Source organism: Candidatus Palauibacter sp. (assembly GCF_965197445.1).
In the GTDB taxonomy this organism is placed as follows: domain Bacteria; phylum Gemmatimonadota; class Gemmatimonadetes; order Palauibacterales; family Palauibacteraceae; genus Palauibacter.
The window spans coordinates 573305-630975 of record NZ_CBDANE010000004.1; the positions used below are offsets into that span (position 1 = coordinate 573305).

The following is a 57671-nucleotide window of genomic DNA, read 5'->3' on the forward strand; positions in this document are numbered from 1 at the left end:
AGAGCGCGAGCAGGGGCACGCCGACCTCCTTCGCGATCCCCTTTAGCGAACGCGAGATGGCGCTGATCTCCTGCTGTCGATTCTCGGCCCGGCCCCCACCCGACATCAGCTGCAGGTAGTCGAGCACGACGAGCCCCAACCCAACTTCCGCATGCAGCCGTCGAACCTTCGCGCGAAGTTCGATCGGCGAGATTCCGGGCGAATCGTCGATCCAGATCGGAGCCGTATTGAGGTGGCCGGCCCCTCGGGCCAGCCGCGTGAAGTCGTCGGTCGACAACCGGCCGGTCCGGACCCGGCTGGAATCCACCTTCGACTCGGCACACAGCATCCGCTGCACGAGCGAATCACGAGACATCTCGAGCGAGAAGATCGCCACCGGTACGTCTTCATCGATCGCCGTGTGCTGGGCGATGTTCAGGGCGAGCGCCGTCTTCCCCATCGAAGGCCGGCCGGCGAGCACGATGAGGTCGGCCGGCTGAAAGCCCGCCGTCATTCGGTCGAGTTCGGAGAACCCTGACGCGACACCGGTGATCGAACCCGGGTTCCGTGTCAGTTCGTCGATCCGATCCATCGTCGACCGCAGGACTTCCTTGATGCGGATGAACGAACCGCGCTCCTCCGCCTGCGCGATCTCGAAGATCCGCTGCTCGGCTCGATCCAGCGTCTCGTCGACTTCGCCCGCAGGTGCCTCGTAGGCGTCCTGGATGATCTCCGTGGCGCTGGAGATGAGCCGCCGGAGGACGGACTTGTCGCGCAGAATCCGGCAGTGGTAGCTGATGTTGGCGGCAGTGGGCACGGCGTCCACCAGCTGCGCGACGTAGGCCATGCCCCCGACCGCATCGAGTTCGCCCGCCGTCTTCAACTCGTCGGCGAGCGTGACCGCGTCGATCACATCGCCGCGGCCATACAGGCGCACCATCGCGCGGAAGATCCGTCGATTCCCCTCGCGGTAGAAGGCCGCGTCGTCAACGTGCTCGAGCGCGACCGCCACGGCGTCCCCATCGATGAGCATGGCGCCGAGGACCGACAGTTCGGCCTCTTCGGACCAGGGCGTTCGCCGAGCCTCGATGGCGTCGCCGGGGAGGCTGAGCGCGGTGTCAGCCACCTCGGGCCTCCTGATCTCCGGCGCCGTCGAGCATGCGGCGCACGATCTGCAGATCTTCCCAGGTCGGCCGGATCCAGCCCGGGTTTCTCAACAGCGCGGCCGGGTGGTACGTGACCACGACGGGATACCCCGAGTACCGGTGCACCCGACCGCGCAGCCGACCCAGCGCGGACCTCGTCTCGAGCAGAGTGCGCGCGGCGAAGGCGCCGAACGCGATGATCACTTCGGGTCGGATGAGCGCCAGTTGCCGGAGGAGATATGGCGAGCAGGCCGCGACTTCCTCGGGCAGCGGATCACGATTCCGGGGCGGCCGGGATTTGAGCACGTTGCAGATATAGACCGAGGTGCGCGGCAGGCCGATCGACACCAGCAGTCGGTCGAGCAGGTTGCCGGCTCGGCCCACGAAGGGTCGGCCCGTCTCGTCTTCGCGTGCGCCGGGGGCCTCGCCCACGCACACGACACGCGCATCGGCCGCCCCTTCTCCGAACACCGCGTTCCTGCGCGACTCGTGGAGCGCGCACCGGGAACAGGCCGCGACGAGCGCCGCCAGCGCTTCAAGGTCGGGCGCCTCCGCAATCCCCGCCTCCGACACCGCGACCGGGACCGCGACCGGGACCGCAGCTTCGGGCGTGGGGCGGAGCCGGGGCCGCCCGGCCCCCTGCGCGAGAGTGAGCCGTCGCACGATCTCCACCCGCGTGGCGCGCTCGAGCATCAGCGCGTCGCCCTCGGCGGCTAGCGTCTGCTCGAGGAACGTGCGGGCCAGCGACCGCGCGACCGCATCCTGCGGGCTCATGATCCCGCCGCCGCTTCGATCGACGCTTCGATCGACGCTTCGATGCGATCGAGCAACTGGTCCGCCAACTCGGTCTTCTTCGCCAGCGGCAACTCCTCGGCGGCACCCGTCCGGTCGATCAGTGTGATGCGGTTCGTCTCGGACTCGAACCCCGCGTCGGGCTCGAGTGCCGAGTTCACCGCGACGAGCTGCATCCCCTTGCGCTCCAGCTTCTCGCGTCCGCGGGAGAGGAGGTCGTCCGTCTCGAGCGCGAAGCCGAGGGTGAAGATGCCGTTTTCCGCGCGGAAGTCCCGAGTCTCCATCAAGAGATCGGGCCCTGCGCGCAGTGTGACCTCGAGTCCGTGTCCCGTCTTCGTGATCTTGGAGGCGGCTTCCACCGCCGGCTCGAAATCGCCCACCGCCGCGGCCATGAGCAGGATGTCCGCGTTCGTCAAGGCGCTCTCCAATGCCGCCAGCATCTCTCCGGCCGTCTCGACTTCGACGAGCCGCGGTCCGGCAGGCCTCGGTACCTGGCTGGGTCCGCTGATCAACGTCACGTCGCCGCCACGCCGCCACGCTGCCTCGGCAAGCGCGAACCCCATGCGACCGGAGGAGCGGTTCGAGACGAAGCGGACCGGATCCAGCGCGGCGCGGGTCGGCCCCGCGGTAGCGACAACGGCGCGTCCGCGGAGCCCGGTCGCCCGCTCCAGCGTCCGGCCGATCAGGGGTACGATCTCCTCGGGCTCCAGGAGCCGTCCAGGCCCGCTCTCGCCCTCCGCCAGCGGACCATCGGCCGGCCCCGCGATCGCGTAGCCGAAATCGAGCAGGCGCACGGCGTTCGCGCGCGTAGCCGGGTGCTCCCACATCCGCGTGTTCATCGCGGGGCAGACGATGACCGGTCCCGGTGCCGCCAGCACGGTGCTCGTCGCCAGATCGCTCGCGGCACCGGTGGCAAGCTTCGAGATCAGGTCGGCGGTCGCCGGCGCGATGACGACGACATCGGCTTCGCGCCCGAGATCCAGGTGCGCCAGCGGCCGATTCCAGAGGGACGTGTGTACACGACCCCCCGTGATTCCCTCGAACGTCACGCGTCCGACAAAGCGCTCGGCCGATTCGGTCAGGATCACCTCGACGGCGGCGCCGGCCTCGATCAGGCGGCGCGCGAGGATCGCACTCTTATAGGCGGCGATCCCGCCGGATACGACGAGCAGGACGCGACGACCGTCAAAGGGTCGCACGGACTGCTAGGGAGTGAGGGTCGGGCGCGCTCGGACCAGCCGGTACTGCAATCCGCGATTCTCAGAGGTCAGCGCGTCCGCCGCGACCGTTGTGAGCTTGACCGCCCCGTACGGTGACCGCTCGAGCGGAAGCGCGTTCAACTCGCGCGCATACTTGGCGGCGACGAGAACACCCAGATACTTGTTCGTCGCCGCTTTCGCGACGGCGTCCGGCGTGAACACCTTCATTCTATCTCCCCGTTAATCCAGCGCGCGAATCCGGCGGCCCGCGGCCCGCCGCCAAGTAGACAAACCTACCACATGCGTCGAACTCGATCCAACTCCCCGATGATCCGCTCGACGTACTCTCGCTCCGCGGCTCCGAGTCGGCGGGCCATGCCTCCGCTTCCCGTCACAAGGGACGACACGGCCGCGGCGGCCTCTCCAAGACGGTCATTGACCACGAGGTAGTCGAACTCCCCCGCCGCCTCCAGCTCCGAGCGCGCCCCCGCCAGTCGCCGTTCGAGTTGTGCCGGGGTCTCGCTCCCACGACCCCGGAGTTGGCGGACGATGCGCTCGGCGGTCGGCGGCACGATGAAGATGGAAACGGCCTCAGGCACGGCGTCGCGTACCTGCCGCGTCCCCTGAACGTCGATGTCGAGCAGCAGGTGCGCCCCCGCCTCTCGCGCCCGGTCCAGGTTGTCGCGCGGGGTCCCGTACCGCTCCCCGTGCACGGTGGCGTACTCGAGCATCGCGCCGCCGGCCACGATCGCATCGAACTCGTCGCGCGAGACGAAACGATAGTCCACCTTGTCCACCTCTCCGGTCCGTGGCGAGCGGGTCGTCATCGAAACCGAAAACAGGTACTTGGCAGTGCCCGGGTCCGCGAGCAGGCGGTCGCGCAACGTCGTCTTCCCCGCCCCGGAGGGTCCCGCGAGGATGACGGGGAACGGCGCGGGCGGCGGCGGCGCGGGCGCACGAGGGCTCACTCGATGTTCTCCACCTGCTCCCGGAGTCGCTCGATCTCGTTCTTCGCCTCGACGACGAGGCGGGATATGCGCGGGTCGTTCGCCTTGGCGCCCAGCGTATTGACTTCGCGCTGCAGTTCCTGGACGAGAAAGCCGAGGCGTCTTCCCACCGGCTCCTCGACCGGGGCATCGAGAAACTCCTCGAACGCCTCGAGGTGCGAGCGGGCGCGGACAAGTTCCTCGCTCACGTCCCAGCGATCCGCGATGAGCGCGATCTCGCGCATCAGCCGATCCTCGTCGAGCCCTTTCCCCGCCAGATCCTCCACCGCGGCCCGCAGCCGGGTCCGCTCCCGATCCAGCCTCCGGGGCGCAGCCTCCGAAGCCTGTTCGACGGCCCTCCGGATGCCGGCCACGCGCTCCCGCAGATCGATCTCGAGCCGGGCCCCCTCGCGATCGCGCATCTCCACCAGCAGATCGAGCGCCGCAGCCGCCGTCCGCTTCAGGTCGTCCGGGTGGGGAACGAACTCCGCCCCCTCCCCGCCCGCCCTGCGGAAGAGCCCTCCCGCACCGAGCAGCGCCGCAAGGTCCGGCTCGCCGGGCACACCGAACTCGTCGCGGAGCCGCGCGCAGGCGTCGAGTACTTCCCGCACCCGCGCCTCGTCCAGGGCGCCGCCCGCCGCCCCCGGCGCGCTCTCCACCCGCACGAAGAGGTCGAGTCGGCCACGCCGGGCGCGGGACTCGGCCAGCCCCCGCAGCCCGCTCTCCCAACTCTCACCGCCCGGCGGCCCCTTCACGACGACCTTGAGGCCGCGCGAGTTCACCGACCGGGCCTCGACCGTGATCGTCCCTTCCTCGCGAGTCGTCGTGGCCGCCCCGTAGCCGGTCATGCTCCGGATCACGGCCTGATCTCCCGGCCCGCCCATGGATCGATCAATTCAAGAACTCCCAGCGAAGGCCGAACATGTTGACCTGGTTCGGGAACAGGGCCCCCTGGAAATCGCTCACGTCAGCCGCGCCCAGATTGCCGAAGCGCCAGAAGAACCGAAAGTCACCTATCTTGAACATGAGGCGCCCGCCCATCCAGCTGTCGGCCTCCAGCATCACCGGTTCCGCCGACCCCGGCGCGGGGACGAGACGGGCGCCCCGACGATCGACGAAGACGGATACCCAAACCCTGAGGTTCTCAGAGAACGCCGTCTGGTAAAGATAGAGTTCCGTACGGAAGAGCCGGTCGGGGAGGAAGAGCGATGCCGCGCCGTTGGACGTGAACTTCCGCCAGGACGCGCGCAGGCGGATCGGCTCCATCCCCCCGATCAGGAGCCCAACAGGCACGACCGGCCCGTCGAAGCGGACCTCCAGCGACGTGACGTCCACCTCGCCCGAGTCGGGGACGACCATCCGGTCGAAGGGCGCGCCGAAGCCGAGCTGTCTGTCGAGCTGCTGACGCGAGTAGCGTCCCGAGACATCGAAAGGTCCGATCGTGAACGCGGCGGAAGCCCCGCGAGCGCTGAAGCCGACGCTGTCCGCCGCCACGAGTTCCAGCGTCTCGAGACTGTCCGCCATGGGATGCTCGGGGAAGCCGACCCCCCGAGTGCCCCCGGCCGCGAACGCCCGCAGGGCGATCGGAAACAGCAACGTGTCCTGGAAAGCCAGCCCGCCGCGCCACGACTTGGTCGGGAACTCATTCCAGCTCGCGAGTTCGGCGCCGGCCTCGATCGCGAACGGTCCGATCGGCTGCCAGGCAGCCAGGTCCGCGACGCGCGAGGCATACGCATCCCGGCCGGCGAAGCGGAGGCCGAGCGAGACCGCCCCCGCACCGGGCCGGGCCGAGAAGCGCAACCCGACGCCATCGGCACCGCGCTGCGGCGCGGGAATGCTGTCGGGAAGCCCCTCGACCACCTCCTTGAAGCTGCTCGTGTGCCCGTAGGCCTCGAGCTGCGCTCGTTCCCCCAGGTTTGCGCGCGTCCGCATGATGAATTCCCTCCGGCCCACCTCCATCGTGTCGATGGCGGAGCGGTCGATGCTCTCGGTCCGGTACTCGAACTGCACCCCGAAATCGTTCGAGCGCGGCATCCACGAGAGGCGTGCCTGCGCCCCGAAGCGGTCGTTGTCGATCTGTTCCCCGTCCCGGCGTTCGTTGATGTCGTGGCGTTCGAACGACGCTTCGACGTTGAACGCGCCGCCCAGCCGGTTTGCGAATACGGCGTCGAGGATATCGGTCCGGGGGTCCCCGGTCCCGCCGCCGATTCTGGAGTAGGCCTGAACCCCGTCGTGCCGGATGAAATCCACGTCGATCACGAGGCCATCGGCGCCCCGATAGACCCGCACCCGGTCCACATAGTTGAGCGACACGCGCCGGAGGTCGGCCTGCGCCCGCTCGAGTGAGGGGACTTCGCGGCCATCCACATAGAGAGTCACGAACCCCGGGCCGAGAACACCGTCGAACGCGTGGTGCGGGCCCGCGTAATAGCCGCCGCGGATGCCCGTCATCCCGGGAACGTGTTCGAGCAGAAGTTCGATGAGGGAGAACGCCGCCGCGGCGTGGATACACTCCCGGTCGCAGTCGAAGATCTCGTGCCCGGGGCCGCGCAGCGCCGTCAGCCGCCCCGGAAACTCCTGCGCGCGCGGCGGCGTGGTGTCGGCAAACACCTCGCGCACAGAGTCGGGCAAGACCTCCAGGCTGTCCGGGGGCGGTGGATCCTGACCATACGCCGGGAGGGCCGCTCCAACCGAGAGGAGCAGCGCGACACAGGCACCGGCGAAGGGCTTCGTCACCCGCGCTCGCCGGCGCGCAGCCACTCGTGCACGAGCCGTACGCCGACCCCGGTCGCACCCTTCGGCTGCCAGCCGTGCGCCTCCTTCGCCCAGGCGGTGCCGGCGATGTCGAGGTGCGCCCACCGCACGTCGTCCGCCACGAAGTCGCGCAGAAACCAGCCCGCCGTGATCGTCCCGGCCGCCCGTCCACCTGTGTTCTTGATCTCGGCGATGTCCGAGTCCAGCTGGGCCCGATATTCCCTCCACAGCGGAAGGGGCCAGGTCCGCTCGCCGGTCACCTCGCCGGCGGCGGAGAGCTCTTCGGCGAGGCCATCGCTGGCCGTCAGCACGGCCACCGCGTGGTGTCCGAGCGCGATGACACAGGCGCCCGTGAGCGTCGCCATGTCGACGACCGCTTTCGGGGCCAGCCGCTGCGCGTAGGTGAGCGCATCGGAGAGGATGAGGCGGCCCTCGGCGTCGGTATTGATGATCTCGATCGATTTCCCCGACAGGCCTCGTACCACGTCTCCCGGCTTCAGCGCGTTACCCGCCGGCAGGTTCTCAGTCGCCGGCACCAGGCCGACGACGCGCTGCGGGATGTCGAGGCGCGCCGCCGCCGCGAGGATGCCGAGCACCGCGGCCGCCCCCGCCATGTCGTACTTCATGTCCTCCATGCCCGAGGCCGGCTTGAGCGAGATGCCGCCGGCGTCGAAGGTCACGCCCTTGCCGACGACCACGACCGGATCGCCGCCCTCTCCCGCGTGTTCCATCTCGATGAAGCAGGGCTCTTCGACCGATCCGCGCGCCACGGCAAGCAGCGCGCCGAACCCCTCCTCTTCCAGCCGGTCCCGACCGCGCACCTCGGTGCGGAAGCCATGCTCGCGACCGAGCCGCTCCGCCGCCGCAGCCAGATGAGCGGGCGTCGCCATGTTACCCGGCAACGTCACCAGTTCGCGCGTCACGTTCTGGGCCTCAGCGAGGACGGATCCACGCCGCACGGCCGCCCTGATCCCGGACGAAGTCGAGCCGGCGGCGTAGAGCACGCGCGTGTCGGGCGCCGCGCGCCGCCCGGTCGCGTCGCGCAGTCCTTCGTAGCGCCAGTCCCCCAGCATCAGGCCCTCGGCGGCCGCCTGCCAGGTGTCCTCGTCCGCTCCGTCGGGCACCCGGACGCCGACCGATTTCAGTCCCCGCTGCCGCGCCGCACGCACGCCGGCTCCGGCCGCCCTCCTGCACGACTCGGCCGCCGGCCGCTCTCCGGCCTGGAGGCGGACGATGAACACATCCGGCGTTTCCGCCGCTCCGAGCCGTACCCAGGCCGAGCCCTCACCCCGAGTCCCGCTGTCCTCCAGCCAACGCCCGGCTGCCTCCTCCCACCACTCTCCGGCGGGAGGCGAATCATCGAACCAGGGAATGACGAGCGCGTCGACAGCTCTCCCGACCGGAATGCCCGACCGTATCTCCACTAAGCCCATCCTTGTTTCAACGAAAGAAGCGGGTCCGGCAGCCCCTGAAGGCCTGCGGCCCGCTTCGCTATTCGAACTGGCCGTCCCGGGTTACCTCTCAACCCCGTCGGCTGTGGCTCTCAGCGATCCCCGATCGCCACCCATCGCAGGTCCACCTCCCCCACATACTCCGCTCGCGGCCGGATGAGCCGGTTGTCCGCGTGCTGCTCCATCACGTGGGCCGTCCAGCCGCCCATGCGCCCCATCGCGAACAGGGGGGTATAGAGGTCGATGGGGATCCCCAGCGCGTAGTACACCGTGGCGCAGTAGAAGTCCACGTTCGGGTTGATCCCCTTCTGTGAGATCATCTGGTCCTCGAGCTCACGCGACATCTCGTAGAACTTCGCCAGCCCCGCCTGCTGCGTGAGCACTCGGGACATCTCGCGCAGGTGTGTCGCGCGGGGGTCCTCCGTCTTGTAGACGCGGTGCCCGAACCCCATGATCTTGCGCTTCTCGGCGAAGGCCCGCTCCAGCCACGGGCCGACGTTCTCCAACTCGCCGATCTCGAGCAGCGTGTGCATCGCCTTGGCGTTCGCGCCTCCGTGCAACGAACCCTTCAGTGCTCCAACGCCGCCGGTCACCGCCGAGTGCATATCCCCCAGAGTGGCGGCGATCACGCGGCACGCGAAGGTCGACGCGTTGAATCCATGGTCGAGGTAGAGCAGGAGCGTACGGTCGAGAGCATCCACCGCCTCCGAGGTACCGGGCTCCCCGTTCGCCATCCTGACGAAATCGGCGGACAGCGAGAGCGAGGGGTCGGGCGAGAGCGGCTCCAGGCCCTGCCGGATGCGGTGGATCGCCGCGATGAGGGTGGGCGTCCGCGCCACGAGCCGGACTGCCTTGCGCTCGTTCGCTTCAGCCGAGTTGTCCTCGGCGTCGGGATCGTACAGCCCCTCGATTGAGATCCCGGTCCGCAGGGCCGCCATGGGCACGGTGTCCCGCGGGAGACTCATCAGAGCCTCGAGGGTCCGCGGATCCAGCCCTCGCCGGGCGGCCAGCTTCGCCTCGAACGCGTCGAGTTCCGACCGAGTCGGCAGCCGTCCTGTCCAGAGCAGGAAGACGCCCTCGGGAAACGAGGCGTTCGGTGCGAGTTCGTGGATGTTGTAGCCTCGGTAAACGAGGACGCCTTCGAGTCCGTCGATGAAGCTGAGTGAGGTTCGAGAGGCGACGACGCCTTCGAGTCCTTTCCCGGCGGCGGCGGTCATTGTGTCACGGGCCTTTCAGCGCAGGGGTTTGCCGCGGGCGGCTAGCGGATGGCAGGATCGAGCTTCGCTTTCTTGAAGTGCTTCTTGAGTTCGTCAAGGCTGAGCTGTTCGAACGAGCCCTGGGGCAGCCGGAGCCGCCTTTGAGTCTCGTATGGATCGGAGAAACAGACGAAGACGACCGCCTCGAAATTGTCCGGCGGCGCCTTCTCGTTCGGGTCCGGCCAGAACACCTCGCGGGAGGCGAGCCACGCTTTCCACCGGCGCCCATCGTCATCCTGGAAGGTCTTTGTCATATCCACCTCCGGAAGCTCGGAACGCTCCGGACCCAAGAGGGTGACGGGGAGTTCACGGAGCTTGATACAGTTTCGCTGCAGTCAAAGAAAAGATAGCGTTCGATCACTGGATCGGGAAGCAGCGCGGGCTCCGAAGCGGCCGGCGGCGATGCCGGCCCGGTTTAGCCCGACGGGGGTTCCCTCCCCGGCCGGTCCAGTTCGCGGAGCCGGCACCCGAACGCGAATCCGCCGCCCATGAGAAGACCCACGAGCAGCCCCAGCAGAAGCGTAACGAAGACGTAGTAGAGTGTGATATTCATGCGGGAAGAATGTCGGATTGGAGCGCCGATGTCCAGATCCGGACGCTGGCGGCTACCGGCCCCGTGCGCGTTTGAGTCGCGCCAGGACGCGGCGCTGGAAGGCAAGCCGGTCCATCACGCGGTCCACGATCTTCTGGGCCGTCTCGCGCGAGCGTCCGTTCGCGGCAAGATCCTGATACGCGATCGGCCGGCCCACGTAGATCGAGAGCCGCTTCCCGATGCGGGGGCACCGAGCGCCGATCGGCAGAATGCGGTCCATGCCTTCGATGGTGACGGGGATCACCCGGGGGTTTGTCTGAAGGATGACCATCCCGGTCCCGGGGCGCCCGCGCCCGATCGTCCCGTCACGGGACCGGGTCCCCTCCGGAAAGAGGATCATGGTGCCTGCGCGCAACGTACGTGCGGAGCGATTCAGCGCCTTCAGATCGCGCCGCCCCTGCCGGACGGGAATGCACCTGAACTGGTAGAATACCCAGGCCAGGAACGGGCTTCTGAAGAAGTTCTCCTGTGCGGCCGCGTTCCACGGAACGAGATGGGGCGTCAGGACAGTCTCCGGGTAATACAGGTAATAGGCGATCGGAAAGGAGTCGATCATCGACTGATGGTTCGCGAGGATGAGTGTGTTCGGGGTGCGGAGAAGCCGCCGCCGCCCGTAGACCTGCGTCCGGTTGAGAAGACCGAACACAAGGAACACCCAGGGCGGCGCGAGGAGATTCGTGATGATCCACCGGGTGAAGGGTGTGAGCAGCCGGGTGAGGGCGCCCGGGCCGTTCTCCGCAGGCGGTGCACCCGCCCGCATCGTGTTCTCGCGATCGATCATCGGCTCAGACTAGGTTTCCACCAAGTTGACGGGAAGGCCATGCGATCAACGATGTTGCCGATCAACTCGAATCGGAGTCAGCGCGCATGCGTGTGATGGATCTCGCGATCATCGGAGCGGGGCCGGTCGGCCTCGAGGCGGCGGCGCGGGCCGCGAGGGCCGGGCTTGCCGCCGTGGTGTTCGACGCGGCGGGAGTCTCGGCGCACGTCGACGCCTGGGGGTGGCTGCGGCTCTTCTCGCCGTTCGAGCTGAACGCGGGGCCCGAGGGCGCGGAGGTGCTCCGCGGCCAGCGGGTTCAGCTGCCCGCGGGCGAGGAGATCCTGACCGGGGCGGAGTTTCGGACGCGGTATCTGCTGCCGCTGGCCGCGGCCCTGCGGTCGCGCATCGAGGTCCGCGAGGGGGCGGGCGTCCGCGATGTCGCCCGGGCCGACTGGCTGAAGGGCGAGGCGCTCGGATCCGCCGCCCGGGCCGACCAGCCTTTCCGGCTGCTCGTGGAGGAGCACGGCGCCGAGACCGAGACGTTCGCGCGGGCCGTCTTCGACTGCTCGGGAACGTACGGGCAACCCAACTGGGCCGGCCCGGGCGGCACCCCCGCGCGCGGCGAACGCGGAGCGCGCCGGGCGATCGAATACCACGTGCCGGACCCGCTCGGCGCCCAGCGGGACCTCTACGCGGCGAAGCGCACGCTGCTCCTCGGAAGCGGCCACTCCGCAGCCACGACGGCGATCGCACTGGCGGCCCTGGCCCGAGCGGTCCCGCGGACCCGCTTCACCTGGGCGAGCCGCGGCACCTTCGACGTCCCGCTGCGGCGGATCGAACACGACCCGCTTCCCGAGCGCTCGGCACTCACGCGCCGCGCCAACACCGTCGCCGCCGAGCCGCCACCCGGTTGCGAGTGGCTCTCCGGAGCCAGGCTCCTCGCCGTCACGCGAGCGGACCCGGGAGGGTTCGAGGTCGAACTGGAGACGGCCGGGAGCGTGCGGCGCGACCGCTTCGACCGGATTGTGGCCAACGTCGGGTACGAACCCGACGACCGACTGTACCGGCAGCTCCAGGTTCACACCTGCTACGCGTCGCTCGGGCCGATGGGAATCGCCGCGGCCCTTCTCGGAGAACAGGGAGACGGGCCGGCCGACTGCCTCATCGACCAGGACGCCCTCGGGACCGAGACCCTTCAGAGTCCCGAACCCTCTTTCTTCATCCTCGGCGCCAAGAGCTTCGGAAAGAACGCCGCATTTCTCATGCGGACCGGATATGAGCAGGTTGCCGGAGCCTTCTCGCTGCTGGGCCGGCACGCCGCGGCCGCACGCTCCGACTCCGGCGGCTGACCCCCGGCTCGCTCACATCCGCTTATACGCCGGCCCGCTGCCGCCTTCGCGCGGAGCCCAGCGGGGCCCGAGGACATCGGTCGCCTTGCAGTCGATGCAGTTCGGCGCGTTCACGACCAGCCGGTCGCCGTCCCGTTCGTAGACCCCCGCCGGACAGAGGCTTGCGTACAGGTCCGCCATCTCCGGAGACACATCATCGCCGACGGTGAGGTGTGAGGGGATGTCATCCCGCGTCGCGTTGCCCGACCGGAACACGGCGTCGACCTTGGCAACGGAACGCTCCCCCCCGTACGCCGCCTCGAGCCCCAGCGTTGTTGCGCGGGGCTCGGCGGCGTCAGGCCGGCTCGCGATCCGCGTCCCCGGGAACGTCCCTCCCGTCGCCTGCATGATCCCCGCCTTGATGCCCCCGGCAAGGAACCCGGACTTGAAGGCGAGCCTCTGGTTCCGGTTCCGGTACAGCGGGTCCCGCACGAGACTCTCCCTCAGCGCCGCGTCGTAGGAGGAGAGCCGGGCTCCCGACACATCCCCCGCCGGCAGGGCGCGGCCGATCGCCTCGGCCGCGAGGATGCCGGACCGCATCGCATAGTGAATCCCCTTCAGGGAGGCCACATCGACCAGGCCCGCGGCGTCTCCGGTGATCAGCAGCCCGTCGCCACTCAGCCGGTCCGGGATCGCGTAGTACCCGCCCTCCGGAATCGTCTTCGCGCCCCACTCCACCAGCTCGCCGCCCGCGAGGATCTCACCCACGAGAGGATGCTGCTTGAACTGCTGCAGCAAGGCATGCACGTCGAGGTCGACGTAGGGCGCGTCGAGACCCACGACGAGTCCGAGGGCCACCAGCTCCTCGCCCATTGGATAGATGAAGCTGCCGCCGAAGGCGTCCCGCGGGAGGGGCCATCCGAGGGTGTGTGTGACGGCACGGAGCGGGTTCGGGACCTCCCACAGCTCCTTGACTCCGAGCGCGAAGATCTGCGGGTTGGATCCGCCCACGCCTTCCCGTTCCATCCACGCCTGACTCAGCGGGCCGCGCGTCCCTTCGGCGAGGACGGTGACCCGGGCCGACAGGTCGGTGGCCGGCATGAAGCCGCCGCCAGGCGTCCCATCGCGGTCGAGGCCCGCGGGCGTCGTCCGCACCCCCATCACCTGCCCGTCGCGTGCGAGGAGCGCGTCGGCGGGGAACCCCGTGAACACGTTCACGCCCAACTCCTCCGCCCGGGCGCCCAGCCAACGCACGATCTCGCAGATCGACGCAACGTAGTGGCCGTGGTTCCGCATCGTGGGCGGCGTGGGCAACCGGACCTTGCCGCGCTCGGTCAGGAGCAGCACGCGGTCGCCCGGGACGGGCCCCCGAAACGGGAACTCCGCCTCGTCGACGTTCGGGAGGAGGGCCCGGAAGGCCTCCGGGTTCACGACCGCTCCGGAGAGGCAATGCTCCCCGAGTTCGCCCGACTTCTCGAGCACCCCGATCTCGAGGTCCGCGAGCGGCCCGCCCTCGGCCCGGTCACGCGCCGCCAGCTGAGCGAGTCGGATCGCCCCCGCCAGACCCGCGGGCCCGCCCCCCACGAAGAGGACATCGAGCGGCACCGCCTCCTCGTCGGGTTCCGCATCGATCATGAAACGCCCCTGCGGCAACGGCGGCTGTTCAGACGCCGGGATCAACGGTTCCACGGGAGAAGCCGGCTAGTTCTCGCTGACGATCCGGGCGCGCTCGATGTAGTCCAGGTTCGGGAAGTCCTCATCGAGGTAGAGGTTGCCCTCCTCCTGGATACGGCCCTGGCTCGGGCCGTATCCACCCGGCGCCCCTTCGCCGTAGCCGGCGTAGAGGGCGTCGACCACCTCCATCCCCTCGATCACCTCGCCGATCGCCGAGAACCCCATTTCATTCAGTCGCGAGTTGTCGCCGAAGTTGATGAAGAGCTGCGTGCTCCGTGAATCCGGCATGCCGGTCTTCGCGAAACTCACCCGGCCCCGCGTGTTCCCCATGACCACGGGATCGTCGGAGATGTTCGCGTCCCGCCACGCGCTCTGGATCTGCGGGTCGCCGTTGATGCCGAACTGCGCCATGAAGCCCTCGATGACGCGGAAGAAACGCACGTCATCGAAGAATCCGTTCTGAACCAGATTGTAGAAGCGGTCCACTCCGTTCGGGGACCACGCGCGGTGCGACTCGACGACGAACGTTCCCTTTGAAGTCTCGAAACGAGTCTGGAAAATCTCCGGAGCCATCATGTTCACCTCGGCTGAACTCGGGTCCCGAAGGAATTCGCTCGCGCCTCCACCATCTCCGCAACCTGCCCCCGCCAGCAGACACCCGAGGAGCAGCCACATCGCTCCGGAACGACGCGACCGTGCCATCTCGACCCCCATCAGCTCTCGTGTTCTCGTGTGCCCGGTCGGGCCACCGCACCGGGCCGTCAGATACCGCGTGCCACGATGTAACGATATGCGACCGGAATGGCCACGAGCACGAACAGCGTACTCGAGATCAGCCCACCGATGGTGGCGAGCGCGAGCGCGTTCCAGATGTTCTGATCCTGGGAGGGGGCGAACAGTACGAGCGGCAGCAGTCCGAACACCGTGGTCAGCGATGTCATGAGGATGGGGCGGACGCGCTCCAGCGTTCCCTGGATGATCGCGTCCCGCGCCGGCATCCGTTCCCTGAGAGCCCCGATGTGATAGACCACGAGGATGGCGTTGTTCACAACGATCCCGCCCATCATGATCGTGCCGATGAACGCCGTGCGCGTGAAGGTGGCGTCGGTATAGAAGAAGATGAGGAAGACCCCGATGAGGGCGAAGGGTAGCGAGAACAGCACCACGAACGGCGCCGCGAGCGACTCGAACAGTCCGGCGGTCACCATGTAGATGAGGAGAATGGAGAAGAGGAGGACGACCCACATCTGGGTGGTCTCCTCCGTCGTCCACCGGCCGTAGCTCCTTTCTTCGATACGGTAGCCGGGCGGGAGTTCCATCGCATCGACGACGGCGTCGCGGACCACATCGCCGAGCTTTCTCGGTCCCCGGAACTCCCACGCCACGCTGCGCTCGTACTGCTGGTCCTCCCGCCGGATGTTCGCCAAGACCTGCCGCCGTCCCACCGACGCCACGCTCGCCAGCCGGACTTCCTCGCGGGCGGAGATCGGCACGCGAAGGTCACTCAGGTCGTAAAAGTCGAAGTCCCGATATCCGTCGACCTTGACCGCGAACCCCACCTCTTCCCCACCGACGCGAATGAAGCCCCGCTGCGGACGACCCTGGACATTCGAAGCCACGAAATTCAGCAACTGGGAGACCGGAATATCGTAGGAGGACAGGGCTTCCCGGTCCGGTTCCACGTAATACTCGAACTCCTTGTCCCGAGTGTACCACGAGCCGCTCGCGTTCGGGTCCACGTCGCGGATTCTGGAGAAGCGCTCCAGTCGTGACGCGATTTCCTCGGCGATCTCCTGCACCGTCAGATAACTGTACCCCAATATTTTGAGGCTATAGTTCGGCGGACTCGACCCGCCGCCGTAGAAGCTGGGGCCGAATCCCTGCACCCGGACCTCCACGCCCGAAAAACCATAGCTGTAGGCCACCATCTGGTCCTTGATGGCCACCGGCACGGCGGTGAGCTCGAGCTCGTCGGGGAACTCCGCCCGGATCATCGCATAGTTGGGCCGGACCTGCGTCTCGTATCGTTCGACCTCGTCCAGCGTCGCGAGTTTCGCCTCGAAGGACCGGGCGAGTTCTTCGGTACGCTCCAGTCCCGCGCCCCGAGGGAATTCGATGAAGATCCGGATAAATGTGTCGTCCCCGCCGAATCCCCCCCAATAGCTCCCCTTGCTTACGTGCGTGTCAAAGAGAACCCAGCTCCCGCCGAGACTGCCGAGGCAGACCAGCGCTACGAGAAACGGGTGCCGAAGCCCGAACCCGAGCCACGCCCGGTAGCCGCGGATGTAGAAGGGCTCGTGGCGCGGGGCCGATGCGGAGGCGCCATCCGGCGTTGCCGTCGCCGGGGCGACCACGGTCCCGCTGGCGTCCTGCATGCGCGCGACCCGGGCGGCAAGCGACGGCACGAAGGTGAAGGCTACGAACAGGCTGGCGATAATCGAGAAGCCGACAGCGAATGAGAGCGGCAGGTAGTAGACGCGCAGCTCTCCCTGCAGGAAGAGGAAAGGCAGGAGCACGATCGCGGTCGTCATCGTCGCCGCGACCACGGGGAGGAGCACCTGGCGCGCCCCGCGGCTCGCGGCCCGGGCTGGATCCGCCCCCGCACGACGATGCCGCTCTACGTTCTCGAGCACGACGATGCCGTTGTCGACGACGAGGCCGAACCCCCACGCCAGTCCCGCCAGGGAGAGCAGGTTGAGCGAGAAGCCGCCGAGGTAGAGGAAGTTCACGGCGATCAGCACGCTGAACCCGATCGTCGCGAACACGACGAGCACGGCCCCGAGTGACCGCAGGAAGAGCATCAGCACGGCGAAGATCACAATCGCGGCCGCGATGGCCCGGAGCCGCAGATCCGTCATCCGCTCACGGATGTTCTTGCTCTGATCGTATTGAAGTTCCATGAAGGCGCCGGCGGGCAGGGTCGCGGCCCGCTCTGTCATCGCGACCTTCACGCGGTCCGCGACGCGGATCGCGTTCGTGCCCGCCTGCCGGTAGACGCTGACCGATATCGTAGGCCGGCCATTGATCCGCCAGAAGGATCTCGGGTCTTCGGTCTGGTCTCGAACCTCCCCCAGATCTCCGACGCGGACCGGGCCATCGGGTCGCGTGAGGACGACCATCTCCTCGATGTCGGACACATCGAGGGCCCGCGTGCGTACCGCGATGGCGAGTTGACGGCCATCCAGTTCGACCGACCCGGGGGCCCTCGGGGCCGATGCTTCGCTGATGGTCCGACGCACCTGGTCGGGCCGCATGCCCAGCGCCTCGAGTTTCCCGCGGTCGAGCTCGACTGCGATCTCGCGCCGCTCCCCGCCCCGTACCTGCACCGCCGAAACGCCGGGCAGCCCCTGGATGGCGGTCTGGATCTCCTCCTCGGCGATCTCCCCCAATCGCGCGAAGGTGTAGGGCCCGGTCAACGAATAGCTGAGCAATTCCTGTGTTTCTTCGGCGAATTCCTGCGGTACGTAGGGAGAAACGGTCGGCACCACCCCTTCCGGCAGCTCGTCCCGGATCGAATTGATCCGCTCGCCGAGGTCGAGTCGGGCGAACTCCATGCGGGTCTCGCGTTCGAACTCGATGTCGATCGTGGCAACAGATCCCGCCCCCCGCGCGTCAGCCTGGGACGTCGACACAACGCTTTCCACCCCGCCGACCTGCTGAATCACGGTCTCGAGCGGCGCGGTCACGAAGGCCTCGAGCGCTTCGGGCGAGGCCCCGCTCCAGTCAGCTCGAACGGTCAGCCTCGGGAACTCGACATCCGGCATGTCCTCCACCGGGATGAGCCGGAAGCTCCACACGCCGAGCGCGAACAGCGCCACGTAGATCGCGGCCGTCGCAACGGGCCGGCGGATCGCGAGGTCGATCATGGCTCGATCACGGCTCGATGCTCCCTCGCGCCATGCCCGGCGCGGTGGGTCCGGCGGATCCACCGAGCCCATATCCCGGTGCCGGTTCGATCGGGGTCGGAGCTCGCCCCGTCGGCCGGGGCTCCGGCTCGACCGACACCGACGGTTGAACCATGAGCGAGTAGACGACCGGGACCACGATCAGCGTGAGGAAGGTCGCGGAGATGAGCCCACCGATCACCACGACGGCCAGCGGGGCGCGGAGGTCGGCTCCGGCGCCGAGTCCCGCCGCCAGCGGGAGAAGGCCGACGACCGTCGTGACCGTGGTCATCACGATGGGCCGGAGCCGGAGGCGACCCGCCTGAAGGATCGCCGCGCGCTTCGGCAGCCCCGATCTGCGCCGCTGGTTGATGAAGTCCACCTTCACAATCGCGTCGTTGACTACGATTCCGATCAGAATCACGAGTCCGATCCCACTCATGGCGTTCAGTCCGCCGCCCGTGATCCACAGTGCGGCCACGGCGCCGATGGCGGCCAGAGGTACCGCCGTCAGGACGACGAGCGGCTGGACCACTGATTCGAACTGGGCCGCCATGATGAGGAACACGAGAGCGAGGGCCAGCCCGAACGCGAACGTGAGGGAACGGAAGCTGTTCTGCATCTCCTCGTTCTCCCCCCCCACACGCACGGTCGTGAGTGAGGGTCGCGGAATGTCGGCGATCTCGGCCTGAACGTCGCGGACGGCCGCACGCAGTCCACCGTCGGCCACGTCCGCGAGTACCTGGATGGTGCGGTTCTGGTCTTCCCGCCGAATCTCGACCGGGCCGAATCCCTGCCGGACCGTGACGAGTTCACCGATCGGTACCCCGTCAAGCCGCAGCGCGAGGACATTCGCAAGTTCACGTCGGGCCGTTTCCGGAATCGCGACGCGGATGTCGACTTTGTCCGCGAACACCGAGTACGCGTTGGCCGTTTCCGAGCCACGCAGATAGCCCTCGATCGCATCCGCGACGGCCGTCACGGTGAGCTGGTGCCGCGCCGACACTTCCCGGTTGATCTCGATGACCAGTTCCGGCTGAGTACGCTGGAAGTCGAGCCGGACATCCGCGAGTTGCGCGACGCCCTCGAGCCTCGTCTCGATCGCTTCCGCCACGGGCACGAGATCTTCGAGTTCGCCGCCCTGCACCTTGACCGCGAGATCGGCCGAGCCGATCGCCAACGCCCGCCCCAGGGAGGTGGCGCGCCCGGTCTCGATCGACACGAAGGCCGGGTCGAAGCCGCTCTCCGCAAGCCGAACCCGCAGGTCCGCGATCACCGCCCGGGTCGGCCGACCCGATCCGGCGAGCTGGACATCCACGGCAGCGTTGTTGAGGCCGGTCAGATCGCGGGCGGCGAGTTCGCTTCCCCGGCTGCGGCCCACCCGGGTGAAGATCCCCGAGACACCCTCCATCTCGAGGAGAAGCCGCTCCACGTCACCGGCCGCCTCGTCCGTCGTGCGGATCGGCGTTCCCTGCGGAAGGTTGATCTCTACCCAGAACTGGCGCTCGTCCACCCGAGGCATGAGCCCCCGGGGCAGTTCGCCTCCCAGTACGATCGCGCCGGCCAGCGCGACCGCGGCGATGCCGAGCACCTCCAGCCGATGACTCAGGGCCCACTCGAGGGTGCGCTCGTAGCGTTCGGCGAAGCGCAGGAACCAGCGCTCGAAGGCACGCAGGAAGGGGCCGAACAGCCCTCCCAGAATCTTTCCGCCACCCCTCGTGACGTCGGCGCCGGTGAGCTGAACCGAGTGGGCCACGTACGCGGTCCCCCGCCCGATTCCGCGCACGCACGCGACCATGCCGTTGCGCACCCCGCCGGCCCACCGGCGCACGAGTCCCGGGCGCGGCCCTTCCGGCGCCTGGGGTCGCTCCGGAGCCGACATCTCGCCTTCCGAGCGCGCCTCGCCGCCACCTCGCCGGCGTGCCACCTGGGCCGCCAGCACAGGCAGCAGGGTCAGGGCCACGAGCAGCGACGCGAGCAAAGAGAACGTCACGGCCAGCGAGAGGTCGCCGAACAGGGCCCCGGCCACCCCTTCGACGTAGAGCACCGGGCCGAACACGGCGATCGTGGTGAGCGTCGAGGCCGTAATGGCCGCCGCCACCTCCCGCGCCCCACGCGCCGCGGACTCGTTCGGCGTCCCCCCCGACTCCTCCCGGTGCCGGAAGATGTTCTCCAGCACGACGATCGAGTTGTCGACCAGGAGGCCGACGCCGAGCGCGAGCCCTCCGAGCGACATGATGTTCAGGCTCACATCGAACGCGTAGCAGAGCGCGAACGCCGCCATGACCGAGATCGGGATGGCCAGTCCGATCGCGAGCGGGTACTTCGGGTCGCGCAGGAACAGGAAGAGGACGAGGAAGGCGAGCACACCTCCGAACAGGAGGGCGGAAACCACGTTCGAGATCGCGTTGCGAATGAAGGCCGCCTGGCTGGAGGCGACTTCGATCGAAATCCCGTCGAACTCTTCGCGCAACTGATCCAGCGTCTCCCGCACGTGGTCCGCGACGCGGACCGTGTTCGTTCCCGCCTCCTTGAACACCTGCAGTCCGATCGCAGATTCTCCGTTGTACCTGGCGATCGTCTCGAGGTCGGCAATCGTATCGATCACCGTCGCGACGTCGCCGAGGAGCACCGGACGTCCTCCCCTGGTCGCGGAGCGCGCGATCACGACGTCCAGAAGCTCGTCCACCCGCTGGAACTGCCCCAGGGTTCGGAGGCTGTACTCGAACCGCCCCCGCTGGATCGTCCCGCCGGGGGCGTTGTAGTTCGCCTGGTCGAGCGCCGCCGAGATCTCGTCGAGCGACACCTCGTGCACGTCCAGGTATGCGGGATCGACGACGACGCGCAGTTCGCGCTCCGGCCCGCCTGTGAGCCCGGCCAGTGACACGCCGTCGAGCTGTTCGAGTCGACGCTTGAAGACCACCTCGGAGAGGTCGCGCAGGTTGCGCAGGTCCGCCCCGCTGACCGCGAGCGTCATGATCGGATCGCTGGTCGGGTCCGATCTCAAGATCGTGGGCCGGTCCGCCCCGTCGGGGAGGTTCTCCGCCAGGTTGTCCAGCCGCTCGCGGGTGTGGAGGGTCGCGAACTCCATGTCCGTGCCCCAGGCGAACTCGACCTGCACGAGCGACTGTCCCTCCCGCGACCGCGAGGAGAGACCGCGCGCCCCCGGGATCGAATAAAGCCGCTGCTCGATGGGTTCCGTTACCCAGCGTTCGACCTCGGCGGGGCCCGCATCGGAATACGTCGTCCACACGGACAGCGTCGGGAAGGCGACATCGGGCAGAAGGTCGATCGGGAGACGGAGGAAGGACACGACGCCGAGCACCCCGATGCCCACATAGAGCATCGCGGTGGCCACGGGCCGCCGGAGCGACAGATCCGGGAGCGCCATCTCTAGGGTCTGCCCTCGACGTATTCGGCCAGATTCGACCAGGCGATGAGATAGTCGTACTGCCGCTGAATCAGCGAAGTCTCCGTATTCTGCGCGGAGCTGGTCGCCTGCTGGAGTTCGATGAAGCTCGCGGTCCCGAGCCGGTACCTTTCCTGCTGCATTTCGAGCCGCTCGCGCGAAATGGCCGACGCGCGCTGTAGCAGATCCAGCGTCTGCGCAAGCTGCTGGATTTCGGCAGCGTAGCGCCGCACGTCGGCCTCGAGCTCGATGCGCCGACGGCGCAGCTCCTCCTCGGCCCGCCGTCCGGCCGCAGACGCCTGGGCGTTCTGCCGTTCCCGGTCGAAACCGTCAAAAAGGTTCCACGAGGCGGTGACGCTGAAGCCGTGGCTGGAATCGCCGAGGCGGCCCAACTGCCAGAACGACTCTTCGGGGCCGAAGTTCTCGTTGCGCGCCCAACCCAGGCCGACGGTGATCGTTGGCAGGTAATTCATACGCGCGGCCCACAGCGCCGCCGATGCCGCCGAGCGCTCCGCCTCAAGAGCGGAGAGTTCCGGATCGGACGTCACGGCCGCGCGAACGATCAGTTCGATGTCCGATCCCCCCTCCGGCATCCCTTGCTCGCCCGTCAGGACGAGCCCTTCACCGGCCTCGGGCGGAAGGCCCATCGAGACCACGAGTTGCCGTAGCCCGGTCTGCAGCAGGTTCTGCTCGGCAAGGAGCGATGTCTGCGCGACGAGAAGCTCCGACTCCGCGCCCAGCACGTCCGTCCGTTCAACGGCCGCGATCGCATAGCGGCGGCGCGCAATGTCGAGTTCCAGTTCGCGGTCGGCGATCTGGGCACGCGTCAACTCCAGCAGCTCCTGCCCGCGGAGCGCTTCGAGAAACTGGCGGCGCACGGTCACGATCACGGAGCGTTGCTGGTCGTCATAGCGTCGCTGCGCGGCCCGCAGGTTTGCCGCCGATTGCGAGAGGGCGGCGAAACGCCGACCGCCATCCAGGACAGTCCAGTTCACCCCCAGTCGCTGGCTCGCGCCCTGCTGCGACGACGTCAGCGTCTGCGGAAGTGTCTCCGACAGCCCTTCCTCGCCGACGAAGGTCGTGCGCGAGAAGCTGGACCGGCTGAGAGATGCGGTGCCCCCTGCCGTGGGCAGAAACGCCCCCCAGGCCGCCAGCCGGTCGGCGGCGGCCGCGTCCGCCTGCGTCTGGGAACTACGCAGTACCGGACTCTCCCGCATGGCGATCTGGACAGCCCTCGTGATGTCGAGCGTGTCCGGGAGCAACGCCTGAGGGGCCGCCGCCGGCGCTGTGGTGGCGAGCCCTCCCGCCGCCAGCGCGATCGCTGCGCGGATCCGCCGCAGGCGTCCCTCGACCGCCGACCTCACCGGGAACCGTCCGACGCCGCGGGCGTCTCCTCGGCCATCAGTTCGCCATGGTTCTCGATCTGCACCTGCGCGTCGTGCGTGAGCGTGGCGTGTCCGTCGACCAGCACGAGTTCGCCCCCTTCCGGCACGAACGTGTCGTCGCCATCGGGGTTCGCGATGATCTCCACCTCCGTGTCGTTCTCGAGACCGAGCGTCACGTATTCCCACTGCGCGCGCCCGGTCTCGGCCCCGGGGCCGCTGGGCTCGAACACGAACACGACCTGGCGCCGGTTGCGCTCCACGACCGCCTCCTTCGCCACGAACGTGCGATCGGGGAGCTGGCGGCCCGCGATCCGCACGTTACCCGGCATTCCCGGGACGATCCTGGCTTCGGGGTTCGACAGCCGCACCGTGACCCGTGCCGTCTGCGTCTCGGGGTCGATGAGCGGGTTGACACTCACCACCTGCCCGCGGAAGACCTCGCCCCGGAGCGCGGGGAACGTTGCGGTCGCTTCCCGGCCCACCTCGATGAGCGGGAGCTCGGAGTGCAGTACTTCCGCGTCGATATCGATCTGCGACAGGTCGACGATCGTCGCGATCGAGTCACCGGCCGAGACGCGGCTCCCGAGCGCCACTCCGAGGTTCGCCACCCGTCCGGCGAAGGGTGCGACGATCCGGGTCTTCGCGAGTTCGTAGCGCGCCTCCGCAAGCGACGCCTCCCGGTCGGGGAGGCCGACCCGGATGCGTGCCTGCCCGGCCCTCACCGCCCGGGCGGAGTCGGGCAGTTGATCGTCGAACAGCACGCGGTCCTGGAACTCCGCTCGCGCCTGGTCGACTACTGCCTGGGCTCGCTGCACGCGGATCTCGTACAGAGTGGGGTCGATCCGCGCCAGAAGTTGCCCTGCCCGCACCTGCTCGCCTTCCTGCACGGGCACCGCCGTGACAGGGCCTTGCACCTCGGAGTGGAGCGGCGCCGAGCGGAGTGAGGCCGCCCGCCCGCTCGCCGTGACCCAGAGTACAAACGTATCCCGCTGGATCACGGCCCCCTCGACCGGGAGCCAGATGTCCGTCGCGAAGGCGGCCGCCGAGGCCGTACCCCGTACCGCCTCCGCTACCGAGTCCGCGGCGGGATCTCCGAAACTCTGCGGACCTTCGTCCTCTTCCTCGTTCAGCCGCATGAAGATGCCGTACACCGCCGCTCCCGCGATGAGCAGGACGATCAGCGTCACCCAATGACGTGCCTTCATAAGTCTCGCACCGCCTGTTTCCTGCCCGCCGCCGGCCAATGAACCTGCCCCCCGGCGGTCACCGAGAACAACGCGCTGCCCGGATCGCTGCAGACGTGCGGCCTGTCCGGTCGCGCCACGCCGTATCTATCGCAAGACTGTCAACGGAACGTCAAAGTCACGGAGTCACGGCTTCGACACCATGACCCGCACGAAACGTTGTACGAGCCCGGGCAGGAGAGGATCCGCCCCCCGACCCTGACGGTCGCCTGCGACCGGTTAGCCTAGGAGCGGCTGGGCACGTTGGCAACTAATTTAGTAGTAGAATACGCGAGGAGAGTGGAAATGATTCAGAGGAACGATGATGGGGGCGTGGCGCTGATCCGGATGGCGCATCAGCCGGCCAACGTCCTCACCACCGAGTTTTCCGATGCGCTCGAGACCGAGTTCGAGCGCGTGCGGGAGGATGCTTCCGTGCGGGCCGCCGTACTGACCGGGACGGGATCGGCCTTTTCCGCAGGTGTGGAGTTGTTCCGGGTGGTCGACGGCGCCCCCGGATACGTCGAAGCGCTCCTGGCGAGTCTGGGAACGCTGTTTGCGAATCTGAGAGACTTTCCGAAACCGCTCGTGGCGGCGGTCAACGGCCACGCCATTGCGGGCGGCGGAGTGATTGCGTGTGCCTGCGACTATCGGGTCATGGCCTCCGGCAAGGGCCGGGTCGGTCTCCCCGAACTCCACGTGGGCGTCCCCTTCCCCGCGGTGGCCCTGGACATCGTGCGCGGCACGATCCCGAGACGGCATCACCGCGAGGTCCTGCTGCTGGGCCGCTCCTATGGCCCCGAGGCCGCGGTCGAGCGCGGGTTCGTCGATGAGGTCGTGCCGGCCGATCAGGTCAACGAACGGGCGCGGGAGATTGCCCTGGAGCTGGCCGCGATTCCGGGCCGTACGTACGACCTGACAAAGAGACAGCTCGCCCTGCCCTCGGGCGGCGCCGGCGAACTCGAGGCGGAACTGCGGACGATCTGGTCCTCGGCAGACACCTTCGACCACATCCGGGGCTATCTGGAACGGACGCTGGGCCGCGCCTCCGCCACGCGCTGACGCGCTCGATTCAGATCCAGTCCTTCTTGCGGAAGTCCATCATCACCTCCGCCAGCTTCTCCATGTCCGACGGGAGTCCCATCGAGAGCCGGCTCCAGTCCGTCATGGGCGGGAACGGACGTCCCACGTTGAACCCGGCCTCGTACATGCGCTCGTTGTACGTCGCGAGTTCACCCTTGATCCGGTGCATGATGAAGTTCGTCTGACTGGGGAGAACCTCGATGTTCAGCTGGCCGAGGGCGTCGGAGATGATGGCCTTGGCGTCGTTGTTCGTCTTGACGCTCTCCTTGAAGAAATCGTCGTCCGCCAGCGACGCGACCGCCGCCACGCCGGCGACATGGTTCGGCGAATTCTGGGTCGCGAACGGCAGTACGCGCTGGACCGTGGCCTCGTGAGCAACCCCGTACCCCAGCCGCATCCCCGCCATCGCGTACACCTTCGAGAAGGTCCGGACGACCATCACGTTCGGGTGCTGTTCGATGAACGGGAAGAACGTCTCGTAGGAAGGATCGTCGGCCAGCTCGAAGTACGCCTCGTCGACGAGGAAGAGGTGCTGCTCGCTCTCGTCGCGGATCCAGGCCGCAATGTCCTTTGAAGGCGTGAGCGTGCCCGTCGGGTTGTTCGGGTTGCAGAAGTAGATGACGCTCGGGGCGGACGACTTGTCGGCTTCCGCGCGCATGCGGTCGAGATCGTGCGCGTAGTCCTTGGTCAGCGGCACCTTGACGTGATCGTAGGGGAACGGCTGCGCGTAGTCCGGCACATCCTCGAAGGTCGGCTGCGCGTAGATGAGCCGTCCGCCGGGCGCGGCCCACGCCGCCACCGCGATGCGCAGGATCTCGGTCGAGCCCGAGCCGAAGAAGAGCTGGCCGGGCGTGACGCCGAGCCGGTTCACGAGTGCCTCGCGCACCAGCTGCCCGGTCGCTCCGGGATAGCGGTTCGCCTCGTCGAGCCCGTCGATAATCGCCTGCCGCGCGGACGGCGCGATCCCGAGCGGGTTTTCGTTCGAACTCAGCCGAACCGGTCCGTTGTAGTCAACGCCCGGGCGGCGAGGGTTGAAGATGGTGTCGAGACCGCGTGCCGTCGTCGCGCCCGCCAGGGGTGCGGCAAGGGGTGCGGCGGCGATGCCGGCAACGCCGGCGCCCGTGAGTCCGGCTCGAAGAAACGTCCTTCGCTTCATGTGGCCTCCCTGGTTCTCTGGGGACGCCACCGCCCCGGGCAGGCGGCGCGCGCCCATCCTGCTCATGTCTCTCGGAACATGGCCGTTTTCACGGCCTTCGTCCAGCCGTCAGGGACCCCGGTCGCGGTTGCCGGGGTCGCGCGGCCGCGGCCGATCCGGAGGCGGGTCGGGCGGGCGCACTCCGCCGCGACGACGCGCGCCCGACAGCAGGTTCAGAGCGGAGCGTGAGCGGGCCCACAGCGAATCGACGGCGGCGCGCAGTTCCTCGCCGCTCAGGTCCGCGAGTTGCCTTCTGACCTCATCCGGCAGCCGGCGGAAGAGCTGGGCTTCGCCACGTTCCCGCCATGCGGCTCGACGACGCTCGGGTTGCGTCCGATCCTCCTCGGACGGTTCGATTTCGTCGCTCGCGAACTGGCCGCGCGACGCGAGCAGGGGGAGGGCGAAGGCGCTGTCGATCGTGGCGGCCCGCTCGTAGTGGGCCTCGGCCTCTTCCATCCGACCGGCCCGTGCGAGGGCGTTGCCGCGGTGGAACTCGGCAAGGGCCTCCAGGTCCTGTGTACCGAGGTGGCTGATGCGTGCGGCCTCCGCCGGCGGCCGCACGCCCGTCAGCTCGGTCGCGAGGCCCACCGTCAGCGAATCCACGAGTTCGAACACGTCGCCGCCACGCGCGAAATCGGCCCACCAGACCGTGCCGCCCTCGAGTTCGACCACCTGGGCATCGATGCGCATGTCGTCGGGGGTCCCGGTCACGCTTCCCCACAACAGCAACCGGGCACCCGTGCCCCGCGCGACGGTCATCGCCAGAGCTTCCGGGATCTCCTCTTCTTCGGAGAGCCCGCCTTCGGTGAGGAGGTCGTAGAGGCTCTGCCGCCCGACCACCACCACGTCGGGCCGTTGCGCCAGGTTCGTCGTCAGCAGGTCCGCGAGACCCGCCCCCAGCCACTGCAGCTCCGGATCGGGCACGTTGTTCCGGAACGGGACCACCGCCAGCGAACTCGGGCCCAGGTCGGGCGCCTCCCCGGCAACGGTGAGCGCCTCTACCGAACTGTCCGCAGCGGCCGGGACCGCAGCGGCCTCCACAGCGGCCTCCGTGGGTCCGGCCGTCGCGATGCGGTAGGTCCCGATCGCCCCCAGCGAAGCCAGCGTGACCAGCAGCCAGCGTTCGGCGCGGCGGATCCGTTGCGGACCCTTCTCGCCGTGGAACCAGCCGATGATGAGGAAGGCGGGGAAGCCGAGAATGGAAAGGAAGACGACGGTGTCGAGGATCTTCCTGGAGAACCCGTAGTTCCCCACGATGAAGTCGGAGATCTCGACGCACAGCCAACCCGCGCCCAGATAGACGAGGGCGATCTGCAGCATGCGCCGCTTGAGGATCTTCTCCACGATCGACGCGCCTGTCCCCTCTTCTCCGCTCATCACCCGCCGTCAACGTTCAAGGCCTGCTCCGCCCTTGGACACCGGCGGAGCCGCAGGCGTTCGCCGTCCTCCGCGATGCGGCCAGATGCGTTACCTGCCGCCCTCCTTGTCCGGCTCGTCCCAGAATCCGAAGCCCTCCTTTCGAACCACCTCGAGCGTGGTCGTGTAGGTCTCCTCGCCCACCGTGATGTTGACGGTGTACGTCCCCGGGTCGGCCAGGCCGCCCCCACCGCCGCCGCCGCCGAAGAAGCGACGGAACCCGCCGCCGCCGCCCCGCTCGCGCATGGCCGCGTTCACCTGCATGAAGACCGCCTGCATGCTGGCCGGATCGGCGCCGCCGCCGGCGCCCTGGCCCGCCCCGGCGCCACCTCGGCCGCCTCCACGCCCCGCGCCCTGCCCCGCCTGGGGATACCGCTCGGCCGGCCGTTCCCGCCACGCGTCCGGGTCGCCGCCGAACCCACCGCCACCGCCGCCGCCGAACATGCGCCGGAGACCGGCCTGGTTACCGCCCTGCAGCATGCCGAGCACCTGGTCCATCGTCTCCCTCTCGACGCCCTCGTGTTCGACGAGCGAGTCACCGACCGTCTCGTACAGCCTGACGCGGCGCAGGCTGTCGGCCCGGTCGGCGGGAGATGGCGGCTCCGGCACGGTCCGCCGGTTGAACGTCCAACGCACCCGCTGGATTCCCGCGGAGGCCGAGCCATTCAGCACCTGCACGGTGTCGCCCGCTCCGTCGAGGATCGCGATCGAGGCCTGGGCGCCGCCTTCCCGCGCGCCGGGACCGCTTGCGGCGGCCATCATCCCGCCAGGTCGCACGGCGGCGATTGCCGCGGGTCGCTCTTCCTCCCCTTCCTCCGCCTCCTCCGCCTCCTCCGCCTCTCGCTCGGCCCGCGCGGCCTCGGCCAGCGCCTCCGCGACATCCTCCGGTACGTAGTAGGAGATCTCCGCCCCGTAGCCGCCCGCATCCCCCTGGAAGGTGCTCTGCGCGAGGAACTCCCCGCCCACCGGCGCATCACCGTACTGGATCGCCGTCTTCGGCTCGAACACGGTCACGGCCTCCGGCAGGCGCCCGCCCTCCAGCTGCTGCAGGAGCGAGATGTCGGCCACGAAGATCGAACGGCCGTGCGTGCCCGCGATGATTTCGCGCTCGCGCGGGTGGATCTTGAGGTCGTGCACCGGAACCGTCGGTAGCCCGTTCATGAACCGCGACCACGAGCCGCCCCGGTCGGTCGACACGTAGGCGCCCACATCCGTCCCTACGAAGAGCAGGTTCTCGTTCACCGGATCCTCGCGGACGACATGAACGAAGTCCGGCGCCCCCGTGGGCAGGTTCGATGCGATGGAACGGAACGTCTCCCCGCCATCGTCCGTCCCGTATACGTAGGGCGTGTAGTCGTCCCGCCGGTGGTTGTCGAAGGTGACATAGAACCGGTTCCGATCGTGGCTCGAAGGCTCGATGCGGCTCACGTACGTCCCTTCCGGCACCCCCTCGAAACGATCGGTGAGTTCGATCCACTCCGCTCCCTCCGGCGTGCGCCACACCCGACCGTCGTCGGTCCCCGCGTAGAGTTCGCCTTCGTTGAGCTTCGACTCCGCCAGCGACACGATGGTGGCGAAGTTCTCCGCACCGGTGACGTCCCGGGTGATGCCGCCCGTCGTGTTGTACGCGACCTCGATCTTCTCCGGGTCCGCGTACGTGAGGTCGTCCGAGATCGGCATCATCTCATCCGTCTCGTACGTCCACTTGAGCACCCGGTTGGCACCGATGTACAGCGTCTGAGGATCGTGCGGCGACATCTCCAGCGGCGTGTTCCAGTTGAACCGCATGTCGAACAGCGCGGAGTCCTGCGCGACGAGGGCCTGGAGCTCCTCGATCCGCGGCATGTTCGCGGACGGCGGATTGTCGGGATCATCTCCCGAGAGAAGTGCGATCGAGTCCCTCAACGCACTCGTGCGCTCCCGCCAGTCGGGCTGCTGCAGCTGGTGTCGCTCCCCCGTCCGCGTATTCCGCCAGTAGATCCGCCCCTGCTGCGACTCTCCGAACACGATGTCCGGGTTGGTCGGATCCTGGGGCGCGTAGAAGCCGTCGCCGCCCCCGATCGAGTACCACATGTGATTGTCGATGGATCCGCCCGCGCGGGTGCTCGGCCCGCACCACGTATAGTTGTCCTGCAGTCCGCCACAGACGCGATAGGGCGTATCCATATTAAAGCTGACCGCATAGAACTGTCCCATGGGAATGCGATTCGGAAACTCGAAGTTCCCTCCGCGGTCCCACGTAATCGCGATCCCGCCGTCATTGCCCAGAATGAAATGATTGGGGTTGGAAGAGTCCCACCACAGTGCGTGATAGTCGACGTGTACGCCCTGGGCCGGATTCCCCACCGTGCGCCCGCCGTCGCGCGAGAAGAAGAGAGAAGACCAGTAGATGAAGTCGGGATCGTCCGGTGACACCCACGCGCCCGAATAGTAGAAGGGCCGCGAGTTGCTCGCGTTCATGAACTCCCACGTCTCACCGCCGTCAGAGGAACGATACAGTCCAGTGCCGTTCCGGTCCCCGTCCTCGTCCGCCTCTTCAGGGGCCTCGGCCTCGACCACCGCATACATGATCTGCGGATAGCTCGGCGCGATCGCGATCTCGAGCCGGCCCAGTGTGGTCTCGGGGAGTCCGTTGCCTTCGACCTTCTCCCACGTGTCGCCGGCATCGGTCGACTTCCAGATCGCGCTGCCGGGGCCGCCGCTCTGCAGGAAGTACGGTCCGCGCACGCGCTCCCAGCTCGTGGCCCAGAGGACATCCGGGTTGCGGGGGTGCATGTCGATGTCGACGAAACCGGCCTTGTCGGAGACGAAGTTCACGCGCTCCCACGTGTCGCCGCCATCTTTCGTCCGGTACAGTCCGCGCTCCTCGTTGTCGCCCCAGGGGTGCCCGAGCGCGGCGACGTAAACCCAGTCCGCCTTGGTTGGGTGGACGACGATGCGTCCGATGGCCTGCGTCCCCTCCAGGCCCTTGAGTTCCCAGGTGATCCCGCCGTCCACGGACTTGTAGATCCCGCCTCCCGGAGAGATCGAGTTGCGCGAGTCCTCTTCCCCGCTACCCGCCCACACGATGTCGGGGTTGCTCGGCGCGATCGCGAGGTCGCCCATCGACACGACCCGCTCGTCGTCGAACACGGGCCGGAAGGTGGTCCCGTGATTCGTGGTCTTCCAGATGCCGCTCGTCGCGCCGGCGACGAAGAAGGTGCCCGTGCCCGGGACGCCTTCGATGTCGGTGACGCGCCCGGACATGTTCGCGGGGCCGATCGAACGCCACTCCAACTCGGCCATGAAATCTTCGTCTGCCACCGCCTGTTGCCCGGCCACCTGGGCCGGGAGGACGATCGACGCGAGGATGAGGGGGACGGCGACGCGCTTCAACATGGTTCGCGGCTCCTGGCTGTGGTAATGCTCGCGGGCGCAACGGTCCAAGATGAGGGACACGCCCGACGCAACGGAAGACACCCCCGCGTCGCCCGGCGTTTGAGCGGGCCGGGCACGCCGAAGCGGGCGGACAGCTGGGGAATCCCGGGCGGCGGGGAGAACCCCGGGTGGAGCGTCAGTCTTGCCGGGCCTCCGCCCTCCGCCGACAGAGCCGGTAGAGGATCAGATGCGCGCCCCCCTGGAATCCGACCGTGAAGCCCATCCAAAGGCCGTAGTTACGCTCCAGGAGGGATTCCGTGAGCAGCCAAACGCACAGGACGATGACGGCGACGCCGCAGAGGAAGAAGACGGGCGCCTGCCGGATGGGGCCGAATGGCTCCAGCGCTCCGAGTTTCGCGAACATGCTCAGGCGGTCTCGGGAGGCGGGGTGCCGAATACATGGCCCTCCAGCCGCGCGACGCGGTCCGTCATGGCCACCCGCGTCTCAATCACCTCCGCGCGCACCTTGCCGATCTCGCCGCTCAACTCCGCGCGCACCTACCGATCTCCGCTCAACTCCGCGCGCACCTTGCCGATCTCACTGCTCAACTCCGTGCGCACCTTGCCGATCTCGCCGCTCAACTCCGTTCGCACCTTGCCGATTTCGCCACCCAACTCCGTTCGCACCTTGCCGATGTCGCCCCTCAACTCCGTGATCCTGTCGTCAAGTTTGTTGGTGGCCCCTCTGGTGAACACGGCAAGGCTGATCGCCGAAGCGATGACGGCCAGCAACACGCCGAGGATTCCCATCGTATCCGTTTCCATGCCGTCGAGCCTCATGCTGGAAGTCCGAGTGCGGCGGCGGGGCACGCCCACCGGGTTACGCCACTCGACCTCCCCGTGGATCTCAACCTAATCTCAACAGGACCGGCGATCCAAACCGCCCGAGAGCGTCACCCGCCGGGCGGGGCGTCCTTGTCCTTGAGGGCACGGATGCGGCGGACCATCCGGTCGCGCCAGGCACAAAGGGCCGCCGTCGCGTCGGCTCCGTACATCGCTTCCGTTTCGTCCCGGATGCCGTTAATCACGCGGTCCGAGAACTCGGGGTCCGCCTCCAGGTCCGCCCACAGCTCCCGGTACGCGTCGTTGTACCGCCGGTAGTAGTCCCCCACGCCGCCGTCCGCATTGGTATGCCCGCTTCCGAACGGTCCCAGCAGCGCCCAGCGGAGCCCCAGGCCTTCCCGGACCACGGTATCGATCGCGTCCGCCGACGCTGCGCCGGTCTCGTACAGAAAGATCGCCTCGCGGATGAGGGCCGCCTGTAGCCGGTTGAGGAGGAATCCGGGCAGGTAGTGGTTCATCTCCACCGGGGACTGGCCCACGCTCTTCATGAAGGCCAGCGTCAGGGCCACGACTTCGGCGTCCGTCTCTCCCCCGGGAAGGACCTCCACCACGGGGACGACATGGGGCGGGTTCACGGGGTGCGCGACGATGCAGCGGCGGGCACCCGCCAACCCCTCCGCGATCCGCGTCATGTCCTGAGCCGATGTCGAGCTGGCCAGGATCGTGCCCGCATCCGCGGCCGCGTCCAGATCGGCGTAGATCCCCTTCTTGATGTCCAGCGCCTCGGGCCCGCTCTCCTGCACCCACCCCGCCCCCGCCAGTGCGTCGCCCACCGTTCCGCAGCGGTGGACGGCCCCAGCCTCCCGGACGGCGGTGCCAGCATCGATGAACCCCAACGCCTCGTCCTCCTCCGCCGACTCCCGCGCCCAGGCGAGCGCGAATTCGAGCTGTGCCGGGTCCGGGTCGTACGCCCGTGTCTCGCAGCCGGCTCGGGCGAAGACGCGGATCCAGCTCCGGCCGATCACACCGGTGCCGACAACGGCGACGGTCTGAATCGTGGGCCGAGTCACGGGCTCGCTACCGCCGGGAGATGATGCCGTTCCAGCGACTACCGGGGGACCACGCCATGCTGGCGCAGGACATCCAGCGTCGCATCCAGAGGGAGCGCCTCGACGGTGCCGAGGTCCCCCTCGACGGTCGTCGCGAGGAACATGGAGTTGAGGATGGCCTCCTCGGTGGCTTCGATGGCCGCCTGGAAGATCGGACTCATGGCCGCGTTGGGCAGCCGCGGCGCGTCCCACAGGCGTGAGACGGGCACCGAACTGAAGGCGATCACGTAGTCGCCCGACCCGTTGCTCATGCTGCCCCCGCCCCGGCCCAGCCCCAGCAGGGCCCTCCGCGCGAGACGCTCCAGGTTGCGGTGTTCCAGAGGCGCGTCCGTCGCGACGACCATGATGATGGAGCCGTCCTGGGGTGACCAGCGGGCGTCCGCCGGCTCCGCACCGGCGGCTCCGCCCGTCCTCGGGCGCATGCCGGCTCGGGGATAGGGAGCGCTCTCGCGCGGACCGCCGTAGGGCGACCCGCTCAGGGCTTCTCCGACCGGGGCCCCGTCGATGGCGAGGACGCCGCCGTGATTGGACTGAACGAGCACGCCCACGGTCCAGCCCCCGAGTTCTTCCGGCAGCCGGCGGCTCGCCGTGCCGATGCCCCCCTTCCACCCAAAGGCGATCGTGCCGCGTCCCGCGCCCACGCTCCCCTGCTCCACCGGCCCGGTGTCCGCCCCGGCGATCGCCGCGAGCACATCCGTCTCCGTGATCGGACGGAGCCGGATCCTGTTCAGGAAGCCGTCGTTCGTCTCGGCCACGACCGGGTTCACCGACCGCACGTTCTCGTTGCCCGGCAGCCCCAGCAGATACGTCATCACCGCGTCGGCGGCCCGCGGCACGCAGAGCGTACACGTCAATACGACCGGAGACTCGAGTTCGCCCAGTTCCTGCACCTGGGTCGTCCCCGCGAACTTGCCGAAGCCGTTCCCCACCACGAACGCGGCGGGAACCTTCTCCTGAAAGATGTTTCCGCCATGCGGGAGGACGGCCGTGACCCCGGTGTTGATCGTGTCCCCGCTGGTGACGGTGACGTGCCCCACCCGCACGCCGTCCACATCGGTGATCTGATTGAGAGGTCCGGTGGGCAGGACACCCACCACGACGCCCAGGTCCCGTGCGCTCCGCCGCTCCTGAGCCTCCGCCGAAGAAACGGCCGCCAGGGTCGCCAGCGCGACGGTAAGAAAAACGCGCAGGCGAGGCGGCGTCGAGGACCTGTTCGGACGAATCAGCACCTGTTTCCTCCACCAACGGGGCGCTCGAGGCGACGCGTGGTTTCATGTCGTAAGCATCGGGGAAGAAGATGCGGGCCCGGACCCACGACCGCGACTGCGGGCCGAAGGTCTGCGCCGCAAGGACCACGAGTCCTAAAGGCCGTTGAGCGCTGCGCGAGTGTAGGAGAGAACGTAGGCGGGTTCTGAAGCGCTAACCTACGATCTCCTTGAGGGCCGTACGGAGTTCTGCGCCGGTCACGAGTTCGGCCGGGTCGGCTTCGACCTTCGCGAGCTGTTCTCGAACGATCATCGCGTCCCGCGCGTCTTCCCGACGACATCAAACAGATCGTAGCCAGTGCCGGAGGAGGGACTCGAACCCTCAAGGGATTGCTCCCACCGGATTTTGAGTCCGGCGCGTCTGCCAGTTCCGCCACTCCGGCTCGTGGACGCGGCCAAGAGATCTACAACGGGCGGCCGCGTCTGGCTATTGCAACTCGTCGAGCGCCTGGTACACCAGGGTCCGCAGTTTTGCGTGATCGTCGACACCCGCCGCCGGGATAAGCTGTGTGAAGTAGACGACGACGAGATCCTCGGCCGGGTCCACCCAGTAGGTCGAGTGGTACGCCCCGCCCCACCCGTACTCGCCCACCGAGCCCGGGGTTCCGCGGGCGCCGAGATCGCGGAGCACGCTGAATCCGAGACCGAAGCCGCCCCCCGCTTCCCAGCCGAACCTGTCCCCCACGTGGTTCACGGTCATGAGTTCGACGCTCTTCGAGGAGAGGATCCGTGCCCCGTCGCGTTCACCCCCGTTCAGCATCATCTGAAGGAAGCGGGCGTAGTCGTGCGCCGTGGAAAGCAGTCCCGCCCCGCCGGAAAAGCTGGCCCGCGGGCCGTCCACGTACGCGCCCTGCCCCACCATGCCGCCGGGATCGGGCGCCGGCGCCAGGCCGTCGGCCGCGGACGAATAGACCACGCTCAGCCGGTCGCGCTTTTCCTCGGGCAGGTAGAAGTGGGTGTCCACCATGCCGAGCGGCTCGAAGATGCGCGTGCGCAGGAACTGGTCGAGCGGCTCGCCCGACACCACCTCCACGAGGGCGCCCAGGATGTCGGTCGAATAGCCGTACACGAAGCGCTCGCCCGGCTGCGCGTCGAAGGGGAGGGCCGCCATGCGGCGGACGGTCTCCCGGATCGGCTCATCGCGATCCGCGAAGTACCAGCCCTGGATGCCCGCCTCCGCCCACAACTCGGCTGCCGGACCCCCGCCGTAGCTGATCCCGGCCGTGTGGGTGAGGAGGTCCCGGATCGTGATCGAGCGGTTCGCCGGGACGATCTCGTACCCTCCCGCCCCGTCGCCCACCGCCACCGTCGTCTCCATGTACTCGGGCAGATAGCGGCCTAGCGGGTCGGTGATCAGGAGATCGCCGGCTTCCTGCAGCATCATGATCCCGACGCTCACGACCGCCTTGGTCTGCGAGGCGATGCGGAAGATGTCGTCCGTCTCCATCGGATCGCCCGCCGCGATGTCGCGGTGGCCGACGGCGTCGAGATAGGAGACTTCTCCCCCGCGAGAGACGAGCGCGACCGCTCCGGGCAGCCGACCCTCTTCAACGAAGGTCTCCAGGGACTCGCTCAGCCGTTCCAGCCGGCCTTCGGCGATCGAGGCCTCCGTCGAAGCGGGCGCACCGCGCACGGCGAGTACAACCCCGATCACGAGCACGGGCAGCACGCCCCACAGGAGCCGCTTGGGCAGTCTGTTCATCGATCGTCCTCCTTCAGTCGAGCGGTCGCCTCAGTCGAGCGCCGGGTGCCGTGTGTGCCAATCCGTCGCCGCCTGGAACGCGTGCGCCACGCTCAGGATCTTGTCATCCGCGAACAGGTCGCCGACCAGCGTCGTCGTCAGCGGCTGGTCCGCCTCTTCGCCTTCGGGTCCCGCGGGGCCGAATCCGTACTGCACGACGGCGGCGGGGTGTCCCGTCTCGTTCGTGAGCCCCACCTCGCCCGAGCCGGTCGCGAACATGTCGAAGCCTTCCATCGCCTCGGCCATCCGCTTCATCACGATGTGCCGCCGCCGCTGGGCATGGACGTAGTCCATCGCGAGCCCGTCCCGGCCGCGGCGGAAGCGGGTGAAATCACGCTGCTCCTGCTCGTTGAGCCCCTCCGGCACCGGCGGCAACTCGCCGTTCGGGGCGACGTGGAAGTCGAAGGCGGACGACGACTCGGCCCCCAGCGAACTGGCCGACTGGGCGGGCAACTCGCGCATGAGCCGCGGCCGCGCCCCCAGCGCCTCCAGCTTCTCGACGAAGGAACGCGGCGCGTCTTCGGTGTAGCCGATCGACAGCGAGCCCAGATCCGGATTCCGCTCGAAGCGGAAGGGCGTCGTGACCGAGGCCGGATCCTTCTCGTCGGCGCCGTGGATCTCGTTGAACACGAGCGCGCAGTCCTCGACGGTGCGGCACATCGGCCCCGTCTTGTCCATGCTCCACGATAGCACCATGCCTCCGTAGCGGCTCACCCGCCCGAAGGTCGGGCGGAGGGCGCTGAGCCCGCACCGCCGGCTCGGGGACACGATGGAACCGCGCGTCTCCGTACCGATCCCGAACGCGACGCAGCCCGCCGCAGTGGCCGAGCCGGGGCCGGCCGACGATCCGCTCGACCCCCAGGCGAGGTTCCACGGATTGAGCGTCCGGCCCCGGTACCAGCGGTCGCCGCGGGCGAACTCTCCCGTGGCGAGCTTGGCGATGAGCACGGCGCCGGCCGCGCTCAGCCGGCGCACCACCTCGGCATCCTCTTCGATCATCTGAGTCTGGAACGCCGCCGAACCCCAAGTCGTTCGCGCCCCCTCGGTGGAGAATAGGTCTTTCACACCCCAGGGGATGCCGTGCAGGGGCCCGCGCCACTCTCCGGCCCGGATCTCCGCCTCCGCCTGCTCCGCCTCCTCCCTTCCCCGGCCCTCGAGGATCGTGACGGCGCACAGCAGGACCGGGTCGTAGCGCTTCAGGCGCTCCATGTAGATTTCGAACAGTTCGGTCGGGGACACGTGGCGCTCGCGGACGAGGGCCGCCAGCCGGTGCACCGGGAGGAAGGCGACCTCCTCCTCGCCCGACGGCACCGTCCCCTGCCAAGGCTCGATCTCGATCGGCGTGCGCTCGAACGGGTTCAGCCCGGCACGCCAGTACTTTTCGATAAGCGCGCCCGTTCCGCCCGGATAGGCCTGGAACTGGAGGGCCGGCGGCTCGCCGTTGCCGAGCGGGATCGTCTCTTCCTGCGGCGCCTCCTGCGCCCCCGGCGGAATCGGCGTGCGGGGAGCGCTGGAACTCGCGGTCCCGGCGGCCACCAGCGTCCGGGGATCCAGGACCCCCGCCGCGGTCGCCGCCGCCGCGACCTTCAGAAATCCGCGCCGCCGGATGCCGTCATCGGCCTTCTCCGCGCTCGTCGGGTCGAGGTTCTCGGACACTCGCGCCTCCTGTCGCCGGGGATGGGTCGATACCGGCCGGATCCGGCTCGCCCGGCTGTCACACTGCGGAGAAAGTCCCGAACCGACAACCCGGCGCGCGATTCGAGGCCGGATCCTGACACCCCCGCGCCGGTTTTTGCGTAGATTGCCGTCGATCCGCGGGATCCGCCGCGGCCGGGCCGTACGCCGCCTCCAACGACTACCCCTGATCCGCGAGGCTCCACATGGATATGGATCTCGTCGTCATCTTTGGTTTCGTCACCTCACTCGTGCTCATCATCACCGGGGGCATCGTCCTCTACCCCATCTCCCGCAAGCTGGGATACTTCCTCGAGGAGGCGGCGCGAGAGCGGGCCGACCGGCTGTCCGGACGGATTCAGGAGGCTCTGCCGGATTCCGCGGCGAACGACCGCGTGAACCAGGCGCTCTCCGACTTGCAGGATCAGATCGGGCACCTCGCCGAGCGTCAGGCATTCACCGAACAACTCCTGGAGCGCCGCCTGGAGGGTCCGTCTTCCGCCGACGAGGCCTGACGTCCCGCGGATTGGGAGAGAGTGACGCCGGGGCGTGACGAGATCACTGGGTACAAACAGACTTCATCCCCACTTCATCCCTGCCACAGGAGGGTGATCCGGCGCCCCGGCGTCTTTCACCACTCGCAGACCCGCCCTGAGGAGGTCGAGTGTTTCGCGGGCCTGCGACACTGAGACGCTCCGAGTCCCCGAAGCGTTGTCTGAGGGCGGCAGATCTGGGTGGCTACGCGGGAAGGTTGAAGAAGGCGAGGCCGAGGAGGACGTAGACCCCGAGGAGGAGCACTCCCTCCATCCAGTGCGTCAAGCCGTCCCCGGCGATCTGCCCCACCACCAGCACGGAGATGGCGACCGCCGCGACCTCGAGCGGCGAGAACACGAGATCCATGGGCGCCGGACCGACCACATAGGAGAGGAAGACGAGCAGCGGCGCGATGAAGAGCGCGATCTGGAGCGAGGACCCCACCGCGATCTGGATCGACAGATCCATCTTGTTCCGGAGCGCGACGAGGACGGCGGTGGAGTGCTCGGCCGCGTTCCCGACCAGGGCGACGACGATCACGCCGACGAAGACCTCGTTCATGCCCAGCGAGTGCGCGGCCTCCTCCGCTCCGCCGACCAGGATCTCGCTCATCCAGCCGACGAAGGCCGCCGCGGCGAGGAGCACCGCGAACGACTTGCCCTTCGACCACGCCGGAGCCGCCCCGTCCGAATGGTCCTCCGAATGAGCCGCGCCCTGGTAGAGGTCCGCGTGCGTCCGGAGCGCGAACACGAGAGAAAGCACGTAGCACACGATGAGAACGACGGCGATCTCGAGGCTCAGCGAACCGCCCGCCTCCGCCCCCGCGCCGGCTGTTCCGGAACCGTCCCGCAGATAATGAAGCAGCGAGGGAATGACGAGGCCCACGGCGCTCAGCAGAAGGAGCGTGGCCCCAAGCTTCGCCGCCGTCCGGTTGAACACCTGGGTCCGGAATCTGAGGCCGCCGAGCAGCGCGCTGAGGCCGAACACGAGGAGGATGTTCCCGATGATCGATCCCGTGAGCGACGCCTTCACCAGGTCGTGCAGGCCGGCTTTGAGGGCGAAGAAGGCGATGATCAGTTCCGCGGCGTTTCCGAACGTCGCGTTGAGCAGCCCCCCGAGCCCGGTCCCCACATGCTCGGCCAGCATCTCGGTCGACTTCCCCATGATTCCGGCGAGGGGAACGATCGCGACGGCCGAGGTAAAAAAGAGCGTGGTCGGCGACGCGTGGACCACATACTCGAGAACGAGGGTGATGGGGATGAAGACGAGGAGTAGGAGGAGCGCGTTGTCCGCTTTCAGTCTGAAGGCCAACCCCGCCTCCTCTCGAAAAGGCGCCGTCCGGATTCGAACCGGAGTAGGGGGCTTTGCAGGCCCCTGCCTAGCCACTCGGCCACGGCGCCGGAAGTCGCACAGCCTAATGAGTCGGCCATCCCCCGGAAAGTCTCGCACCGCCGGCGTTCGACCGCGAGTCGGACGCGCGCTCCCGCCCCTCTTGTGGCGGCGTTCGACCATGGGCTGCTATACTCGCGCGATGCTCTCGGAGATCCAGCGGTCACGCGTACTTCCGCTCGCCATCCTCGCCCTGACCGCGCTCTCGGCGCCTTGCGAGGCGCAGTTTCGCGACGCCCGTCTTCCCGAGTCCGGACAGCTCTGGTTCGAGATGGTGCCGACGCTGCTGAACTGGACCGAGCAGTTCGCCCTCAACTCTTCGGTCGACTCCATCGCCGATGGCGACCGGGAGCCGCTGGCCGCCCACTTCGACGGTCCGCTGGCCCTGCGCATCTTCCCGCCGCCGGTCGCTCTGCTCGATGGACTCAACGCCGACGCCGGCGCACTCGGGTTCGATCCCGTTGCCCCGGACGATTTCTCGTTGGGAGACCTGGAATTCTCGACCATGCGTGCGCAGATAAGGCAGCTCGCTCTCGGGGTCGAAGTGGGCGTGCTCGACTGGGTCAGCGTCGGGTTCAGGGCGCCGTTCACGCTGGCGGACATGACGACCACGTTCGCGTTCGACTCGACGGCCGCCACCGTGACGGGGAACGTGTCGGGGTTCGCGCCCGCCGATCCTTTCATTGTCGATTCCCGGGCCGCGCTCGGGTCCCTCGGGGCGATGATTACGAGCGGAACGCTCTCCGGGCCGACGCTCGCCGAAGCCATCGCGTTGAGGGACAACACCCTGGCCTTCCTCAACGCGCTGGAGCGTCGGGCGGGTGCGGGGGCCCTGATTCCGATGGCCCCCAGCGCGGCGGGGTCGCAGATGTTGTCCCGGTTCGGGGGGTTCGCGGCCGCGTTCGAGGCGCTCGGACTGGCGCTGCCCGAACTGGCCCTTCCCGAGTTCGCGAGCGATGCCGATTTCGAGGAACTCTTCCTTACGGCGGGACTCGGCGATCGCCTGCCGAAGAACTCGAGGAACGGCCTTGCGCTCGGGGAGATGGAAGTCTTCGTCCGTGTGAACCTCATCGATCAGATCACCCGTCGTCGTCCGATCCCCGGGTCTGCCGGAGCGGAAGACCCGCCGTCCTCCCCGGACCCGGAACGGGGGATTCGCTTCCGTACCACGGTCGGTGGACTCCTGCGAATCCCGATGGGATCGCAGAACGCGCCTCCGTTTCGCGATCTGACGAACTCCGCCGACGTCCCCATCGGGGACGGCCAGACCGACATCGAGATCGCGCTCTACCAGGACATCGCGTTCGGGAGCCGGCTTATGATCCAGGCCGCCGGTCATTACGGGATCCAGCGGTCGGACGCCTTCGTGGCGCATATCGCCCTCCCGGATCGGCCCTACACGACCGGCTCGCTGCAAACGCTCCTGTTCAGAGACCTCGGGGACTATATCAGCTTCCTCGTCCGGCCTTCGCTGCGCCTTAATCCGGCCATGAGCCTGGGCCTCGAGTATGACTACTTCCAGCTCGGAGATCCGGTGTACGCGCTCACCGATTCGGCGTTCGAGGAATGGGACCCCGGCGTGGTCGGCGCCGAGGGCTCGCAGAAGCGGCACAGGCTGGGGGTCGGATTCACCGTCGACCTGTCCGAGGCGCAAAGCCGGGACGAGTTACGGTCGGCGACCCGTCCGGTGCGCCGGCCGTGGCGGTTCGGCATTTCCCTCCGGCGTGCGATCGCGGGATCCGGGGGACGGACGCCCGCATCGTTCAGATTCGGGGCCGACTTCCGCGTCCCGATCAACATCTTCTAGCCACACCCGCGCATCCGTTGTATTCCCTATCATAAGCGGCTTATGTTATACCGATGAATGATCCGATCCGAGCCTACCTGGCCGAAATCGGGCGCCGCGGAGGCCGCAAGAGTCGGCGCGCGCTCGATCCCGAAGGCTGTCGAGAGCTAGCTGCGGCTTGCGGCCGGACGTCATAGCTGGCCGGCGAGCAGCTCTTCCGCGTGAGCGCGTGAAGCACGGCTCGCGGGATCGCCTCCCAGCATGCGCGCGACTTCCTGCACGCGCTCGCTGCCCGTGAGCGCCTGGACGGACGTGCGGGCCTCCCCGGTATCGGAGACCTTGCCGACCGAGTAGTGCGCATCGGCCCGGGCGGCGATCTGCGCCAGGTGCGTGACGACGAGGATCTGGTGCGCCGCGGACAACCGCACCAGCCGGTCGGCCACCCGATGCGCCACCTCGCCTCCGATGCCGACGTCGATCTCGTCGAACACCAGGATCGGGAGCTCATCGACCTCGATGAGGGCCGTCTCGAGCGCCAGCATCAGCCGGCTCATCTCGCCGCCCGACGCCACGCGGCGCAGCGGCGCGGGCGGGAAGCCCGGATTCAGCGAGACCAGGAAGTCCGCCCTTTCGGCTCCGGTCCGGCGGATTGCCTTGTGTTCGTTGAGCTGCACTTCCAGGCGCCCCGCCCGCATGCCGAGTTCCGGGAGCGCCCGGGTGACCGCTTCGGACAACGCCGCAGCGGCCGCACGACGCCGATCCGAGAGGTCGGACGCCAGTTGGGCCAGTTCCGCGGCCGCCGCTTCGCGCGCCGACTCCAGGCGGGCGATCTCGTCTCCCGCTCCGCTCAACTGTTGCAGTTCACGCCGAGCCTCTTCGCCGGCATCGATCACCTCGGCCAGCGAGTCTCCGTATTTGCGCTTGAGGCGGTAGAGGAGGTCCTGCCGGGCCCGGATATCGTCAAGCCGTCGCGGGTCGTGCTCGATGGCGTCGCGGTAGGGCGCCAGACTCCGCCCGAGTTCCTCCACGTTGCGGAGAGCCGCTTCGTACAGGTCACGGAAGGGGCTCGACGCGTCGTCGATGGCGATGAGGGCGTCCAACTGGCCTCCGAGCTCGCCGAGCTGGTCGACGATCGACCCTTCGGCTTCGTACATCCGCTGATGGAGCGAGCCCGACAGCTCGATCAACTCCTCGGAATGGGTGAGCCGGCGCGCCTCCGTCTCCAGCGCCTCGTCTTCGTCGGGTAGCAGCGCGGCCGCGGCGATTTCATCGCACTTGAAGCGCAGGTAGTCGGCGCGTTCGCGCCCTTCGCGGGCCAACCGGCGCAGCGCTTCCAGCCGGGAGTCCAGGGTGCGCACCCGGTCGAACGCCTCGGAGGTCTCCGCGACCCGACCCTCGTGCCGGCCGAATGCATCGAGGATCCGGAGCTGATGCTTCCGGTCCAGGAGGCGCTGGTGGTCATGCTGGCCGTGCAGTTCGAGGAGCTGCAACCCGAACTCGCGGAGCAGCGTCGTGGTCGACGGCGAACCGTTGGCCCACGCCCGGTGCCGGCCTTCCCGGCGCAACTCGCGCCGCAGAATGAGCCACCCGTCGTCATGGTCCACACCCGCCCGGTCGCACAGAGACGTCACCCCGTCGAGGCCTTCGACCTCGAACCGGCCTTCGATCCGCGCCCACCCGGCTCCGGACCGGATCATGTCCTGCGACGGACGGCCGCCGATGAGGAGGGCGAGCGCCTCGAAGAGAATCGACTTCCCCGCCCCGGTCTCGCCGCTCAGGACGCTGAGGCCCGGGCCGAACTCGAGCGTCACCTCCTCGACCACGGCAAAGTTCTGAACCCGCAGTTCCCTCAGCATGGCGGCGCGGGGTGCTCTCGGACGTCGCCCCACCGGAGCTTCCGCCGCAATACGGTGAAGAACGAATAGTCGGGCAGGCGCACCAGACGCACCGGATGTCGCGAGCGCACGACATCCACGCGGTCGCCCACGGAGAGCGGACAGCCGCGCTGACCGTCGACGGTAAGCTGGAGGTCGTGATCTCCCGACAGCAGTTCCACGGAGATCCTGGTGTCGCCGGAGAACACGACCGGTCGCACGGCGAGCGTATGCGGAGAGATCGGGGTGGCCACGATCCCGCCCATGGTCGGAGAGACGATGGGGCCGCCGGCGGAGAGGCTGTAGGCCGTGGAGCCGGTCGCCGTGGCCAGGATGATCCCGTCCGCGCTGTAGTGGCCGACCTCGTCGTCGTCGGCCAGCACCCTCAGGCCGATAAGGCGGGCGAACCCGCTCTTGTGGATGACCGCGTCGTTGACGGCGTAGAAGCTCGGGTCCTCCGAGCTGTCCGACCCGCTCACCCGCACTTCTATGCGCAGGGCGAGTCGCTCCTCCAGCGTGTACTCGCCCTTTGCCACGCTCGCCATCGCGGCCTCGATCTCGTCCATCGGTACCATCGTGAGGAACCCGAGGCGGCCCAGGTTGCAGCCCAATACCGGAATCCCAAGCGGCGCCGCGACCCGGGCCGCGCGCAACAGAGTGCCGTCGCCACCGAGCGAGAGTACGAGATCGACACCCGCTTCGATTTCGTCGATCGGCGCCGACTCGCGGCCCGCTCTCGTCGCAAGCGTCGGCTCGAACACGAGCGCGATGTCCAGCTCGGCCGCTCGGCGCTCGACGCGTTCGATCAGCGGCTCCAGGTCGGGGTGGTCGGGATGACCGATGATGGCGAAGCGCATTCGCGTTACCGGTCGCGCTCGAGGATGAGGCGCCCGATCTCCCGCAGCCGGTGCGCGGCCGGGAACGGCGCCAGCTCGCGGAACGCCTCGCGCCCCAGCTGCTCCGCACGATCTCTCGCCCCCGCCAGCCCCAGAAGGGAGGGGGTCGTCGCTTTTCCGAGCGCCTCGTCGCGACCCCCGATCTTGCCCATGCGGTGGGAAGATCCTGTGACGTCGAGAATGTCATCTACGGTCTGGAACGCAAGCCCGATCGCGAGCCCGAATCGTGTGAGCCGATCGACCGTCTCCGCCGATGCCCGGGCCGCGACGGCACCCATCGTACAGCACGCGGCGATCAACCGGGCGGTCTTTCCGAGGTGGATGCGTTCGAGCGTACCGAAACTCACGTCTTCCCTCTCGGCCAGGAGGTCGAGGAGCTGGCCGCCGACCATGCCGCTGCCGCCGGAAGCCCGGGCGAGGGTGACGATGAGCCGAGCAGTCACTCCATCGCTCAGCTCCAGGCCGGCGGCTCCATCGCCGACGGCGCGCACCGCGAGCGGCTGCAGCACCGCCCCGGCCAGGATCGCGACCCGTTCTCCGTAACACACATGCAGAGTGGGACGCCCCCGGCGCAGGGCGTCGTCGTCCATGCAGGGCAGGTCGTCGTGGATCAGGGAATAGGCGTGGACCAGCTCCGGGCCCAGAGCGAGGCGGTAGAGCGACGGCGGGCGACCGTTCCCGCCGTTCCGCTCCGGGCCTCCCGCAGCCTCCCAGGCGCTGATCAGCAGGAGGGGGCGGATCCGTTTCCCCGGCGCCAGGACCGCATGCCGGATGGGGTCCGCGATGGGTTCGGCCTCCCGGAGCGCCTCTCCCAGCCACGCCGACAGTGCCTCATCGACGGCGGTGCGCGCCGCGTCCAGCTCCGGCGTCACGCCTCGGCGTCCGCGTCGCCGGACCCCGCCTTCGCCAAGGGGGTCGTGTCCGGTCGTCCGGTGGAGGTGGCGATCAGTTCCTCGACCTTGCCGCTCGCCATCTCGAGCCAGCGGCGCGCCTCGCCGAGACGCTGGATGCCCCGCTCGAACAGCTCGATCGCCTCGTCCAGGCCGATTCCCTCACGGTCGAGGCGTTCGACGATCTGCTCCAGCTCCTGGACCGCCGCCTCGAACTCGAACGGCCGGTCGGGCGTCCCGCTCATGGTTCCGGCTCCACCGCATCGGCGGTTGCCGCGACCTCCCCACCGCGCACGCGGAGTCGGAACCGCTGTCGCGGCTCGAAATCCTCGATCCCGGTGAGCCGCCGGCCGTCCACGTCCGTGGCCACGGCGTATCCGCGGGCCACGGTCTCGAGAGGGCTCAGCGCGTCGAGCGTCGCGGCCAGCCCGGCGAGCCGGTCACGCGACCGGGCGAGCGCCCGACCGATGCCGAGAGGGAGCCGTTTCTCGATGGCGCCCAGCCGCAGCCTGGCGACATCGCGCACGTGCCCGGCAGACACCGGCAGGCGTCGCGCAAGCGTGTCCACGCGATCGCGCCCGCGCGTGACGAGTCGGCGCAGCCCCCGAGCCAGGCCTCTTCCGGCGGTGTCCAGCGAGCCCCTCACACTCCGGATGTCCGGCACCGCGAGTTCCGCCGCCGCGGACGGCGTCGGCGCCCGCAGATCGGCCACCAACTCGCAGAGAGTCACGTCCACCTCGTGCCCGATGGCGCAGATGACGGGAACCGGACTGGCCGCGACGGCTCTGACCGCCGTCTCCTCGTTGAAGCACCACAGGTCCTCCGTCGATCCGCCGCCCCGGCTGAGGATGATCGCGTCGAGCGTCGTGTCGGGGCGATGTGCGCTCCATTCCACCAGCCGCTGGAGCGCATCCCGAACTTCGCGCGCCGCTCCCTCGCCCTGGACCCGGCAGTGCCGTACGACGACATCGACCCACGGGGCCCGCCGCCTGAGCACGGTCAGGACATCGTGCAGCGCGGCACCCTCGCGCGACGTGACCACGCCGATGCGACGAGGGAACGCGGGCAAAGCCCGTTTCCGCTCGGGTGCCAGCAACCCCTCCGCATCCAGTCGTCTCCGGAGCCGCTCGAAGGCGATCCTCCACAGCCCCTGGCCCGCCGTGTCGATCTGGCGGACCCGCAGCTGGAATCGCCCCTGCCTCGCGTAGAGGGTCGGCCGACCGTGGACGAAGATCTCCATTCCATCGTCCGGATCCACCGGCAGCCGCCACGCATCGCCCCGGAACAGCACGCAGGCCACGCTCGCGTCACGATCCTGGTCACGCAGCGAAAAGTAGCGGTGTCCGGCCGGCGAACGGCTCCAGTTCGCCACTTCGCCGCGCACCCAGAGCTGTCCGAAGCGGCCCTCCAAAGTCCCGCGCGCCGCCTCGTTGAGTTCGGACACGCTGACGGCCCCTTCCGGCGAACGGCCGTCGCGGACGGGCGGGCGGGCACTTGCTGCGGGCTCCGCCTCTACACCCTGTTCCCCACCCTGTTCCCCGAACAGCGAGGCCTGGCGCTCGGCGCTCATCCCGACGCCGCGGCCCCTACCTCGGCAGCACTCGGGGTCCGCTCCGCCGACATCACGGTGTTGCGCAGCAGCATGGCAATCGTCATCGGGCCGACGCCCCCGGGCACCGGGGTGATCCAGCTCGCCCGCTCCGAGGCTTCATCGAAGTCGACATCGCCGACGAGCCGGTAGCCACGCGCGGCCGACGGGTCGTCTACCCGGTTCACGCCCACATCGATGACCAGGGCCCCCTCTCGGACCATGTCGCCGCGGACGATCCCCGGGCGCCCGACCGCGACGATCAGGATCTCCCCCTGGCGGGTGACCGCGCCGAGGTCGGCCGTTCGGCTGTGCGCGACCGTGACGGTGGCGTTCGCTCCGGGCTCCTTCTGGAGCATGATCTGGGACATCGGCATCCCCACGATGTTGGAGCGGCCCACGATGACGACGTGGGCGCCGGAGGTTTCCACGCCCGTCCGCCGGATCAGCTCCTGCACGCCCGCGGGCGTCGCGGGCCGAAACGCGTCCGGATCCCCCTGAGACATCCGTCCCTGGTTCACGGGGTGGAACCCGTCCACATCCTTGGAGGGGTCGATTCTCTCCGTCACCTCCCGTTCGTCCAGATGACCCGGCAGAGGAAGCTGGACCAGGATCCCGTGGATCGCCGGATCGGCGTTCAGTTCGTCGACAATGGCGAGAAGCTCGGGCTGACCGATGTCGGTCGGCGGCTTGATGTCGCGCGCATGGATACCGGCTTCCTCGCACGCGCGGGTCTTCATCCGGACGTATACCTGTGAGGCCGGATCGTCGCCCACGAGCACGACCCCGAGCCCGGGGCGAACGCCTCTTTCGGACAGAATCCGCGCCCGCTCGGCCACTTCCGCCCGAATATCGGCCGCGATTCGCTTCCCATCGATCATCTGCGCCGTCATCTATTCTCCCGTGCTAGCGCGCGAAGTCTACGGTTCGTGACTCGCGAACGACCACCACCTTGATCTGCCCCGGATACTGCAGTTCGTTCTCGATGCGGCGGGCCGTCTGTTCCGACAGGGCCGCCATTTCCTCATCGGAGATCTTGTCCGGCGTCACCATGATGCGGATCTCGCGTCCCGCCTGGATGGCATACACCTTCTCGACACCGTCGTAGGAACTCGCGATCGCTTCCAGTTTCTCCAGACGTTTCACGTAGTGCTCAAAGGACTCGCGCCGGGCCCCGGGTCGGGCCCCGGAGATCGCGTCAGCCGCAGTGACGAGAAAGGTCTCGGGGTAACGGGCGGGCTCCTCGCCGTGATGGGCGCGGATCGCGTTCAGGACCGGATCTTTCTCGCCGCATTGCTCGCAGAGGTCGTAGCCGATCTCTACGTGGCTCCCTTCCTTCTCGTGCGTCAGACCCTTCCCGATGTCATGGAGCAGTCCCATTCGCTTCACGAGCTGCGTGTCGAGCGACAACTCCGCCGCCATCGCGGCGCCGATGAGCGCGACCTCGTGCCCGTGGGCGAGCTGGTTCTGTCCGTAGCTGGTCCGGAAACGCAGGACGCCGAGAACCTCGCGGAGCCGAGGGTGAAGGTCGTGGATCCCGAGTTCGTACAGGGTTTCGTCGGCGGCCTGGCGCATGATCCCCTGGACGTCTTCCCGCGCTTTTTCGACCACTTCCTCGATGCGCCCCGGATGGATGCGGCCATCGCCGATGAGGCGGCCCATGGCGAGCCTGGCCACTTCCCGGCGGACCGGATCGAAGCAGGAGAGGATCACGGCTTCGGGAGTGTCGTCCACGACCACGTCGACCCCGGTGGCCGCTTCGAAGGACCGGATGTTGCGGCCCTCGCGACCGATGATCCGACCCTTCATATCGTCGCTGGGGAGCGTGACGACGGAGACGGCCGCTTCGGAGGAATGGTCCACCGAGAGCTTCTCGATGGCCTGGGAGATGATTTTCCTGGCCTCGCGCTCGGCCTCGCCTCTGGCCCGCTCTCGCGACTCGCGCACGTACTGTGCGGCGTCGGCCCGCGCCTCGTCGCGAATCTGACCGACGAGTTCGCGGCGGGCCTCCTCCCGGCTGAGGCCGGCAATGCGTTCGAGTTTTTGGGCGAGCTCCCGGTCGCGCTCGTCGAGTCCGCTCGCGCGCGCTTCCAGTTCGCCGCGCTCCTTCTCGATCAGATCGCGGCGCTGATCGAGCCGTTCCTGACGCTGGTCGATGGTCTCGAGCTTCCGCTCGAGCGTCTCGCTCCGTTCGAGAGTCCGCTGCTCGAGCCGTTCGAGTTCCGTCCGGCGGCGCTCCGCCTCCCGGGCCCCTTCCTCCCGGAGCTGCTGCGCTTCCTCGCGCCCCTCCAGCTCGGCGGCCTTCCGTACGCTCCGGGCCTCCTGCCGGGCGGATTCGACGATCCCGCGTCCCTCGGTCTGGAGCCGGCTCCGCGCTCGGCTGAGACCCCGGCGCTCGATCAGAATCCCCGCGATCCCTCCCGCCAGGACACCCGCGATCACCAACAGCACAGTCGGCAGGGTGATGGATTCCAGCACGGCCAGACTCCATTCTTCGAACGATCTATGAACAAAAAAAACCGGCGGACTCGTCCACCGGTGCATGCCGCTCGGGCCGAACGGGCCAATCGCCACGTTCGATCATCTATCTGAAGATGGGGCCCCGCTCGCGCGAAGCCGCCTGACGGACAGCACGACACCGATCCATATCCTTACATCACATCCGTCAGGAAACGTCGCCTGGGCGTTTCGACGCCGCAAGCCGAGGCGCCTGCCTCAACCGCGAAACGCGAACCGGAGCTTCAGTCCCCGAGCGGAGGCGTCTCGCCGGTGACCGAGCCGGTCACCGAGCCCGTCACCGAGTCCGTCATCGACTCGAGCCGTTCCGCCATCTCGATCAGGCGAGCTTCGACCTCGTCGGTCAGCGCTTCCTGGTCGCCCCGCGCCCGCAGGAGTTGGTCCGTAATCTCGAGCGCGGCGAGGATCGCGGCGCGGTGCGGCTCGGCGACGCCGGCGATGTGCGCCCGCTGGATGGCCTCGTCCACGTACCTTGCGCAGGCCCGCGTGTGGGCCTCGCCGCGATCCGTCCGAATCTGGTACTCCTCGCCGAAGATCATCACACGGACCGGGAGCGGTTCGCCCGCCGCATTCATACTTCGTCCTCCACGTGGGCGAGGCGGTTACGGAGCCGTTCCGCCTTGCTTCTCGCCCGGGTCAGCGTCTCGCGAAGACCCCGGTTCTCCGCCGCGACGGCCCGCAGGCGCTCGTCAAGGTCGCCGGGCAGCGCGGCGCTGCCGGTGGAGTCTCCCAGCGCCCCGACCACGTTGCGGTAGTCCGCTTCCGCCTTCTCCGCGCGCCGCCGCGTCTCGTCCACACGGACACCGAGCGTACTCACGGCCCGCGAGAGGCGGTCGAACAGCGCCTCTACATCCCGACGTCGGTCAGGACCGGCGGATTCTGGCATCGAACCGTTCCTCCAGAGCGTTGGCGAGCGCGGACATCTCCGACTCGACATCCTGATCCGTCAGGGTACGGTCGGACGCGCGAAAGCGGAATGTCCACGCCATCCCGATGCGGCCGCCGCCGATCTCTTCCCCGGAGTAGACATCGAAGAGGCGCACTTCACGGAGGAGGTCCGACGCGATATCCCGCGCGGTCCGCCCGATGTCCTCGGCGGGAACCCCACGCGGAATCGTCATGGACAGATCGCGGCGCACGGCGGGAAACGACGAGGTCTTCCGATAGGAGGGGGCGGCGCGCCCATCGACCGCCCCGAGATCGAACTCGAGCGCGAAGACGGGGGCTGCCCAGGGCGGCGCGTCTATGGATTCGGCGCGGACGGCCCCGGCGACTCCGATCGCGCGACCCTCCTTCACGGCCTGGAACGCGCCGCCCGCGAGCCAGGGCCCCGCGAGGGGCGGACCCGCCGACGACTGGAGCGCATCGGCCCTCTCGGCGAGCGGATCCAGCGAGACACCGCACAGACGGCTCGCGAACGCCTCGGCGATCTCCTTGAGATCCCACAAATCGAAGTCGAGTGCCGATCCGGACCAGTGGTCCGGCCGCCGCGCGCCGGTGATCACGGCCCCCACCCTTCCGGCTTCCTCGAAGCGTCCGGGACCGTCGTCGGCGGTTCCGAACCCGCTGCCGAACACCGTGCCGAGTTCGAACAGGCGGACGGCGCGGTTCCCCCGGGAGTAGTTGTGCTCGAGCCGTCGCAGGAGCACCGGGACCATGGCCGAGCGGAGGCATCCCTCCTCGGCCGACAGCGGGTTGGGGACGGAGACGACGGCGCGATTCCCGCGGAAATCGGCCGGCATGAAGCTCAAACTCCGCGCTTCGAGCAGTCCCCGGCCGGTGAGCAACTGCCGCACCCGGGCGGACTTCTCGACCCGCGGATCCTCCGGTACCGCGCTGGGCCGGAACCTGCGGTCCTGACCCGGGGCGGCGTCGTATCCTGCCCGGCGCGCCACTTCCTCGACGAGATCGATCTCGCGCTCCACATCGGTGCGCCAGCCCGGCACGGAGATGCGCAGCGGCTCCGCGGGGCTCAGCGTCTCGAACCCGATCGGCTCCAACGTGTGCAGGATCTGCGGGGCGGAGAGTCCGAACCCCAGTACCTGGTTCACGCGATCGACCCGTAGTTCGATCGGCGCCGGCGGCGGCGGGCGAGGGCCCACGCGCATGCCGACCGCGCCGGCCTCCCCGCCCGCCGTGGCGAGGATCAGCTCCACGCACCGCGCGAGGGCACGCTCCTGAGCGTGTACGTCGATCCCCCGCTCGAAGCGGTACGACGCCTCCGTGGAGAGCCCGGCCGCCGACCGGGTCTTCCGCACGCCCGCCGGGTCGAAGGACGCGCATTCGATGAGCAGATCCACGGTGTCCGCGGTGACCTCGGTGTCCAGCCCGCCCATGACGCCCGCCAGGGCGATCGCCCGGTCTCGATCGGCGATCACCGTCTGCTCCGGCGCCAGTTCGTGCTCCTGTCCGTCGAGCGTCGTCAGCGGCTCACCCGCCGCAGCCGCCCGGACCCGGATCTCGGCCCCGGCCAGCTTCGCGAGATCGAAGGCGTGAAGCGGCTGGTTCCGCTCGAGAAGGACGTAGTTCGTCGCGTCGACCACATTGCTGATCGGACGCGCCCCCACGGCCAGAAGGCGGCCGGCGAGCCACGCGGGCGAGGGGCCCACCTTCACGCCCCGCACCACCGCAGCCATGTAGCGCGGACATCGGGCGAGGTCCTCGATCCGGACCCGCACGCCGGCTCCCTCCGCTTCGGTCTCCCCGTCCCTCCACGCGGGCGACCATCCCGGTCCGCCGAAGTCACGCCCCCTCGGACGCTCGCAAACCTCCCGCGCGACCCCGAGGTGGCACGCGAGGTCCACACGGTTCGGGTTCAGGTCGAGCGTCATCCGTGTGTCAGGGAGGCCGAGCGCCGCGGCCAGCGGCATCCCCGGCTCCAGGTCCTCCGCGAGCCGCATGATCCCGCCCCTGTCGCGCCCCAGATCGAGTTCGGCTTCCGAGCACAGCATCCCGTGGCTCACCTCGCCCCGGATCTTCCGGCTCTCGATCCGGAATCCATCGGGGAGACACACGCCGGGCGCCACATGGGGATACAGCCCGCCGCGCTCGATGACGGGAGCGCCGCACACGACATCGAGCACCTCGCCGCCGCCCCGGTCGACCTTGCACAGGGTGAGCCGGTCGGCGTTCGGATGCGGCCGGGCTTCCAGCACGCGCCCGACGATGATCCCGTCCAGCCCCGCGCCCACCTGTTCGATCTTCTCGACCGCGGCGGCCGTCAACGTCAGGCGTTCGGCGAGGACCCGGGGGTCTCTCAACTCCCCGCGCAGTTCTCCCAGTTCGTCGAGCCAGTTGAACGAGATATTCATATGAACTGTCGCAGGAAGCTCATCTCCCCTTCGTAGAGGAGTCGCATGTCCGGGATGCCGTGCCGCACCATGGCGATCCGCGCCGGCCCCATGCCGAACGCGTACCCCGTGTAGCGCTCCGCGTCGTAGCCGACGGCTTCGAACACGGCGGGATCCACCATTCCGCTCCCCATGATCGTGATCCACCCGGTCCGCTTGCAGGTCGAGCAGCCACTTCCGCTGCACACCGAGCAGGTGACGTCCACCTCGGCGGACGGTTCGGTGAAGGGGTAGAACGAGGGCCGAAAGCGACTCCTCGTCCCGCTGCCGAAGAAGTGGCGCACGAAGTGTTCGATCGCCGCCCGGAACTCGACGAAGTCGACGCCTTCATCGACCGCGAGCCCCTCGATCTGCTCGAAGGCGGGAGCGTGAGAGGGGTCGAAGGAGTCACGGCGGTACGCGAGCCCCGGGACCACGACCCGCACGGGCGGCGGATACGCCTCCATGACGCGGGCCTGGACCGGCGACGTGTGCGTACGGAGCACCACCCCCTCGTCCAGATAGAAGGTGTCCATCATGTCGGCCGCGGGGTGATCGAGCGGGATGTTCAGCGCGGTGAAGTTATACCAGGTCGATTCGATCTCGGGGCCCAGCACGCGCGTGAACCCGAGTTCCGCGAAGATGTCGCAGATCTCGTCGATCACACGGGTCACGGGATGGACGCCCCCCACCCAGCGCCCACGGGCGGGCAATGTGAGATCGATCCGGTCGCTGGAAGCGCGAGCCGCCGCCGTCAACTGCTGCGCCCGTCGCTCGAGCGCATCCCGCAACGATGTCTTCACGGCGTTGGCGCGCTGCCCGACATCGCGCCGGGCCGATGCCTCGACCGTCCCGATCGAGGACATCACCCGGGCCAGTTGGCCGTTGCGCCCCAGATATTCGACCCGAGCCGATTCCAGGGCAGCGGGATCGCTCGCCTCCCCGATCGCGGCGAGCCCCTTCTCCTCGATTCCGGCCAGGCGGTCGAGGAGAGATGCTCCCGCCACGGTCATGGGGCGTGCGCTTTGGCCACCTCGACTAGCTCGGTAAAAGCGGCCGGGTCCCGAATGGCCAGGTCCGCGAGCACTTTGCGATTCAGCTCCACACCGGCCGTCTTGAGGCCGCTGACGAAACGCGAATAGGACATTCCGTTCTGGCGGGCCGCGGCGTTGATGCGGGCGATCCAGAGCCGGCGGAAGTCGCGCTTCTTCCGGCGCCGGTCGGTGTAGGCGTACGCCCAGCCGCGCTCGACAGAGTTCTTGGCCGTGCGATATAGCTTCGACCGCGCACCGAACTGGCCGCGGGCTTCCTTGAGGACCTTCTTCTTTCGACGGTTACGTGCAACGCTGCTCGTCGCGCGTGGCATGACCGCACCTCCTGCAAACTGTGCTGGAATATGGGACGGGTTATGTCCCCAGAAGTCGCTTCACCCGCTTCTCGTCCGCCTTCGCCACAAGCGTCTTTTTCCGGAGCCGACGCTTCCGCTTCGGGCTCTTCTTGGTGAGGATGTGGCTGTGGTAGGCACGCTGGCGCCGGAACTTGCCGCCCCCCGTCTTCCGAAATCGCTTCGCGGCGGACCGGTTCGTCTTCATCTTCGGCATCTTGCGTATACTCCGTATGAAGCTCCGTCCTTCGACGGAGCACCGATCTCGGCTCGCCCCGGTCGATCGGGGGCGAGCTCCGCACCTCGCGTGGCTTACGTCCGGTGCGGCCCCATCAGCATGGTCATCGTGCGGCCCTCGTGGGAGATATCCGACTCCACGACCGCAATGTCGCCCAGCTCCTCCTTCACCCGCTCGAGGATCCAGCGCCCTCGCTCCGGGTGCGTGATCTCGCGTCCGCGAAACATGAGCGTGAACTTCACCTTGTCTCCGTCACCCAGGAATCGGCGCGCGTGGCGCATCTTGAAGTCGATGTCGTGCGCTTCGATCTTCGGGCGCAGCTTCACTTCCTTGACGTGGATGATGTGCTGCTTCTTCTTCGCCTCCCGGGCCTTCCTCGCCTGGGCGTACTTGTATTTGCCGAAGTCCATGAGCCGGCACACGGGCGGTCGCGCACCGGGCGCCACCTCCACCAGATCCAGTCCGCGCTCGGCCGCCATGGCACGGGCCTCGTCGGTGGCGACGATTCCGAGTTGTTCACCCTCCTCGTCGATGAGCCGGATCGGGCTGATCCGGATCTTGTCGTTGACTCGTGGATCTCCGTTCACTGCACCTCATAAGAAAGCCCGCATCGGCACCAGCCGACCGGGCACGGGGGTACCTCCCGAAACGGGGGCACGCCGTCGACCCGGCAGCAGCACGACTTCGTGCGCCAATAGGGTGGGGGCATCGCGGCCCCACTTGACCATTTTTCTACGACGCCGGAAAACTGCCCCCGCGCCGCCTCGCTGTCAACGACGAGCAGTCAACGTAGCTCCTGCAGGCCGTCTCGCAGCTTCCCGCCTCAAGCCGGCTCTCTGGCTTGCCATTCCTTCAGCTCAGAGCAAAGCCTCACGAGGCTGCGGATAACTCCCTGGATCTTCGTCACATCCTCGCGGGCAGTCACGTAATCTCGGGTGTGCGCGACCGCGTTTCGGAGTTTCCGAATCTCCTTGAACTCCTCCTCACGTTTAGATTCCGCCCAAGAACCGGGACAATCGATCTCTCGCAAGATCTTCGCCTTGTCGCCGAAGTGTGTGTAGAGGAGCGAATCAACCTCGCTGTCGTGTTTCACACTTCTCGTGATCAGTCTCCTGACCCTCCCCTGGCCCCAGGCTCCGAGATGCTTCAGCCAATCGTCTCCGGACGGGTAACGGCACCTGATCGCGCGCGCCATTTCCATCTCGAGCCCGGTGATCAAGCCGAATAGCACCGCTCGGACAGGGAGCTTCTGAAGGTCGGACCACGTGACGAGTCCGGAGACCCGATTCCCCGCAACTACGAGACGGTAGGGCTTCTCGTTGACCTCGTGGAGGAAGTCGAGGATGGCCCCATCACCACCAATCAGATTCGCCGACGAGAGCCCGTCCATGAGTGACTGGACAACCGTTCCGTCTTCCGGCGGATCCGCCGTGATCGCCCTCGTGCGGAAGAGTCCGGTGATTTCGCCTTCGTCCTCTACCGGAAGGTAGTCATAGGTCTCGTGTCCATGATCGTTTCGCCGCAGTACTTCAGCAGCTTTCTCCAGGGGACCGCATGTGACTAGATGCTCGCGGGAAGTTTGGATCAGTTCGACCGTGAGACCGGTATGCAGCGTTTCGAACGTGTCACTTCCGTGTGTCATCGGACCCTGAGAGCCCACACAGAGACGTGGCCAGGCACGGGAGCGCCGCTAAGCGACGTCACTCTGAGGCTCGTGGGTCCGCGCGAGCTGCGGGGAGTCCAGTGAAGGTAGAAGGTCGAGCCGGCGCGGATGCTCCAGTCTCCCCGAAACGCGGCGGAGGTCGACACGTAGGGTCGAAGCCGGGCATTCTCCGGGAACCGGCTCCAGATATCGGCGAGATCCCAAGACGTCATGCCATAGGACTCCCAGCCGTTCAGATCCATCCAGAGAGTAACGTAGAAATCGGCCAGGATCTGTTCGATCCGCCATTCACTGGCCGTCGCCAGGGAGGCGAGGCCCCACTCAGGAGACTGGCTGAGGCGGCGCATCAAGGCCCCCTCGCCCCCCGGGTATGTACCACCCCAGCGGTCCATCGCATATCGAAAGACCATAGATGGAACATCATACACGGCCCTGAAGGGGGATCTGCACGGTCCACCGTTGCCCTCTTCAGGACGACCAATCCAGCTGCACTGCTCCGGCGCCCTTGGAACCCGGCCCAAGCCTGTCGCGTCATGTGAATCCCAGCCAAAGAACTTGGCCATCCCTACCGCCCATTCACGGTACCAATCTATACCGCGCTGGAACGCTGTGTAGCCGAGATTCTGGCCTGACCCGTGCCCGAATAGCCGATAGGCCACCAACTGTTCGGACAACGTCGCGCCACCCTCGCTCTCCCATGTCGCGAGGCTTGCCCCCCCGAATACTCGAGCATTCGCTTGAACCAAGTGAGTAATCTCGTGGGTCAGCAGCGAAGGGTAATACTCCAAGGTCTGCTGTTTCGTCCAGGCGCTCCCAAAGACCCCTCCGGGATCGGGAACACGACCGTAGAAGATCTCCGCTTCATTGCTCGTCGCGCACTGCGACTTCGAATAGAGATCAACGGGCCAAACCCAACCACCCAAGAAGGAGCCTTCATCGTCCTCTCGGTTGGCCGCTTTGGTCATGAGGATCATGATCCGACCGTTGCCGTCGACATCAGACAGATCACCATAATAGCCGTCGTGCACACCTCTCACATGCGTCGTGTAGAATGCGTCGAGTTCTTCAAGCTCTGATTCCGTGAAAGTGCCGCTCGGGTTCTCGATGTCCTCGAGCCACACGGCGTTTTCTCCCGTGAGGCGGACCAGTGCTCGTATCTGGCTACCCGCCGAGCAGGTCGGATTTGGGTCCGCGAACAGCGTGAGCGTGTCACCCTCTGCTGCGGTGCGGGATTGCCTGGCCTGCACCACCGGAGGTGACGGAGGACCCAACCGAAGAAGCAAGTCCTCGCTCGCCGCCATAATCTCATTGTGGCGTTCCCAATCACGCGTCGGGGAAGCCAGCCCCAATCCGGACGAGGTCGGTGATACATCGCCCGGCAACCCGAGGGCGGGAACCTGCGAGAAATCGGCGGCGGACAGTTCTGCCACCGCCACCAGTTCGGACGACGGCTCACCTCTCGCCGCCGCCGTTACCCCCGCGGCCGCGACTGCTGGATCACCGGGAATGCTCGTCATCGTGACTGGCGTCAGAGAGGAAGGAACCTCAGACGTGGATACGACTCCAATCAGGTATTCTCCCCCCGAAACATCTCCTGGCAAGTAGAGGCAACCGTTCCCGGCGAGCGTGTAACGATAGGAATACTGCGGCAGGTCGAGATCCTCCCGGGTACGGGGCGTCACGCCGACGGTGCGGGCATCTCCGAGGCCCAGCACGGTCACGCGCAGTTCGGCCTTTCGCGGTGGCAGGCAGTCGCTGTGGGGGACGATCACGGAAAGGCTCGTTGAACTTGCCGCTGTCACGGTCGCAGCCAAACCATCGATCAGGACGACGTTGTTTCCGGGGACACTTGAGAAACCCGAGCCCCGGATGGTCGCGTTCCCGCCCTCGAGCAGCACGACGGGTTCGATATCCGTAATGATGACCGGAAGCTGGGCCTCCGAGGTCACCTGAAAGCTCTGGCTGGCGCTCAGACCGTCGGTGTCGGTGGCCGTCACCGTAACCGTGGCTGTCCCCGGTGTGACGGCAAGAATGCCGAACTCGTCGCCAGACACCAAGGCGAGAACGATGGACGCGTCCGTTG

General features: G+C 68.1%; 49 protein-coding genes and 2 tRNA genes (2 of these 51 running past the window's edge). 4 read left to right on the forward strand and 47 right to left on the reverse strand.

Translation table 11 applies throughout. The annotated features are described in order from the left end of the window. The 12 genes from dnaB to ACN9M6_RS06490 all read right to left on the reverse strand — a co-directional run. Positions 1-1105, reverse strand: the 5' portion of a protein-coding gene (gene dnaB, locus ACN9M6_RS06435) for a replicative DNA helicase (RefSeq protein WP_419162085.1). 281 nt of this gene lie to the left of the window's left edge; the window shows 1105 of its 1386 coding nt (coding positions 1-1105); its start codon is at positions 1103-1105; its stop codon lies beyond the left edge, outside the window. Continuing rightward, the gene (locus ACN9M6_RS06440) at positions 1098-1898 is read right to left on the reverse strand and encodes a uracil-DNA glycosylase (RefSeq protein ID WP_419162086.1); all 801 of its coding nucleotides are present in this window, start codon (positions 1896-1898) and stop codon (positions 1098-1100) included. Before ACN9M6_RS06440 ends, dnaB begins: the two co-directional genes overlap by 8 nt. Continuing rightward, positions 1895-3115: a bifunctional phosphopantothenoylcysteine decarboxylase/phosphopantothenate--cysteine ligase CoaBC gene (gene coaBC / locus ACN9M6_RS06445; protein WP_419162087.1), complete on the reverse strand. Its 1221-nt coding sequence runs from the start codon at positions 3113-3115 to the stop codon at positions 1895-1897. The genes ACN9M6_RS06440 and coaBC overlap by 4 nt, the downstream gene beginning before the upstream one ends. A 6-nt stretch (positions 3116-3121) precedes the next feature. Then, positions 3122-3343 (reverse strand): hypothetical protein, encoded by a 222-nt coding sequence (locus ACN9M6_RS06450; protein WP_419162088.1) that lies wholly within the window; start codon positions 3341-3343, stop codon positions 3122-3124. Between the two features lie 65 nt (positions 3344-3408). Continuing rightward, entirely contained in the window at positions 3409-4083 is a 675-nt protein-coding gene (gene gmk, locus ACN9M6_RS06455) for a guanylate kinase (protein WP_419162089.1), read from the reverse strand. Beyond that, a complete protein-coding gene (locus ACN9M6_RS06460) occupies positions 4080-4961 on the reverse strand; it encodes a YicC/YloC family endoribonuclease (RefSeq protein ID WP_419162090.1) in 882 nt (293 codons plus the stop codon). The genes gmk and ACN9M6_RS06460 overlap by 4 nt, the downstream gene beginning before the upstream one ends. Before the next feature lie 31 nt (positions 4962-4992). Then, positions 4993-6837, reverse strand: coding sequence for a TonB-dependent receptor plug domain-containing protein (locus ACN9M6_RS06465; RefSeq protein ID WP_419162091.1), 1845 nt, complete (start codon positions 6835-6837; stop codon positions 4993-4995). Next, entirely contained in the window at positions 6834-8279 is a 1446-nt protein-coding gene (locus ACN9M6_RS06470) for a leucyl aminopeptidase (RefSeq protein WP_419162092.1), read from the reverse strand. Before ACN9M6_RS06470 ends, ACN9M6_RS06465 begins: the two co-directional genes overlap by 4 nt. Positions 8280-8398: 119 nt before the next feature. Next, positions 8399-9523 (reverse strand): citrate/2-methylcitrate synthase, encoded by a 1125-nt coding sequence (locus tag ACN9M6_RS06475; protein WP_419162093.1) that lies wholly within the window; start codon positions 9521-9523, stop codon positions 8399-8401. A gap of 41 nt (positions 9524-9564) precedes the next feature. Continuing rightward, positions 9565-9816, reverse strand: a complete 252-nt coding sequence (locus tag ACN9M6_RS06480) for a hypothetical protein (protein WP_419162094.1) — start codon at positions 9814-9816, stop codon at positions 9565-9567. Positions 9817-9977: 161 nt separating this feature from the next. Continuing rightward, positions 9978-10115, reverse strand: a complete 138-nt coding sequence (locus ACN9M6_RS06485) for a hypothetical protein (protein WP_419162095.1) — start codon at positions 10113-10115, stop codon at positions 9978-9980. 52 nt (positions 10116-10167) lie between these two features. Then, a complete protein-coding gene (locus tag ACN9M6_RS06490) occupies positions 10168-10935 on the reverse strand; it encodes a lysophospholipid acyltransferase family protein (RefSeq protein ID WP_419162096.1) in 768 nt (255 codons plus the stop codon). Positions 10936-11021: 86 nt separating this feature from the next. Here ACN9M6_RS06490 and ACN9M6_RS06495 point away from each other — a divergent pair, with 86 nt between their 5' ends. Further along, complete coding sequence (locus ACN9M6_RS06495) at positions 11022-12263, forward strand: hypothetical protein (protein WP_419162097.1); 1242 nt, start codon at positions 11022-11024, stop codon at positions 12261-12263. A 12-nt stretch (positions 12264-12275) separates the two neighbouring features. Here ACN9M6_RS06495 and ACN9M6_RS06500 read toward each other — a convergent pair whose 3' ends face one another. From ACN9M6_RS06500 to ACN9M6_RS06525, 6 genes are all read right to left on the reverse strand, one after another. Continuing rightward, complete coding sequence (locus ACN9M6_RS06500) at positions 12276-13877, reverse strand: 4Fe-4S dicluster domain-containing protein (protein ID WP_419162098.1); 1602 nt, start codon at positions 13875-13877, stop codon at positions 12276-12278. Positions 13878-13943: 66 nt separating this feature from the next. Then, complete coding sequence (locus ACN9M6_RS06505; RefSeq protein ID WP_419162099.1) at positions 13944-14630, reverse strand: peptidylprolyl isomerase; 687 nt, start codon at positions 14628-14630, stop codon at positions 13944-13946. A 47-nt stretch (positions 14631-14677) separates the two neighbouring features. After that, entirely contained in the window at positions 14678-17782 is a 3105-nt protein-coding gene (locus ACN9M6_RS06510) for an efflux RND transporter permease subunit (RefSeq protein ID WP_419162100.1), read from the reverse strand. 7 nt (positions 17783-17789) lie between these two features. Continuing rightward, positions 17790-21191, reverse strand: coding sequence for an efflux RND transporter permease subunit (locus tag ACN9M6_RS06515; protein WP_419162101.1), 3402 nt, complete (start codon positions 21189-21191; stop codon positions 17790-17792). Positions 21192-21193: 2 nt separating this feature from the next. Further along, positions 21194-22573: a TolC family protein gene (locus tag ACN9M6_RS06520; RefSeq protein ID WP_419162102.1), complete on the reverse strand. Its 1380-nt coding sequence runs from the start codon at positions 22571-22573 to the stop codon at positions 21194-21196. Beyond that, positions 22570-23799, reverse strand: a complete 1230-nt coding sequence (locus ACN9M6_RS06525; protein ID WP_419162103.1) for an efflux RND transporter periplasmic adaptor subunit — start codon at positions 23797-23799, stop codon at positions 22570-22572. Before ACN9M6_RS06525 ends, ACN9M6_RS06520 begins: the two co-directional genes overlap by 4 nt. A gap of 324 nt (positions 23800-24123) precedes the next feature. Here ACN9M6_RS06525 and ACN9M6_RS06530 point away from each other — a divergent pair, with 324 nt between their 5' ends. Next, on the forward strand, positions 24124-24879 hold the full coding sequence (locus ACN9M6_RS06530) for an enoyl-CoA hydratase/isomerase family protein (protein WP_419162104.1): 756 nt from the start codon (positions 24124-24126) through the stop codon (positions 24877-24879). Positions 24880-24889: 10 nt separating this feature from the next. Here the strand turns inward: ACN9M6_RS06530 and ACN9M6_RS06535 are convergent, their stop codons facing one another. The 11 genes from ACN9M6_RS06535 to ACN9M6_RS06585 form a co-directional block, all read right to left on the reverse strand. Next, entirely contained in the window at positions 24890-26056 is a 1167-nt protein-coding gene (locus ACN9M6_RS06535) for a pyridoxal phosphate-dependent aminotransferase (RefSeq protein ID WP_419162105.1), read from the reverse strand. 108 nt (positions 26057-26164) lie between these two features. Further along, positions 26165-27472 carry a CsgG/HfaB family protein gene (locus tag ACN9M6_RS06540; RefSeq protein WP_419162106.1) on the reverse strand — a complete coding sequence of 436 codons (1308 nt, stop codon included), beginning with the start codon at positions 27470-27472 and terminating at the stop codon, positions 26165-26167. 90 nt (positions 27473-27562) lie between these two features. After that, on the reverse strand, positions 27563-30889 hold the full coding sequence (locus ACN9M6_RS06545; RefSeq protein ID WP_419162107.1) for a WD40/YVTN/BNR-like repeat-containing protein: 3327 nt from the start codon (positions 30887-30889) through the stop codon (positions 27563-27565). Positions 30890-31064: 175 nt separating this feature from the next. Beyond that, positions 31065-31292: a hypothetical protein gene (locus ACN9M6_RS06550; protein WP_419162108.1), complete on the reverse strand. Its 228-nt coding sequence runs from the start codon at positions 31290-31292 to the stop codon at positions 31065-31067. Positions 31293-31294: 2 nt separating this feature from the next. After that, entirely contained in the window at positions 31295-31426 is a 132-nt protein-coding gene (locus ACN9M6_RS06555; protein ID WP_419162109.1) for a hypothetical protein, read from the reverse strand. Then, positions 31427-31708 (reverse strand): hypothetical protein, encoded by a 282-nt coding sequence (locus tag ACN9M6_RS06560; protein ID WP_419162110.1) that lies wholly within the window; start codon positions 31706-31708, stop codon positions 31427-31429. Positions 31709-31821: 113 nt separating this feature from the next. After that, complete coding sequence (locus ACN9M6_RS06565; RefSeq protein WP_419162111.1) at positions 31822-32781, reverse strand: 3-hydroxyacyl-CoA dehydrogenase NAD-binding domain-containing protein; 960 nt, start codon at positions 32779-32781, stop codon at positions 31822-31824. Positions 32782-32819: 38 nt separating this feature from the next. Next, a complete protein-coding gene (locus tag ACN9M6_RS06570) occupies positions 32820-33977 on the reverse strand; it encodes a P1 family peptidase (protein WP_419162270.1) in 1158 nt (385 codons plus the stop codon). 407 nt (positions 33978-34384) lie between these two features. Next, positions 34385-34468, reverse strand: a tRNA-Leu gene (locus ACN9M6_RS06575). A 44-nt stretch (positions 34469-34512) separates the two neighbouring features. Next, positions 34513-35787 (reverse strand): serine hydrolase domain-containing protein, encoded by a 1275-nt coding sequence (locus ACN9M6_RS06580; protein WP_419162112.1) that lies wholly within the window; start codon positions 35785-35787, stop codon positions 34513-34515. Between the two features lie 30 nt (positions 35788-35817). Next, positions 35818-37482, reverse strand: a complete 1665-nt coding sequence (locus tag ACN9M6_RS06585) for an amidase (RefSeq protein WP_419162113.1) — start codon at positions 37480-37482, stop codon at positions 35818-35820. 224 nt (positions 37483-37706) lie between these two features. Here ACN9M6_RS06585 and ACN9M6_RS06590 point away from each other — a divergent pair, with 224 nt between their 5' ends. Continuing rightward, complete coding sequence (locus ACN9M6_RS06590; protein ID WP_419162114.1) at positions 37707-38015, forward strand: hypothetical protein; 309 nt, start codon at positions 37707-37709, stop codon at positions 38013-38015. 223 nt (positions 38016-38238) lie between these two features. Here the strand turns inward: ACN9M6_RS06590 and cax are convergent, their stop codons facing one another. Together cax and ACN9M6_RS06600 are read right to left on the reverse strand one after the other, a co-directional pair. Continuing rightward, positions 38239-39345, reverse strand: a complete 1107-nt coding sequence (cax, locus tag ACN9M6_RS06595; RefSeq protein ID WP_419162115.1) for a calcium/proton exchanger — start codon at positions 39343-39345, stop codon at positions 38239-38241. Positions 39346-39363: 18 nt separating this feature from the next. Next, positions 39364-39434: transfer RNA gene (locus tag ACN9M6_RS06600), tRNA-Cys, on the reverse strand. A gap of 110 nt (positions 39435-39544) precedes the next feature. On the opposite strand from ACN9M6_RS06600, the gene ACN9M6_RS06605 reads away from it, so the two are divergent. Next, on the forward strand, positions 39545-41230 hold the full coding sequence (locus ACN9M6_RS06605) for a hypothetical protein (RefSeq protein WP_419162116.1): 1686 nt from the start codon (positions 39545-39547) through the stop codon (positions 41228-41230). Between the two features lie 170 nt (positions 41231-41400). Here ACN9M6_RS06605 and recN read toward each other — a convergent pair whose 3' ends face one another. The 16 genes from recN to ACN9M6_RS06685 all read right to left on the reverse strand — a co-directional run. Continuing rightward, the gene (gene recN, locus ACN9M6_RS06610; RefSeq protein ID WP_419162117.1) at positions 41401-43098 is read right to left on the reverse strand and encodes a DNA repair protein RecN; all 1698 of its coding nucleotides are present in this window, start codon (positions 43096-43098) and stop codon (positions 41401-41403) included. Further along, the gene (locus ACN9M6_RS06615) at positions 43059-43940 is read right to left on the reverse strand and encodes an NAD(+)/NADH kinase (protein ID WP_419162118.1); all 882 of its coding nucleotides are present in this window, start codon (positions 43938-43940) and stop codon (positions 43059-43061) included. The genes recN and ACN9M6_RS06615 overlap by 40 nt, the downstream gene beginning before the upstream one ends. Before the next feature lie 5 nt (positions 43941-43945). After that, on the reverse strand, positions 43946-44851 hold the full coding sequence (locus ACN9M6_RS06620; RefSeq protein ID WP_419162119.1) for a polyprenyl synthetase family protein: 906 nt from the start codon (positions 44849-44851) through the stop codon (positions 43946-43948). Continuing rightward, positions 44848-45114, reverse strand: coding sequence for an exodeoxyribonuclease VII small subunit (xseB, locus tag ACN9M6_RS06625; RefSeq protein WP_419162120.1), 267 nt, complete (start codon positions 45112-45114; stop codon positions 44848-44850). Before xseB ends, ACN9M6_RS06620 begins: the two co-directional genes overlap by 4 nt. Then, on the reverse strand, positions 45111-46439 hold the full coding sequence (xseA, locus tag ACN9M6_RS06630) for an exodeoxyribonuclease VII large subunit (protein ID WP_419162121.1): 1329 nt from the start codon (positions 46437-46439) through the stop codon (positions 45111-45113). Before xseA ends, xseB begins: the two co-directional genes overlap by 4 nt. Then, positions 46436-47350, reverse strand: a complete 915-nt coding sequence (locus tag ACN9M6_RS06635; protein WP_419162122.1) for a bifunctional 5,10-methylenetetrahydrofolate dehydrogenase/5,10-methenyltetrahydrofolate cyclohydrolase — start codon at positions 47348-47350, stop codon at positions 46436-46438. Before ACN9M6_RS06635 ends, xseA begins: the two co-directional genes overlap by 4 nt. Positions 47351-47363: 13 nt before the next feature. Next, the gene (gene rny / locus ACN9M6_RS06640) at positions 47364-48935 is read right to left on the reverse strand and encodes a ribonuclease Y (protein ID WP_419162123.1); all 1572 of its coding nucleotides are present in this window, start codon (positions 48933-48935) and stop codon (positions 47364-47366) included. A 263-nt stretch (positions 48936-49198) separates the two neighbouring features. After that, positions 49199-49549 carry a cell division protein ZapA gene (locus ACN9M6_RS06645; RefSeq protein ID WP_419162124.1) on the reverse strand — a complete coding sequence of 117 codons (351 nt, stop codon included), beginning with the start codon at positions 49547-49549 and terminating at the stop codon, positions 49199-49201. Beyond that, positions 49546-49860 carry a hypothetical protein gene (locus tag ACN9M6_RS06650; protein ID WP_419162125.1) on the reverse strand — a complete coding sequence of 105 codons (315 nt, stop codon included), beginning with the start codon at positions 49858-49860 and terminating at the stop codon, positions 49546-49548. Before ACN9M6_RS06650 ends, ACN9M6_RS06645 begins: the two co-directional genes overlap by 4 nt. Further along, a complete protein-coding gene (gene pheT, locus ACN9M6_RS06655; protein WP_419162126.1) occupies positions 49838-52285 on the reverse strand; it encodes a phenylalanine--tRNA ligase subunit beta in 2448 nt (815 codons plus the stop codon). The genes ACN9M6_RS06650 and pheT overlap by 23 nt, the downstream gene beginning before the upstream one ends. Continuing rightward, positions 52282-53316 carry a phenylalanine--tRNA ligase subunit alpha gene (gene pheS / locus ACN9M6_RS06660; protein ID WP_419162127.1) on the reverse strand — a complete coding sequence of 345 codons (1035 nt, stop codon included), beginning with the start codon at positions 53314-53316 and terminating at the stop codon, positions 52282-52284. Before pheS ends, pheT begins: the two co-directional genes overlap by 4 nt. Continuing rightward, positions 53313-53669, reverse strand: coding sequence for a 50S ribosomal protein L20 (gene rplT, locus ACN9M6_RS06665; RefSeq protein ID WP_419162128.1), 357 nt, complete (start codon positions 53667-53669; stop codon positions 53313-53315). Before rplT ends, pheS begins: the two co-directional genes overlap by 4 nt. 40 nt (positions 53670-53709) lie before the next feature. Then, a complete protein-coding gene (gene rpmI / locus ACN9M6_RS06670) occupies positions 53710-53904 on the reverse strand; it encodes a 50S ribosomal protein L35 (RefSeq protein ID WP_419162129.1) in 195 nt (64 codons plus the stop codon). Between the two features lie 95 nt (positions 53905-53999). Further along, the gene (infC, locus tag ACN9M6_RS06675) at positions 54000-54512 is read right to left on the reverse strand and encodes a translation initiation factor IF-3 (protein WP_419162130.1); all 513 of its coding nucleotides are present in this window, start codon (positions 54510-54512) and stop codon (positions 54000-54002) included. A 236-nt stretch (positions 54513-54748) separates the two neighbouring features. Beyond that, positions 54749-55585, reverse strand: coding sequence for a hypothetical protein (locus tag ACN9M6_RS06680; RefSeq protein WP_419162131.1), 837 nt, complete (start codon positions 55583-55585; stop codon positions 54749-54751). Further along, positions 55564-57671, reverse strand: the 3' portion of a protein-coding gene (locus ACN9M6_RS06685) for a putative Ig domain-containing protein (protein WP_419162132.1). 601 nt of this gene lie beyond the right edge of the window; 2108 of the gene's 2709 nt are visible here — the last part of the coding sequence; its start codon lies beyond the right edge, outside the window — the gene reads right to left on this strand; its stop codon occupies positions 55564-55566. The genes ACN9M6_RS06680 and ACN9M6_RS06685 overlap by 22 nt, the downstream gene beginning before the upstream one ends.

Bases quoted from the DNA above. Each gene is read 5' to 3' on its own strand.
- ACN9M6_RS06505 (WP_419162099.1), bottom strand. From the start codon at position 14,630: ATGGGGGTCGAGATGGCACGGTCGCGTCGTTCCGGAGCGATGTGGCTG.
- ACN9M6_RS06500 (WP_419162098.1), bottom strand. From the start codon at position 13,877: ATGATCGATGCGGAACCCGACGAGGAGGCGGTGCCGCTCGATGTCCTC.
- ACN9M6_RS06495 (WP_419162097.1), top strand. From the start codon at position 11,022: ATGCGTGTGATGGATCTCGCGATCATCGGAGCGGGGCCGGTCGGCCTC.
- ACN9M6_RS06450 (WP_419162088.1), bottom strand. From the start codon at position 3,343: ATGAAGGTGTTCACGCCGGACGCCGTCGCGAAAGCGGCGACGAACAAG.
- ACN9M6_RS06605 (WP_419162116.1), top strand. From the start codon at position 39,545: ATGGGCTGCTATACTCGCGCGATGCTCTCGGAGATCCAGCGGTCACGC.
- ACN9M6_RS06535 (WP_419162105.1), bottom strand. From the start codon at position 26,056: ATGAAGCGAAGGACGTTTCTTCGAGCCGGACTCACGGGCGCCGGCGTT.
- ACN9M6_RS06515 (WP_419162101.1), bottom strand. From the start codon at position 21,191: ATGGCGCTCCCGGATCTGTCGCTCCGGCGGCCCGTGGCCACCGCGATG.
- ACN9M6_RS06510 (WP_419162100.1), bottom strand. From the start codon at position 17,782: ATGATCGACCTCGCGATCCGCCGGCCCGTTGCGACGGCCGCGATCTAC.
- xseB (WP_419162120.1), bottom strand. From the start codon at position 45,114: ATGAGCGGGACGCCCGACCGGCCGTTCGAGTTCGAGGCGGCGGTCCAG.
- rpmI (WP_419162129.1), bottom strand. From the start codon at position 53,904: ATGCCGAAGATGAAGACGAACCGGTCCGCCGCGAAGCGATTTCGGAAG.
- ACN9M6_RS06560 (WP_419162110.1), bottom strand. From the start codon at position 31,708: ATGAGGCTCGACGGCATGGAAACGGATACGATGGGAATCCTCGGCGTG.
- ACN9M6_RS06590 (WP_419162114.1), top strand. From the start codon at position 37,707: ATGGATATGGATCTCGTCGTCATCTTTGGTTTCGTCACCTCACTCGTG.
- ACN9M6_RS06480 (WP_419162094.1), bottom strand. From the start codon at position 9,816: ATGACAAAGACCTTCCAGGATGACGATGGGCGCCGGTGGAAAGCGTGG.
- ACN9M6_RS06440 (WP_419162086.1), bottom strand. From the start codon at position 1,898: ATGAGCCCGCAGGATGCGGTCGCGCGGTCGCTGGCCCGCACGTTCCTC.
- pheT (WP_419162126.1), bottom strand. From the start codon at position 52,285: ATGAATATCTCGTTCAACTGGCTCGACGAACTGGGAGAACTGCGCGGG.
- ACN9M6_RS06635 (WP_419162122.1), bottom strand. From the start codon at position 47,350: ATGACGGCGCAGATGATCGATGGGAAGCGAATCGCGGCCGATATTCGG.
- ACN9M6_RS06545 (WP_419162107.1), bottom strand. From the start codon at position 30,889: ATGTTGAAGCGCGTCGCCGTCCCCCTCATCCTCGCGTCGATCGTCCTC.
- ACN9M6_RS06550 (WP_419162108.1), bottom strand. From the start codon at position 31,292: ATGTTCGCGAAACTCGGAGCGCTGGAGCCATTCGGCCCCATCCGGCAG.
- ACN9M6_RS06530 (WP_419162104.1), top strand. From the start codon at position 24,124: ATGATTCAGAGGAACGATGATGGGGGCGTGGCGCTGATCCGGATGGCG.
- pheS (WP_419162127.1), bottom strand. From the start codon at position 53,316: ATGACCGTGGCGGGAGCATCTCTCCTCGACCGCCTGGCCGGAATCGAG.
- ACN9M6_RS06650 (WP_419162125.1), bottom strand. From the start codon at position 49,860: ATGCCAGAATCCGCCGGTCCTGACCGACGTCGGGATGTAGAGGCGCTG.
- ACN9M6_RS06490 (WP_419162096.1), bottom strand. From the start codon at position 10,935: ATGATCGATCGCGAGAACACGATGCGGGCGGGTGCACCGCCTGCGGAG.
- ACN9M6_RS06615 (WP_419162118.1), bottom strand. From the start codon at position 43,940: ATGCGCTTCGCCATCATCGGTCATCCCGACCACCCCGACCTGGAGCCG.
- ACN9M6_RS06525 (WP_419162103.1), bottom strand. From the start codon at position 23,799: ATGAAGGCACGTCATTGGGTGACGCTGATCGTCCTGCTCATCGCGGGA.
- ACN9M6_RS06645 (WP_419162124.1), bottom strand. From the start codon at position 49,549: ATGAATGCGGCGGGCGAACCGCTCCCGGTCCGTGTGATGATCTTCGGC.
- ACN9M6_RS06580 (WP_419162112.1), bottom strand. From the start codon at position 35,787: ATGAACAGACTGCCCAAGCGGCTCCTGTGGGGCGTGCTGCCCGTGCTC.
- ACN9M6_RS06540 (WP_419162106.1), bottom strand. From the start codon at position 27,472: ATGAGCGGAGAAGAGGGGACAGGCGCGTCGATCGTGGAGAAGATCCTC.
- xseA (WP_419162121.1), bottom strand. From the start codon at position 46,439: ATGAGCGCCGAGCGCCAGGCCTCGCTGTTCGGGGAACAGGGTGGGGAA.
- ACN9M6_RS06475 (WP_419162093.1), bottom strand. From the start codon at position 9,523: ATGACCGCCGCCGCCGGGAAAGGACTCGAAGGCGTCGTCGCCTCTCGA.
- ACN9M6_RS06485 (WP_419162095.1), bottom strand. From the start codon at position 10,115: ATGAATATCACACTCTACTACGTCTTCGTTACGCTTCTGCTGGGGCTG.
- rplT (WP_419162128.1), bottom strand. From the start codon at position 53,669: ATGCCACGCGCGACGAGCAGCGTTGCACGTAACCGTCGAAAGAAGAAG.